53 protein-coding genes and 6 pseudogenes are annotated in these 55,291 nt (G+C 69.7%); 31 read left to right on the top strand and 28 right to left on the bottom strand.

Annotated features, from left to right (window positions below):
* Positions 1-21: 21 nt before the first annotated feature.
* A pseudogene (locus tag AB0I98_RS28725) lies at positions 22-272 on the bottom strand (hypothetical protein); the annotation flags it as partial.
* A 433-nt stretch (positions 273-705) separates the two neighbouring features.
* Between AB0I98_RS28725 and AB0I98_RS28720 the strand changes: the two are divergent.
* Positions 706-921 (top strand): annotated as a pseudogene (locus AB0I98_RS28720) (helicase associated domain-containing protein); the annotation flags it as partial.
* Positions 922-1,072: 151 nt separating this feature from the next.
* Here AB0I98_RS28720 and AB0I98_RS28715 read toward each other — a convergent pair.
* Together AB0I98_RS28715 and AB0I98_RS28710 are read right to left on the bottom strand one after the other, a co-directional pair.
* Positions 1,073-1,275: pseudogene (locus AB0I98_RS28715) on the bottom strand (PadR family transcriptional regulator); the annotation flags it as partial.
* A 21-nt stretch (positions 1,276-1,296) separates the two neighbouring features.
* On the bottom strand, positions 1,297-1,446 hold the full coding sequence (locus AB0I98_RS28710) for a hypothetical protein (protein WP_362946936.1): 150 nt from the start codon (positions 1,444-1,446) through the stop codon (positions 1,297-1,299).
* On the opposite strand from AB0I98_RS28710, the gene AB0I98_RS28705 reads away from it, so the two are divergent.
* The 3 genes from AB0I98_RS28705 (at position 1,441) to AB0I98_RS28695 (ending at position 4,743) form a co-directional block, all read left to right on the top strand.
* Entirely contained in the window at positions 1,441-1,611 is a 171-nt protein-coding gene (locus AB0I98_RS28705; protein ID WP_362946933.1) for a hypothetical protein, read from the top strand. The genes AB0I98_RS28710 and AB0I98_RS28705 overlap by 6 nt on opposite strands.
* 460 nt (positions 1,612-2,071) lie before the next feature.
* A complete protein-coding gene (locus AB0I98_RS28700; RefSeq protein WP_362946930.1) occupies positions 2,072-3,349 on the top strand; it encodes a glycosyltransferase in 1,278 nt (425 codons plus the stop codon).
* On the top strand, positions 3,346-4,743 hold the full coding sequence (locus AB0I98_RS28695) for a hypothetical protein (RefSeq protein ID WP_362946927.1): 1,398 nt from the start codon (positions 3,346-3,348) through the stop codon (positions 4,741-4,743). The genes AB0I98_RS28700 and AB0I98_RS28695 overlap by 4 nt, the downstream gene beginning before the upstream one ends.
* 16 nt (positions 4,744-4,759) lie before the next feature.
* On the opposite strand, the gene AB0I98_RS28690 is transcribed toward AB0I98_RS28695, so the two are convergent.
* Positions 4,760-4,966: a hypothetical protein gene (locus AB0I98_RS28690; protein ID WP_362946924.1), complete on the bottom strand. Its 207-nt coding sequence runs from the start codon at positions 4,964-4,966 to the stop codon at positions 4,760-4,762.
* Between the two features lie 216 nt (positions 4,967-5,182).
* Entirely contained in the window at positions 5,183-5,737 is a 555-nt protein-coding gene (locus AB0I98_RS28685; RefSeq protein ID WP_362946916.1) for a QsdR family transcriptional regulator, read from the bottom strand.
* 103 nt (positions 5,738-5,840) lie between these two features.
* Between AB0I98_RS28685 and AB0I98_RS28680 the strand changes: the two genes are divergently transcribed.
* Positions 5,841-6,746, top strand: a complete 906-nt coding sequence (locus AB0I98_RS28680; RefSeq protein WP_362946913.1) for a DUF1295 domain-containing protein — start codon at positions 5,841-5,843, stop codon at positions 6,744-6,746.
* Between the two features lie 291 nt (positions 6,747-7,037).
* Here the strand turns inward: AB0I98_RS28680 and AB0I98_RS28675 are convergent, their stop codons facing one another.
* The gene (locus tag AB0I98_RS28675) at positions 7,038-7,673 is read right to left on the bottom strand and encodes a response regulator transcription factor (protein WP_362946911.1); all 636 of its coding nucleotides are present in this window, start codon (positions 7,671-7,673) and stop codon (positions 7,038-7,040) included.
* Between the two features lie 18 nt (positions 7,674-7,691).
* The gene (locus AB0I98_RS28670) at positions 7,692-8,939 is read right to left on the bottom strand and encodes a sensor histidine kinase (RefSeq protein WP_362946908.1); all 1,248 of its coding nucleotides are present in this window, start codon (positions 8,937-8,939) and stop codon (positions 7,692-7,694) included.
* Between the two features lie 217 nt (positions 8,940-9,156).
* Between AB0I98_RS28670 and AB0I98_RS28665 the strand changes: the two genes are divergently transcribed.
* Both AB0I98_RS28665 and AB0I98_RS28660 read left to right on the top strand, forming a co-directional pair.
* Entirely contained in the window at positions 9,157-9,360 is a 204-nt protein-coding gene (locus AB0I98_RS28665; protein WP_062705398.1) for a hypothetical protein, read from the top strand.
* Positions 9,361-9,386: 26 nt separating this feature from the next.
* A complete protein-coding gene (locus AB0I98_RS28660) occupies positions 9,387-11,069 on the top strand; it encodes a molybdopterin-dependent oxidoreductase (RefSeq protein ID WP_362946904.1) in 1,683 nt (560 codons plus the stop codon).
* A 63-nt stretch (positions 11,070-11,132) separates the two neighbouring features.
* On the opposite strand, the gene AB0I98_RS28655 is transcribed toward AB0I98_RS28660, so the two are convergent.
* The 5 genes and pseudogenes from AB0I98_RS28655 to AB0I98_RS28635 all read right to left on the bottom strand — a co-directional run.
* Positions 11,133-12,389, bottom strand: coding sequence for an MFS transporter (locus AB0I98_RS28655; protein ID WP_362946901.1), 1,257 nt, complete (start codon positions 12,387-12,389; stop codon positions 11,133-11,135).
* Positions 12,390-13,446: 1,057 nt separating this feature from the next.
* A complete protein-coding gene (locus tag AB0I98_RS28650; protein ID WP_362946898.1) occupies positions 13,447-14,637 on the bottom strand; it encodes a cytochrome P450 in 1,191 nt (396 codons plus the stop codon).
* Between the two features lie 10 nt (positions 14,638-14,647).
* Positions 14,648-15,808: an NAD(P)/FAD-dependent oxidoreductase gene (locus tag AB0I98_RS28645; RefSeq protein ID WP_362946895.1), complete on the bottom strand. Its 1,161-nt coding sequence runs from the start codon at positions 15,806-15,808 to the stop codon at positions 14,648-14,650.
* Complete coding sequence (locus tag AB0I98_RS28640) at positions 15,805-15,999, bottom strand: ferredoxin (RefSeq protein ID WP_362946892.1); 195 nt, start codon at positions 15,997-15,999, stop codon at positions 15,805-15,807. Before AB0I98_RS28640 ends, AB0I98_RS28645 begins: the two co-directional genes overlap by 4 nt.
* A 1-nt stretch (position 16,000) precedes the next feature.
* Positions 16,001-16,201: pseudogene (locus AB0I98_RS28635) on the bottom strand (fumarylacetoacetate hydrolase family protein); the annotation flags it as partial.
* Positions 16,202-16,332: 131 nt separating this feature from the next.
* Between AB0I98_RS28635 and AB0I98_RS28630 the strand changes: the two are divergent.
* Together AB0I98_RS28630 and AB0I98_RS28625 are read left to right on the top strand one after the other, a co-directional pair.
* Positions 16,333-16,601, top strand: a pseudogene (locus AB0I98_RS28630) (LysR family transcriptional regulator); the annotation flags it as partial.
* A gap of 42 nt (positions 16,602-16,643) precedes the next feature.
* Complete coding sequence (locus tag AB0I98_RS28625) at positions 16,644-16,832, top strand: hypothetical protein (RefSeq protein ID WP_362946889.1); 189 nt, start codon at positions 16,644-16,646, stop codon at positions 16,830-16,832.
* A gap of 562 nt (positions 16,833-17,394) precedes the next feature.
* Here the strand turns inward: AB0I98_RS28625 and AB0I98_RS28620 are convergent.
* From AB0I98_RS28620 to AB0I98_RS28590, 7 genes and pseudogenes are all read right to left on the bottom strand, one after another.
* Positions 17,395-17,881 (bottom strand): annotated as a pseudogene (locus AB0I98_RS28620) (hypothetical protein).
* Between the two features lie 117 nt (positions 17,882-17,998).
* Positions 17,999-18,442: an NUDIX hydrolase gene (locus AB0I98_RS28615; RefSeq protein WP_362946886.1), complete on the bottom strand. Its 444-nt coding sequence runs from the start codon at positions 18,440-18,442 to the stop codon at positions 17,999-18,001.
* Between the two features lie 18 nt (positions 18,443-18,460).
* Positions 18,461-19,255 (bottom strand): STM4013/SEN3800 family hydrolase, encoded by a 795-nt coding sequence (locus tag AB0I98_RS28610; RefSeq protein ID WP_362946883.1) that lies wholly within the window; start codon positions 19,253-19,255, stop codon positions 18,461-18,463.
* Complete coding sequence (locus AB0I98_RS28605; protein ID WP_362946880.1) at positions 19,252-19,749, bottom strand: hypothetical protein; 498 nt, start codon at positions 19,747-19,749, stop codon at positions 19,252-19,254. The genes AB0I98_RS28610 and AB0I98_RS28605 overlap by 4 nt, the downstream gene beginning before the upstream one ends.
* Complete coding sequence (locus tag AB0I98_RS28600; protein WP_362946877.1) at positions 19,712-20,377, bottom strand: thymidylate kinase; 666 nt, start codon at positions 20,375-20,377, stop codon at positions 19,712-19,714. Before AB0I98_RS28600 ends, AB0I98_RS28605 begins: the two co-directional genes overlap by 38 nt.
* Positions 20,374-21,390: a radical SAM protein gene (locus tag AB0I98_RS28595; protein ID WP_362946874.1), complete on the bottom strand. Its 1,017-nt coding sequence runs from the start codon at positions 21,388-21,390 to the stop codon at positions 20,374-20,376. The genes AB0I98_RS28600 and AB0I98_RS28595 overlap by 4 nt, the downstream gene beginning before the upstream one ends.
* On the bottom strand, positions 21,387-21,866 hold the full coding sequence (locus AB0I98_RS28590; RefSeq protein ID WP_362946871.1) for an ATP-binding protein: 480 nt from the start codon (positions 21,864-21,866) through the stop codon (positions 21,387-21,389). Before AB0I98_RS28590 ends, AB0I98_RS28595 begins: the two co-directional genes overlap by 4 nt.
* 262 nt (positions 21,867-22,128) lie before the next feature.
* On the opposite strand from AB0I98_RS28590, the gene AB0I98_RS28585 reads away from it, so the two are divergent.
* Complete coding sequence (locus tag AB0I98_RS28585; RefSeq protein ID WP_362946868.1) at positions 22,129-23,424, top strand: hypothetical protein; 1,296 nt, start codon at positions 22,129-22,131, stop codon at positions 23,422-23,424.
* On the top strand, positions 23,424-23,975 hold the full coding sequence (locus tag AB0I98_RS28580) for a GNAT family N-acetyltransferase (protein WP_362946865.1): 552 nt from the start codon (positions 23,424-23,426) through the stop codon (positions 23,973-23,975). The genes AB0I98_RS28585 and AB0I98_RS28580 overlap by 1 nt, the downstream gene beginning before the upstream one ends.
* Before the next feature lie 71 nt (positions 23,976-24,046).
* Here AB0I98_RS28580 and AB0I98_RS28575 read toward each other — a convergent pair whose 3' ends face one another.
* Both AB0I98_RS28575 and AB0I98_RS28570 read right to left on the bottom strand, forming a co-directional pair.
* A complete protein-coding gene (locus AB0I98_RS28575) occupies positions 24,047-24,268 on the bottom strand; it encodes a DUF397 domain-containing protein (RefSeq protein ID WP_362946862.1) in 222 nt (73 codons plus the stop codon).
* Positions 24,265-25,131, bottom strand: a complete 867-nt coding sequence (locus AB0I98_RS28570; RefSeq protein ID WP_362946859.1) for a helix-turn-helix transcriptional regulator — start codon at positions 25,129-25,131, stop codon at positions 24,265-24,267. Before AB0I98_RS28570 ends, AB0I98_RS28575 begins: the two co-directional genes overlap by 4 nt.
* A 149-nt stretch (positions 25,132-25,280) precedes the next feature.
* Here AB0I98_RS28570 and AB0I98_RS28565 point away from each other — a divergent pair, with 149 nt between their 5' ends.
* The 14 genes from AB0I98_RS28565 (at position 25,281) to fxsT (ending at position 41,763) form a co-directional block, all read left to right on the top strand.
* Positions 25,281-25,781, top strand: a complete 501-nt coding sequence (locus tag AB0I98_RS28565; protein ID WP_362946856.1) for an ATP-binding protein — start codon at positions 25,281-25,283, stop codon at positions 25,779-25,781.
* Between the two features lie 120 nt (positions 25,782-25,901).
* Entirely contained in the window at positions 25,902-26,066 is a 165-nt protein-coding gene (locus tag AB0I98_RS28560) for a hypothetical protein (protein ID WP_362946853.1), read from the top strand.
* The gene (locus AB0I98_RS28555) at positions 26,059-26,193 is read left to right on the top strand and encodes a hypothetical protein (RefSeq protein WP_362946850.1); all 135 of its coding nucleotides are present in this window, start codon (positions 26,059-26,061) and stop codon (positions 26,191-26,193) included. Before AB0I98_RS28560 ends, AB0I98_RS28555 begins: the two co-directional genes overlap by 8 nt.
* Before the next feature lie 217 nt (positions 26,194-26,410).
* A complete protein-coding gene (locus AB0I98_RS28550) occupies positions 26,411-27,364 on the top strand; it encodes an alpha/beta hydrolase (protein WP_362946847.1) in 954 nt (317 codons plus the stop codon).
* 150 nt (positions 27,365-27,514) lie between these two features.
* Positions 27,515-28,348 (top strand): type II CAAX endopeptidase family protein, encoded by an 834-nt coding sequence (locus AB0I98_RS28545; protein ID WP_362946844.1) that lies wholly within the window; start codon positions 27,515-27,517, stop codon positions 28,346-28,348.
* A gap of 68 nt (positions 28,349-28,416) precedes the next feature.
* The gene (locus AB0I98_RS28540) at positions 28,417-29,535 is read left to right on the top strand and encodes a histidine kinase (RefSeq protein WP_362947030.1); all 1,119 of its coding nucleotides are present in this window, start codon (positions 28,417-28,419) and stop codon (positions 29,533-29,535) included.
* Entirely contained in the window at positions 29,532-30,194 is a 663-nt protein-coding gene (locus AB0I98_RS28535) for a response regulator transcription factor (RefSeq protein ID WP_362946842.1), read from the top strand. The genes AB0I98_RS28540 and AB0I98_RS28535 overlap by 4 nt, the downstream gene beginning before the upstream one ends.
* 177 nt (positions 30,195-30,371) lie before the next feature.
* Positions 30,372-31,214, top strand: coding sequence for a helix-turn-helix domain-containing protein (locus tag AB0I98_RS28530; RefSeq protein ID WP_362946839.1), 843 nt, complete (start codon positions 30,372-30,374; stop codon positions 31,212-31,214).
* Between the two features lie 105 nt (positions 31,215-31,319).
* Positions 31,320-31,931, top strand: coding sequence for a dihydrofolate reductase family protein (locus tag AB0I98_RS28525; RefSeq protein WP_362946836.1), 612 nt, complete (start codon positions 31,320-31,322; stop codon positions 31,929-31,931).
* A 141-nt stretch (positions 31,932-32,072) separates the two neighbouring features.
* The gene (locus AB0I98_RS28520; protein WP_362946834.1) at positions 32,073-33,272 is read left to right on the top strand and encodes a DUF418 domain-containing protein; all 1,200 of its coding nucleotides are present in this window, start codon (positions 32,073-32,075) and stop codon (positions 33,270-33,272) included.
* A gap of 292 nt (positions 33,273-33,564) precedes the next feature.
* Positions 33,565-34,506: a trypsin-like peptidase domain-containing protein gene (locus AB0I98_RS28515; RefSeq protein WP_362946832.1), complete on the top strand. Its 942-nt coding sequence runs from the start codon at positions 33,565-33,567 to the stop codon at positions 34,504-34,506.
* On the top strand, positions 34,499-35,989 hold the full coding sequence (locus AB0I98_RS28510; protein WP_362946830.1) for a hypothetical protein: 1,491 nt from the start codon (positions 34,499-34,501) through the stop codon (positions 35,987-35,989). Before AB0I98_RS28515 ends, AB0I98_RS28510 begins: the two co-directional genes overlap by 8 nt.
* Before the next feature lie 165 nt (positions 35,990-36,154).
* Entirely contained in the window at positions 36,155-37,303 is a 1,149-nt protein-coding gene (locus tag AB0I98_RS28505) for a MoxR family ATPase (protein WP_362946827.1), read from the top strand.
* Complete coding sequence (gene fxsT / locus AB0I98_RS28500; RefSeq protein WP_362946824.1) at positions 37,300-41,763, top strand: FxSxx-COOH system tetratricopeptide repeat protein; 4,464 nt, start codon at positions 37,300-37,302, stop codon at positions 41,761-41,763. The genes AB0I98_RS28505 and fxsT overlap by 4 nt, the downstream gene beginning before the upstream one ends.
* 20 nt (positions 41,764-41,783) lie before the next feature.
* Here fxsT and AB0I98_RS28495 read toward each other — a convergent pair whose 3' ends face one another.
* Together AB0I98_RS28495 and AB0I98_RS28490 are read right to left on the bottom strand one after the other, a co-directional pair.
* A complete protein-coding gene (locus AB0I98_RS28495) occupies positions 41,784-43,715 on the bottom strand; it encodes an HEXXH motif domain-containing protein (protein ID WP_362946821.1) in 1,932 nt (643 codons plus the stop codon).
* A 6-nt stretch (positions 43,716-43,721) separates the two neighbouring features.
* The gene (locus AB0I98_RS28490; RefSeq protein ID WP_362946819.1) at positions 43,722-43,931 is read right to left on the bottom strand and encodes a hypothetical protein; all 210 of its coding nucleotides are present in this window, start codon (positions 43,929-43,931) and stop codon (positions 43,722-43,724) included.
* A 257-nt stretch (positions 43,932-44,188) separates the two neighbouring features.
* On the opposite strand from AB0I98_RS28490, the gene AB0I98_RS28485 reads away from it, so the two are divergent.
* A complete protein-coding gene (locus AB0I98_RS28485) occupies positions 44,189-44,512 on the top strand; it encodes a CU044_2847 family protein (RefSeq protein WP_362946817.1) in 324 nt (107 codons plus the stop codon).
* A 1-nt stretch (position 44,513) separates the two neighbouring features.
* On the opposite strand, the gene AB0I98_RS28480 is transcribed toward AB0I98_RS28485, so the two are convergent.
* The 3 genes from AB0I98_RS28480 to AB0I98_RS28470 all read right to left on the bottom strand — a co-directional run bounded on the left by AB0I98_RS28480 (position 44,514) and on the right by AB0I98_RS28470 (position 47,160).
* Positions 44,514-46,121, bottom strand: coding sequence for a hypothetical protein (locus AB0I98_RS28480; protein ID WP_362946815.1), 1,608 nt, complete (start codon positions 46,119-46,121; stop codon positions 44,514-44,516).
* Positions 46,122-46,205: 84 nt separating this feature from the next.
* Complete coding sequence (locus AB0I98_RS28475; protein ID WP_362946812.1) at positions 46,206-46,550, bottom strand: MazG-like family protein; 345 nt, start codon at positions 46,548-46,550, stop codon at positions 46,206-46,208.
* A 43-nt stretch (positions 46,551-46,593) separates the two neighbouring features.
* A complete protein-coding gene (locus tag AB0I98_RS28470) occupies positions 46,594-47,160 on the bottom strand; it encodes a DoxX family protein (RefSeq protein WP_362946810.1) in 567 nt (188 codons plus the stop codon).
* Positions 47,161-47,322: 162 nt separating this feature from the next.
* Between AB0I98_RS28470 and AB0I98_RS28465 the strand changes: the two genes are divergently transcribed.
* Positions 47,323-47,649, top strand: coding sequence for a nuclear transport factor 2 family protein (locus AB0I98_RS28465; RefSeq protein WP_362946808.1), 327 nt, complete (start codon positions 47,323-47,325; stop codon positions 47,647-47,649).
* A 68-nt stretch (positions 47,650-47,717) separates the two neighbouring features.
* On the top strand, positions 47,718-48,713 hold the full coding sequence (locus AB0I98_RS28460; RefSeq protein WP_362946805.1) for an aldo/keto reductase: 996 nt from the start codon (positions 47,718-47,720) through the stop codon (positions 48,711-48,713).
* Positions 48,714-48,976: 263 nt separating this feature from the next.
* On the opposite strand, the gene AB0I98_RS28455 is transcribed toward AB0I98_RS28460, so the two are convergent.
* Complete coding sequence (locus AB0I98_RS28455) at positions 48,977-49,759, bottom strand: SDR family oxidoreductase (protein WP_362946803.1); 783 nt, start codon at positions 49,757-49,759, stop codon at positions 48,977-48,979.
* Between the two features lie 217 nt (positions 49,760-49,976).
* Between AB0I98_RS28455 and AB0I98_RS28450 the strand changes: the two genes are divergently transcribed.
* On the top strand, positions 49,977-51,617 hold the full coding sequence (locus tag AB0I98_RS28450) for an alkaline phosphatase D family protein (protein WP_362946800.1): 1,641 nt from the start codon (positions 49,977-49,979) through the stop codon (positions 51,615-51,617).
* On the opposite strand, the gene AB0I98_RS28445 is transcribed toward AB0I98_RS28450, so the two are convergent.
* A complete protein-coding gene (locus AB0I98_RS28445) occupies positions 51,604-52,638 on the bottom strand; it encodes a Gfo/Idh/MocA family oxidoreductase (protein ID WP_362946798.1) in 1,035 nt (344 codons plus the stop codon). The genes AB0I98_RS28450 and AB0I98_RS28445 overlap by 14 nt on opposite strands.
* Positions 52,639-52,723: 85 nt before the next feature.
* Between AB0I98_RS28445 and AB0I98_RS28440 the strand changes: the two genes are divergently transcribed.
* Both AB0I98_RS28440 and AB0I98_RS28435 read left to right on the top strand, forming a co-directional pair.
* Positions 52,724-54,067 carry a multidrug effflux MFS transporter gene (locus tag AB0I98_RS28440; protein WP_362946795.1) on the top strand — a complete coding sequence of 448 codons (1,344 nt, stop codon included), beginning with the start codon at positions 52,724-52,726 and terminating at the stop codon, positions 54,065-54,067.
* Positions 54,019-55,194 carry a serine hydrolase domain-containing protein gene (locus AB0I98_RS28435; protein ID WP_362946793.1) on the top strand — a complete coding sequence of 392 codons (1,176 nt, stop codon included), beginning with the start codon at positions 54,019-54,021 and terminating at the stop codon, positions 55,192-55,194. The genes AB0I98_RS28440 and AB0I98_RS28435 overlap by 49 nt, the downstream gene beginning before the upstream one ends.
* Positions 55,195-55,291 lie beyond the last annotated feature (97 nt).

Genomic DNA, 55,291 nt, shown 5'->3' with positions numbered 1-55,291 from the left:
CACACCTGCGCTACACCATTCTCAGCCACAACGTCCGGCAGTCCGAGAACCCGTCACCGGGCGAGAGGCCACGTGGGCGGCGGGAGAGCACACCTTGGCACAGCTCCCGATTTGTCCGGGTGTGCGCGCGTCGTGGCATCGGGTCGGAGCGGTGTTCCTGCAGCCTCGCGGTCGTCCAGGGGCCGGGGCCGTGAAGGTTTCGGTGCTCGGGCCGGGTGGGCGGTCTTCCAGCAGATGTGCCGGAAGTCACGGCGGACGTGGGCAGGGGCGAGTCCGCCCGGGAACTTGGCCTTCAGTCCGACGTGAGGTGACGGGCACGATCCATGCCTTTCCGCTCGTGCTGTGCAGCTGATGCCGGAGGAGGGCTACGCCGTGGTCACGATCCGCAAGGTCACCGTCCGCGCGGACGCCGATCCGGCGCTTGTCTTCTACCACGGCATCATCGGCGAACTGTTCTGGGCCATTTTCAGGCGTGGGTGCGGAGGCGGACCCGCGACGTCTGGAAGAGCTCCGGCCGGTGCGTGCTGTGGGAACTGAGCAGTGAACCGCACGGCTCTGCGCTCGCGATCGAGTTCATCGCTGCTCGCCGACCACAGGCCGTCGGTGTCCGCGGGTCGCCCCTCGGCGAGGCCTCCTCACCGCCACGCTGACCGTCCTGATCAGCGGCATGTCCCGGATCCTGGTCATGGACGAGGCTTTCGGCCCGAGCGCGGTCTGGCGGGCCTCGCACAGTGGGTGGAACGGGAAGGCGTCCACCGGCCCGTACCGCGCGGGCACGCCGAGAAAATCGCGGTCGATGGCGAGGGGGAGCCGGTCGTCGTGAAGCTGGGGGTGTGGCTCTCGAACACCAAATCGAGGCGCGACCGGCTTGCACAGGAACAGCGGGACGAGCTGCGGGAGCTGGGCATGGAAGGGGCCTGATACCAGCCGCGGCCGGTCTTTGAACCGGCCGGACACTCGTAGCGTCAGAGAGACCCCGGAGGAGCAGTCCTCCGGGGTCTCTTGCTGTCGGCGGGCGAGCGGGTCAGCTGGTGCCCAGGCGGGCGTCCAAGGGATGGGGGCAGTTGCTTTTGGCGTACCGCTTGCGCTCAGGACCGCTACCGGCCTCGATCCCGTCGACCTGGACGAGGCCGTTCTCCAGCAGCCGGGACATGGCCGAGCAGACCTGGCCGTAGTGCAGTGGCCGGTCGTGACCGAACTTTCGTCGAAGGCCCGCTTGAGGTCGAAGCCGTGGTGGGGGCCGGACTCCAGGAGGCCTAGGAGTGTGTGACTGATGGGGTCTTCGGGGCGTATGGCTCACTCGGTGCGCAGGCCGTCCGGGCGCATCAGCCGGAGCAGTGGTGGCAGGCTGAGCACGGTCACCAGCAGGACGACGGCGGTGGCGATACGCGTCTGATACGAGTGGCCCGCCCCTTCGGACGGGGGGCCGGGTGTGCCCTTATGCACAACCCGGATTACGACCGCTGGCTGTACTCGCACACGCCCTCCCAGGCCGAGGGCGAGCGCGATGAACCGGCCGAGTGTGCGGCAGTGGCGCAGCACCCGGGCGTCCCCAGGACCGAGCCGTCCCAGGTGGAGGGCGAGCGGGTGGACGACTTCCGGACCGCATGACCGCCGGTAGACGACCGTGAGCGGCGCGGGGTGGCGCGCGCCGCTGGTCTGTTCAGGGATCACGTGGAGCGCGTGCCAGGGTCACGGAGGGAGCAGGCCTCGCGTCTCCATCTGCCGCGGGAAGCGTTCCGTGAGGATGATCATTGCTTCAGATTCATCGTCACGGTGAGCGACCCTCGCGGCTGAGGAACCTCTGGGTCAGATGATGCATCTGTACACCCGAGCTGCCTGTCATGTCCGGTGAGCGCACAGAGTAGAAGTCAGTCGATCTGTTGTCCTCAGGCCCGTGCGGCGGCTCGTGTAGTCCAGCACCCGACTCCGCCGGCTCTGGCCAGCAAGGTGGGCACGGAGGCGAGCGCGGCCAGGAACGTACCGGAAGGCACGGGTGCAGTTGCCTCGCCGAAGGTGAACACAGCGGCTCTGACCAGCCACATCACAAGGAAACCGGAGGACGCCGCACGTGCGCATCGCCTTCCTGCTGCACAACGCCTACGCGATGGGCGGCACCGTACGGACGACCATGACACTCGCCGACACGCTCGCCGGGCGACATCAGGTGGAACTCGTGTCGGTCTTCCGGCACCGCGAGAAACCACGGCTGGGGCGGTCGCCGGAGGTGCCGCTGCGGGCCCTGGTGGACCGGCGCGAGGGAACCGCGGACGGGGCGGACCCTCTCGCCCGGCGGGCCGGAGAGGTCTTCCCTAAGGGGGACAGCCGCTCGCACCAGTACCACCGGCTCGCCGAGCAGCGGGTCATCGACTGGCTGCGGGAGACGGACGCCGACGTCGTCGTGGGCACCAGGGCCGGACTCAACGCGCTGCTGGCCCGGTTCGGGCCACGACATGCCGTACGCGTCGGCCAGGAGCACCTCACCCACGACAACCACCCGCACCGACTGCGGACGGATCTCCAGCGCTGGTACGGCGGTCTCGACGCGCTGGTCACCATGACCGAGGCGGACGCGCGCGATCACCGGCGCGGCATGCGGCTGCCGCGCACCCGGGTGCTGGCCATCCCCAACAGCGTCCCCGAACCCTCGGTGCCGCCGGCCGACGCGGCGGCCAAGGTGGTCGTCGCGGCGGGACGCTTGGCCCGCGTAAAGCGGTACGAGATGCTGGTCGACGCGTTCGCCCTGGCCGGTGCGGTCTGCCCCGACTGGTCCCTGTGCATCTACGGGGACGGCGCGGAGCGCGCCCGGATAGCCGACCGGATAGCCCACCACGGGCTGGGTGACAGGGTCTTCCTGATGGGTTCGGTCACGCCCATCGAGGCCGAGTGGGTCAAGGGCTCCATCGCCGCGGTGACCTCCGCGCACGAGTCGTTCGGGATGACGATCGTGGAGGCCATGCGCTGCGGCCTGCCCGTGGTGAGCACCGACTGCCCGCACGGCCCCGGCGAGATCATCCGCCACGGTGTGGACGGCTGTCTCGTCCCGCGCGACAGCACCCGGGGGGTGGCCGACGCGCTGTTGGCACTGATGCGGGACGACGGACGGCGTGCGGAGATGGGCAGGGCCGCCCGGGCCAGTGCGGCGAAACGATTCGCCCAGGATGGCATCGCCGATCGCTACGAGCGGCTGTTCAGCACACTGGTGCAGGAGCGGGCCGGGTGGTCCGGTCCTCCACCGCCCGGCCCGGCCGACTGGCGCGACCGTGCCACCCTGCTCGCCGCCACGGCCGGCATCCTCGCCCGCGCAGGGGTGCGCCGCGGGCGGCGCACGCTGGGCCGGGTCGCATGAACACGGATCGCACCGTGGCCTCGGCACAGCGGATGCTGTGGATCGTGGTTGGCGGATTCTGTCTGGTGTCGGCCGTCCTCGTACCTCTCACACTGCCGCTCGGCTGGGACGAGCTCGTGTACGCCAGCCGCTTCGGACCGTACGGTCCCGCGACCCCGTTCAGCGCCCCGCGTACCCGAGGGGTCCCCCTGTTGCTCGCTCCGATCGCCTCCTGGAGCGACTCGACGGTGTTGCTCAGGGTGTGGCTGCTCCTGCTGGCCGGCGGTGCGCTCTGGCTGGGATTCCGGCCCTGGCTGCGCATCGTGCACCGCCCGGCGACGGTGTGGGTGGCGGCCGGACTGTACGGCAGCCTGTGGATCACCCTGTTCTACGCCGGTTCCGCGATGCCGAACCACTACACCGCGATGGGTGCCACCGCCGCGGTGGGCTGTTTCCTCGCGCCGCGTCCCCGGTACGCGGGTGTCGCGGCAGGCTTGGCGGTGGTGACCCTGATGCGGCCCAACGACGGTGTGGCCGTCGCCGCGCCGCTGCTCCTGGCCGCCGTACTGATGCCCACACTGCGCGGCCACGGCCGCCTCCGGGGGCGTCTGTCGGCCGTGGCGGCCGGACTCATGGCGGGTGCGCTGCCCTGGGTCGTCGAGGCCGAGGTGCGGTTCGGCGGGGTGCGCAGCCGGCTCGCGGAGGCCGACCAGGTCCAGGGCGGTCTGCGGGCCGTCTTCTCCCTGCGCGCCCATCTCACCGCGCTGGACGGCCCGCTGCTGTGCCGTCCCTGTACGGGCGACACCGTACGGCTGTCCGTGACGGAGTGGTGGGTGCTGCTGCCGCTGCTGGTCGGCCTGGGGATGTGGGCGGAACGCCGGGCGCGTCGGTCCGCTGCGCCGCTGTGGCTGTCCGTGGCGGTGGCGGGGGCCACTGCGGCGCCGTATCTCTTCCTCGTCCCCTACGCGGCGCCGCGGTTCCTGCTGCCTGCCTACGCCCTGCTGGCGCTCCCTGCCGCTGTCGGGATCCTCGCCGTCGTCCACCGGGCCCGCACCCGCCGTTCGCTGCCGACAGCCGCGGTGCTCACCCTGGCACTCCTCGGGCACTGGGGCATCCAGGCCGACCTCGTCCACACCCATGCGGGCATCCAACAGCGGGCCCGCGGAGACTGGAACCGGATCGCCTCCGTGCTGCGCGAACACGGGGTGCACCCGCCGTGTGTCCTCGCGGGAAACACCTCGACGATTCCCATCGCCCACACCGCGGGCTGCACTGTCACGGAGACGAACACCCCTGAGCACCCCAGCGCGCTGGTCCTTCGCGAGCGGAACCCACCGCACTGGGCGCGCGACTGGCCACGTTTCCCAGTGCCGGACACCTACAACCCCGGATGGACCGTCCTCGTGCGTCCATGACGGCCGGCGGTGCGCCTCAGGACCGGTAGGGCCATGCGGCCCCCGAGGTCCACTGCGGCGCCGACGACTCCCAAGGTGCCTTCGCGTCCGGGCCCGAGAAGTGCGGCGCCCGGCGCATGCCCCACTCCACGACCACCACCGCGTCACCACCGCCCACCACTTCCTCGACGACCAACACTGACAGCCCGGAAAACACCGTGCTGACAAGGGAGTTGACATCCATCACAAGATCATGGTGAAGGACGGCTACCTGGTATCACCACCGATACGGGCCACAGCCGTACGTCTTACAGCCCCTGTGGTCACGGACAACGAGAGGAGTGGACGGTCCATGGCTTCGTGGACCTGCCACCGAGCCCACAGACGGCGGGCACTTCCGGTCCGTCCGTATCCGGCCCGGCCTCGACCACGCACACGTGGTCGAGGCCAGGTCGGCCGGTCAGCGTAGGAGTCTGCGGATGATGGTGGTGGCGGCGCTGATGTCGGTGGGCTGCCCGGTGAGGAGCTCGCGGTAATAGAAGGACTCGGCGACCCGGACGACGGCGTAGGCGAGGGTCGGGGCGTCGATGTCGTCGGGTTCGCCGATCTCGGACTGGATGAGCCGGCTGACGGTCTCGACTATGCGGCCCTGGATGACGCCGTCACGCGAGGTCATCACCCGTAGTGCGGTGTCGGGGTGGTCGGCGACGAACCGACGCATGGCCGGCAGTTGTGCGCTGGTGGTCAGCATGGCGTGAACGAGGTCGGCGACCTTGTCGGCGCCTTGCCCGCGGCTCCGGGGGTAGATCTGGGCGAACTCGGTTGTGGCGATCGCCCAGATCGCCTCGCCGATCAGGCGGTCGCGGTCGCCGTAACGCCGATACAGGGTGGCGCGGCCGATGCCGGCCTCGGCAGCCAGCGCCCGTGCGTCGATCCAGCCGTCCCGAAGGAACATCGCGACCGCAGCGCGCAGCACGGGCTCGTCCGGGGGCAGCGGAGGCGGAACCTCTTGCATTTGAGACATCACCGTCCTAGTGTCTCACTCCTATCTGGCGAGACACATGTACATCGGTGTCTCACTTTTGGAGGGAGTGGCTGTGGCCACAGTGAGGCGGACAATGCCGTTCGCGATTTATGTCGCGATGTTCGCGGCCCTTGCGCTTCAGAGCGACCTCACGGGGTTCATGGTCTGCAACCTGCTGGTGCAACTGGCCGTCTTCGTCGTGGGTGCGTGTCTGCCGGCCCACCGCACCGGGTTCATGTCCTATGTGGATGTGGCCTGGCCGTGGGGCCTGGCCCTGATCGGGGTGCAGGTCCTGGTGTTCGGTGGCCTGGATTCGCCTGTGGCTGTCGCCACTGCGGCGATCTACCTGCTGATGGGCATGCGTATGGGCGCCTGGGCGCTGCGGTTCATGGTGTTCAAGCGGTTGCCCGGTGAGTTGCCGCGGTACCAGTACCAGCGGCGCCGCTGGGAGCGGGACGGGTTCCGCAACGAGAAGGTGTCGCTCCAGGTCGAGATCATGGTCCAGTGCGGTGCCAACATCGCTGTGCTCGCGGTCCCGGCCGCGCTCGCCACCGTGCGCCCGGCCCGCCTCGATGTCGTGAGTGTCGCGGCGATCGCGCTGTGGGCGGTGTTCTGGGTCTTCGAATCGGTGGCGGACCTGCAGAAGGCCCGTTTCGCCGACCGTACCCGACGAGACGGTGTGCGCCGCACCTGCGACATCGGGCTGTGGGGCTACAGCCGTCACCCCAACTACTTCGGTCAGTGGATGCAGTGGAGCAGTCTCATCCTGTTGTCGCTGCCCGTGCTGATCGACCGCTGGCCACACCATCACATCGTCTTCGGCCTGCTCACGGCCCTCGCCCTGGCCTGGATCTCGTGGACCACGTACCACATGCTCGTGCACTACACCGGTGCCGTTCCCGCCGAGTATTTCAGCCGGCAACGACGCCCCGACTACATCCGCTATCAGCGCGTCACCAACCGGTTCTTTCCCGGGCCCCGACGGACCACTCATCAGTGAGCCCTTCCGAGTGCCCTATCGGTGACGAGGCAGAGCGGCGGGCACGGGTGCCGCCGCCCTCCCGCACCGCTGCCGGCTCGCCTCCATCAATGGCAGCGGCCAACAGCTCAACAACCGCCTCCAGGCCATCGAACGGGACACCGGCGCGGCCCGACCAGTACGGCCTGGAAAAACACCCTGCTGGAAAGGGAGTTGACGTTCATCACAAGATCACCGGCCAAGGGTGACTACCCGGTGTCACCACCGACTACAAGGCCAGAGCCGTTCGTTTTACAGTCCCGCACGCGAAGATCACCGATGTGGTGAGGTGAGGACGCCGCGCGACAGAGCGACGGTGACGGCTGCGGTGCGGTCGTTGACACCCAGCTTGACGAACGTCCGCAGCAGGTGCGTCTTCACCGTCGCTTCGCCGATGTACAGCTGCCGACCGATCTCGCTGTTGGACAGACCTCGCGCGACGAGGCCGAGTACCTGAACCTCGCGTGGGGTCAGCTGCTCCCCGGCCGGCGCCTGAAGGTGAGTCACCAGCCGGGCGGCCACCGGCGGGGCGAGGACGGTTTCACCGCGGGCCGCCGCCCGGATCGCGTCGGTCAGGGTACCGATCGGGGTGTCCTTGAGCAGGTAACCGGTGGCGCCTGCCTCGATCGCCGGCAGGATGTCGGCGTCGCCTTCGTAGGTGGTCAGCACGAGCACGCGAATGCCGGGGTGTTCCTGGCGGATGCGCGCCGTCGCGGTGGCGCCATCGGTACCCGGCATCCGCAGGTCCATGAGGACGACGTCCGGGCGCGTCGCGGCGGCGAGGACGATCGCCTCGTCGCCGGAGCCGGCCTCGCCGACGACCCGCAGGTCGTCGTAGGCCTCGAGCATGCCGCGGAGGCCGAAGCGTACGACGGGATGGTCATCGACAATCAGGATGTGGACAGTCATCGAGCCGGTTCCGCCCGCTCAGTTGTCGGGTGTGGAGCTGAGATCAAGCACAGGCTGCAGGCTACGCGCCGCCTGCTCGGCTGGGGGCGGCGGCAGCTCGACCCGCACCGTGGTGCCCTGGCCGGGAGCCGATCGCACCGTGCAGGTTCCGCCGAAGCTGGAGGCGCGGGTGCGCATGCCGAGCAGGCCGTATCCACCCCGGACGGTGGCCGGGTCGAAGCCCTGGCCGTCATCGGTCACGACCAGCGCCATGAGGCCGGAATCGTGGCGTAGCTCGATCCGCACCGTCGTGGCGGCGGCGTGCCTGCCGATGTTGGCCAGGGCCTCCTGCGCGGTGCGCAGCAGGGCGATGTCGGTGCCAGTAGATGTGCCGGACCGCTCGCCGACGATCGAGACCTCGACGCGCGTACCCGTGTCGCGAGTATGCCGGGCAGCGAGCCGGTCCAGCGCATCCGCGAGCCCGCGGCCGGTCAGGTCGACCGGGGCCGATGCGGCGATCAGCGAGCGTGCCTCCGCAAGGTTCTCGCGGGCGGTCTTCTCCAGGATGTCGAGCTGGCCGTCGGCGGCCGTCGGATCACGGAGCAGGGTCGTCCGTGAGACCTGGGCGAGCATGAGGATGCTGGTGAAGCCCTGCGCCAGGGTGTCGTGGATCTCGGCGGCCAGGCGTTCACGTTCGGCATGGACGCCTGCCTCGTGGCCCGCGCGTTCCAGTGCAGCCCGCGTCCGGGTCAGTTCCTCGATCAGCGCGGCCCGCTTGCGGTTCTGCTCGCGGATGCCGGTCAGATAGGCGCCCACGAGGATCGTCACGGTCAGGGGTACCAGAACGGTCACGCCGACCATCGCCAGCGTGTAGCGGCTGACTCCGGCCCGCGCCACCATGGCCCAGGCGAGTTCGGCGTAGAGGATCAACAACAGCGGTAGACGTACCCGCCACCTCGCGACCATCACGAACAACTGTGGGCAGAGCGCGAACAGCAGTGCGCCACCGATCGGGGCGATGGCGAGCAGAAGCGGGAACACGACCGCCAGGACGGCGAAGTAGGCCGCACCCCAACGCTCGTCGCGGTTCTCCATGGCTCGCGGAGCGACCAGGGCATAGCAGGCGACGATGACAGCGAGCGTACCGAGGGCAAGCAGGCGTTGTCCGAGCGCCACGGTGACGTCGGCCGCTATGGCAATGGCAAGAGGTATCGCGACGGCGCCTACGAGGACGTGCCATCCGACGCGGTAGCGGTACCCGAAGTCGACGGTGCTGCGTACTGCCACGCCCTGTCCACCTTCGCCCGCAGAGATCTGGCCGCCAGTCTACGGGCGGCCACGTCCACGGTGCCCGACTCGGCGCCGAGGAACGTCCACGCACCGGTGGGGCCGTGCGTACGTCGATCGGTTGACGACGGGGTCCAACCAACCGTTGTCGCCGCCTCGGCCTCAGAACCGTCACGCTCGTTGTCGAGAACTTCGGCTCCCCACCTGGAGATACCCCATGAAGAAGAACTGGTTCGTCCTCGGCCTCGGCGCACTCCTGGCCTTTGTCGGCGTGGGCTGGACCTTGCAGGGACTCGACGTCATGAAGGGCTCGGCGATGAGCGGCGTGACGCTGTGGGCGGTCGTCGGGCCGATCGTGGCGATCGTCGGTCTCGTCGTGCTGGGTGTCGGCTTCGCCCGGCTGCGCAGGGTGAGCCGGTAAGCGCCGATCAGACGTCCGGTATCGACATGGAGACTCAGAAGACAGATCAGCCGGCACCGGGAAGACCGCCCAAGCAGTGGTACGGCGAGCTTGCCGGCGTCGCGGCCACCGCACTCGCCCTGGGCCTCGGTGAGCTGGTGGCAGCCGCGACGGGCGGGCCCTCAGCGCCCCTCGTGGCGGTAGGTGGAGTCGCCGTGGACGCCGCGCCGACTCCGGTCAAGGAGTTCGCCGTCGCGGTGTTCTACACGTACGACAAGCTGGCGCTGCAGGCGGGAATCGTGCTGGTGCTGGCGGTGTTCGCCGCGTTCATCGGTGTACTGGCCATGCGTCGGCTCTGGTACGGGCTGGTCGGCGTCGCTGTGTTCGGGATGATCGGCGTACTCGCATCAGCCACCCGGCCCAGCGCCACGTGGGCGTACCCGCTGCCGTCGGTGGTCGGTGCACTGGCCGCTGCCGGCCTTCTGGTGCTGCTGCGGCGCACCCTGCCGCGCCGTGCGGCGGTAGCGGCGCAGGATCTGGGGGACGACACCAGCCCGGGCGACACGGACGTGGCGGCGCAGGGAGACCGCACCCCCGCGCAGGGCGCCCGTTCGCCGTCGCCGGATGCCGACGCCGACGTCTCGGTGGTGGACGGCGCGGGACAGCCACCAGGCCGGCGACGGTTTCTCGTGCTTGCGGTCGGGGCGATCGGTGCGGCCGCGGTGGCCGTACCGGGAGGTCGCAGGCTCTGGGCACAGCGGGTGGCCGCGGCCCGGGCCGCGGTGGTTCTTCCGTCCCCGTCGAGCCCCGCACCGCCACTGCCCGCCACGGTCTCCGTCCGTGTGCCCGGAGTGAAGCCGTTCGTGACCAGTACCACGGACTTCTACCGGATCGACACCGCTTTGACGGTGCCACAGATGGAACCGAAGGACTGGCGGCTGAGGATCCACGGTCGGGTAAAACGGCCACTGACTTTGACGTACGAGCAATTGCTGGCACGGCCGATGGTGGAGCGCTACATCACACTGGCGTGTGTGTCCAATGAGGTCGGCGGCGAATTGGTCGGCAACGCCCGGTGGTTGGGGGTACCGATCAAGGACCTGCTGGACGAGGTCGAGCCGGACGGCGGGGCGGATCAGGTGGTGAGCCGTTCCGTGGACGGCTACACGGCAGGTACGCCGACGGCAGCGTTGCGTGACGGGCGGGACGCGTTGCTGGCGGTCGGGATGAACGGGGAGCCACTGCCGGTGGAGCACGGGTTCCCGGTCCGGATGGTGGTGCCCGGGCTGTACGGATACGTATCGGCGACGAAGTGGTTGACGGAGCTGGAGCTGAGTCGTTTCTCGGACTTCAGCGCCTATTGGGTACGGCGGGATTACGCGGCGCTGGCTCCGGTGAAGACACAGTCGCGGATCGACACACCGGCCGCGGGCAGGCGGCTGGCGCCGGGGCCGGTGATGGTGGCCGGGGTGGCGTGGGCGCAGCATCGTGGGGTGTCCGCGGTGGAGGTCCGCGTGGATGACGGACCATGGCAGCAGGCACAGCTCGCTGCGGTGCCGTCGGTGGACACATGGCGGCAGTGGAGCTGGCAGTGGCAGGCGACGCCCGGCGAGCATCGGCTGCAAGTACGCGCCATCGACAACACCGGCCAGGTGCAGACAGGACAGGTGCACAAGCCGTTGCCCGACGGGGCGACCGGGCGGCACACGATCAAGGTCACGGTTGCCTGAGCATTTCCCGCCGGGCGGGGGCTCCCGCCTGAAGACATCTTCAAAGGGCTGCGGCCCAGGCCCTCAGGCCACCTGGTCGGGCAGCGGCCCGGGCTCTGCGGCACTGGCCTGTCGCCGGGCCACCAGCAGCCCGGCAGCGACGATCGCGGAAGCCAGCCCCAGAACCCCCACGGCTCCGGCCAGCGTGCCGACCGCCGATTCCAGGGCAAGGAGCACCAGCGGGCACACGAACGAGCCGCCGAAGAAGGCAGATGTCCACAACCCCGTGCCCCGGCCGCGATCCTCGTACTGCAACCGGGACATGGCACTGGTGAGCAACGACGGCAACAGCATGCCGGTGCCCAGGCAGTTGATCACCGCACCGACGATCATCAGCGGGACGCTGCCGGCGAGGAACATCACCCCGAAACCGGCCGCGCAAACCGCGAAGACGGCGGGCAGCATCGGCCCTGGGGAGCGCTTCAGGCGGGCGAAGGTGATCGCTCCGGCCACGGTGCCGGCGCTCGCGACCGCGGTGGCCAGACCGATCATGCCCGTGTTGGCCACTCCGAGGTCGTCGAGCAGGTACGCCATCTCCACGGGGACGGTGTAGAAGACGATCGCCGCGAAGAGGGTCAGGGCGCAGATTCCCGCCATCTGCCGCCAGAGGAACGGGCGACGTGCCGTCGGGACAACCTCCGTGCGCGTGCGCACCACCGGCCTGGGCAGGGTGAAGGCCATCACCGGGACGAGCAGCAGGCTCACCGCGTAGACCCAGAACGGCACCCGCCAGCCCGCCGCGCCGGCGGTACCGCCGAGCACGAAGAACGCCGTGGCCGACGCGGAGGTGCACATGGTCTGCAGGGCGAGGTACTTCATCCGCCGTTGGCCGGTGTAGTAGTCCCCGATCAGGGTGGTGCAGCAGGTCATGATCGCCGCCTCGGCGATGCCGACCAGGGCGCGGCTCGCGATGATCGCGCCCAGTGAGTCCAACCAGAGCGGCGCCGTGCCAAACAGCGCGTACAAGACGGTCGCCACCAGCAGCAGACGCTTGCGGCCCAGGCGGTCCAGGATCACCCCGGCGAACGGAGCCAGCAGCGCCAGTGCCAGCGCCGGAACGGTCAGCGCGAGCGGGACAAGTGCCTTGGCACCGGGGGTCGAGGCGAAGTGTTCCTGCATCCTGGGGAGCACCGGAGCGATCAGCACCGCCCCCAGGACGGGCAGACAGCTGCCCGCCATCAGTGCGGTCACCCGTAGCCGGTGCGCCGGGCCCGACACGCCCACGGGCGGCGGGGCGGACTCATCGAGCGTGGTGGAGGGCAGGGGCACGGAAGCAGGCATGGCGACTCCAGGGACTCGGGGGGAGCGGGCATGCCGCACAGGCGCCGACGGCGCTCGGCATGCTGAGGAGGACCTCACGCCGACGGCGAATCCGGACAGCGGCGTGCAGGTGGCACGACTATGCGGCCTTCATGGCCCGCAGCCCACCCTCCGCGCCATCCGAATCCCGTATCCGCGCATCCACGCGCTGGATGGGGCGTCGCGGTCTCCGCAGGGCGGGCTACGGTTGCTGCCGATCGTGGTTCGGGGCTCGGGCTGCTATCGCCTTGGTGACCGCTCTGTCCCTCAGGGACCCACGTCATAGCAGCTCAGAGTCGATGCTGCGCGGACTCGGACGGGCGCTGGCGCGGTGGCGGGCTGAATGCAGGATCACTGCTGGGTCGTGGCCCCGAAACCGGCTCTTTCGCAGGTCATAGCGTTGCCATCGATGTTCCGGGTCAACGTTTGGTGGGCGACTTGGCATCGGTGTAGCGATCTGGCAAATACGCACGCATGACGGCTGGGGCTGTCAAGGCGCACGATGCTCCGCCCCGGCGGTTGCTGAAGTAGGGGCGCCGAGTTGCGCATCGTGGACGGGAAGTCCCGGCCGTTGGTCCACCGAGCCGTGATCAGGCGGGGTTGGCCCCATCCGGGGTCGCCCCCGTCGCTGTACCCGCTGCTGGATCCGTGCTGAATATCCTGAAGTTCACGGGCCGCTACGGGGCAACTGGAGCCCACGGCGGGCAAGGTGGTGCCTTTTCCTTGGAATGTCATCCCGGCGAGTGTTACGGCTCGTCGAGGCGGGTGGCGGGTGGCGGGTGGCCGGGAAACCGGGCAGCGGCTCACGGCGGGCGTTGGCCGCGGTTCGAGTCCTGGGCGGGAGCCACAAAACATGGCTGGTCATGCCAACGGCGCTGACTTGCGTATTTACGCCACCGTGGCGGTTGAGGGGCGGGCATGGCTGGTGCCGGTCCCACCGGGGGCGGGTTCGACGGCTGCCGAGTCCGCGAGCGCGGCGAGTAGATCCACTCCCTCGGGTTGATGTCTTCCATGACGTCAGCGGTGGATCGCGCTCTGATCAGAGCGCGACGTCGAGCCCAGCCGGGCGGCGGACCATGACCAGGCCCGGAGCGGGCTCACGGCGATAGCCGGGAGCGAGCCGCAGGTCGGGGAAGCGCTCCAGCAGCTGTTCCAGGACGACGCGGGACTCCAACCGGGCCAGTGGTGCGCCGAGGCAGGTGTGGATGCCGTAGCCGAAGGTCATCGGAGTGGCCTGTCCCGCCGGGCGGTCGAGAGAGTAGTCCGCGGCGTCGGCGCCCCAGGCCCGGTCGTCCCAGTTGGCCGACTGGAGGCTGACGGCCAGGCGGTCGCCGGGTTTGACGGGGCAGCCGGAGATCTCCCGCTCCTGCGTCACGGTGCGCAGAACGTACTGCAGGGGCGCATCGTGGCGCAGGGACTCCTCGATCGCCGTGGGGATGAGGGACCGGTCGGCGAGCAGCCGTTCCCAGTGGCTGCGGTCTGCCAGTAGTTCGTGGAGGAGGTTGGTGATCAGGCTGGCAGTGGTGTCCGTGGCGGCCAGGATCAGCTGGAGGGTGTGCATGACGGCCTCGGCCGGAGTGAGCGGTGGCTCGCCGTCAGCGGGGTGCGCGAGACCGTCCAGGACGCCCTTCCCGGTGGCCGGGGCGGCAGCCCGGGCGGCGAACTGCTCTCCGAGATAGCGGGTGAGTGCCACGAACTCCGGCATGTCGATCGGCACCTGCGGGAGGATGTCGTCGATCGCGTCGGCCCACCGGTGCAGGCGGTCCCAGTCTTCCTCCGGCAGACCGAGGAAGGCATACATCACCCGGGTCGGTACCCGACGGGCCAGGTCGTGGTAGATCTCGGCCTTCTGGCCGGGCTGCCACGCGTCGAGGATGTCGGTCACGATGTCGCGGACACGTGGTTCCTGCTTGCGGAGCACGGCGGGAGCGAACCAGCGCCTGAGACGAGCGCGCAGTGCCGTGTGGTCGGGCGGGTCCAACATGGTGATTATTGCCGCTGGCAGGTCGGCTGTCGTGCCACCGCTTTCCAGGGCGAAGTTGTCGACGGACGAGTACGCCTCATGGGCGGTGAGGACGTCCCGTACGTCGTCGTGGCGGGCGAGAAAGTGCACGCCGGGGCGCGGCTGGGACACCGGGCAGCGGTCGCGGGCCTCGGCGAGCCGGGCCGCGGGATCGGCGTTGTGGGCGGGGTCGAGCGGATCGTAGGGGGCGAGGTGCGGGAGAGTCATGGGCACGTCCTCATGTAGGGGTTGTCGTACAGGCAGGGGCAGGGGCAGGGGCAGGGGCTGGGGTCGGCGCTGCAGCTCCGAGGCGCTTGAGTTTGATGACGGGAAGCCGATGATTGACCGCCACGGCGGTTGCCGTACCCCCGTCGTGACGCCATCTCAGCAGCGCACTGCGGTCGTCCACCGATCCGGCGAGGACTTCGGGGGCTCCGGTGAGGGGGAGTTCGCCGCTGATCTTGATATCGAGTCCGCACTGCTCGGTCCAGAAATAGGGATCGGGCCGGTAGGGCTGCGCAGACTCCCCGTGCAGCAGGCTCGCCGCGGCTGCCCTTCCCTGCTCGACCGCGCTGGTCCAGTGGGGAGTCCGGCGCCCCTGGCGTGATACGACGTCTCCGGCGGCGACGATGCCGGGAGCGACGCGGCAGCAGGCGTCGGTGACGATGCCGTCGCCGGCGTCCAGGGCCAGGCCGGAGTCCCTGAGCCATTCGGTGTTGGGTACGTCGCCCGCCGCGCAGACGATCACGTCGGCCTCCAGGACCGACTCCCCGCAGCGCACGCGGTGTTCGTCCAGTACGTCGACGCCGTCCGGCGCGACCCGGACCCGGATGCCGAGGTCACGGGCGGCCGCGACAGCGAGATCGGCCAGCCACGGCCCGAGCAGCCTGAGCAGCGGCGGTACGAGGTCGACGACGGTGACCTCCAGGCCGAGGGCGCGGCAGGTGCTGGCGACCTCCATGCCGAGGAAGCCGCCGCCCAGCACGATCGTGCTGCGGGCCGTGGTCAGCCTGGCGGCGAGGGCCGAGGCGTCATCCAGAGTGCGCAGTACCAGGTCGCTGTCGCCGGTGAGGCGGCGTGCCCGGGCGCCGGTGGCGAGCACCAGCCCGTCGTACGGTATGCCGGTGCCGTCGGCCGTTGTCACCAGACGGCCGTGCATGTCGAGCCGCGCGGCCCGTGCTCCGGTGTGGAACTCGATGTCCCCGCTCGGCGGCGGCAGTTGGGCCGACTCCGCCGACTCCCGGCCTGCCAGCACGCCTTTCGAGAGTGGAACGCGCGAGTAGGGCGGATGCGGCTCCTCGGAGAGCACGGTCACCTGGCCGTCGTAGCCCTCGGTACGCAGGCTCTGCGCCGCCGTGACCGCGGCGATGGACCCACCGACCACGACGATCCGTTTCACGGCTGCACCTGCAACGCCGCGACGGGACATACCCGAACGGCGGCCGCGACGACAGTCTCGTGCTCCGCGTCCACCTCCTCACGCGTCAGGTGCAACTCGCCCTCGTCGTCGAGCCGGAACACCTCGGGCGCGGTCTGTTCGCACAACCCGTGGCCCTCGCAGCGGTCGAAGTCGACCACGATCCGGGTCATCTCACTGTCCTTCCATGCGTACGGTGACGGAAAGCGAAGTCGCGGCGGTCGCACCGCCGGTCTGGTTCCAGGCCTGCCGGCTTCCGCTGAGCCCGTTGACCGAGCCGTCCATCACGTCGCCGTCGCGCAGCAGTCGGCCCGAGTGGATGCCGTTGCCGACCGGGCTGCCGGTGAGGATCAGGTCGCCGGGAAGCAGTTGGGCGTTCTATATGTCCTCCCGAATGCGGTGCCACTAATTTGGCCCGCAACTTATGATCTGGGAAATCGATTCCCTGGATATCTGAATCCAAATGAGAAATACCCGCACGCTCTGCCCCGGCACTGGGACGCTTCGTGAATCTGGCAAGCCTCGACCTCAACCTCGTCGTCGCCCTGCGCGATCTCCTGGAGGAGCGCAACGTCACCAATGCCGGCCGCGCATCGGGCTCAGTCGGCCCGCCATGAGCGCCGCCCTGGCACGGCTGCGCCGCCACTTCGACGACGACCTGCTCTCCCGGGCCGGCGGACGCTACGAACTGACCGCCCTCGGCATGGCCCTCCTCGACCGCACCGCCTGCGGCCTAATGGAGCGTGTCTTCACCAGCCAGGCCGATTTCGACCCCCACCCGCGAGGAACATGAGTTGGCGATGGCCGCCGTGATCCGGTGCCCGTGTTCGGCCGCGCCCTGACGGTCCTCGCGCAGGACCACGGTCCGGCCGTCGGAGCCGAGCCTGCTGTAGCTGCCCGCTGCGTAGCGGCCGGTGAGATCGCCGAGCAGGACAAGGTCAGCCGCGGCTCGGGGCAGCCGGTGAAGGCCCAGTCGCTCGCTCGGGTGAATTGGACGTCGGGGTGAGTCCGTCTGCTGGGTGTGGTGTGGCACTGTGGGGTCGTCTCGCAAGGACGTGGACGCCACCCAGGCCCGCTAAAACCACGGGTGGTGTCCGGAACCGACCTCCAATCGGTGCCAGGCGAAGCCTCCAGGATGGCTGTCCTGGAGGCCTTCGTATGCCTGGCTCCTCAGCGGAGGCAGACGTCCCCATCGCGGCTCGACCGAGATCGATTCCGAGCGCCGCCAGAGGAGTCCTGACCCGCTCGACACCGCCTCGACCTCGGCCGACTCGGAGCCAAACAGAGGGCGATTGCCTCTGACTGGCTCCGAGCAGCTCGGGTCGAATCGGGGTCGAATCAGAGCGGTTTCCTCTGACTGCCTCCGATCGCCTCTGCAACCCGTCCTAGCAGGTCACAGCCGGTCCGATCCCGGAAACCCGCAGGTCAGAAAGGTGCTCCAGGAATACCCGGCGTATAGCCCGACTCGTCTGCTGAACCCGCTCTGACCATGGATTTCTCCCTGATCAGTGCGGGTTTTTCTGTGCACCAGTGCGTTGGTCGCGGTCACAATCCGCGACCAAGGGTCGTCATGTGGCTGGCGGCTCGGCCAGCAGAACGACCCGGTCGGCCGCCACAGTGAAACCCGAGCACCGGATGCCCGTAACCGCCCTCCGGGTCCATGAACACCGGCCTGCCCAGGCGCTGCCCGATCGCCCGCAGAAAGCTGCAGAGCACATCGAGTCGCTCCTGCCCCTGCAATTCCCGCAGATCGATATCAAAGTCGACCTCCTCCGCCGCAAGGAAGCGGAAGATCGCCAGCACGTCAGATGTCGGCCAGACCCGCAGTTCCGGACACTCGACATCATCAGGACGGGACAACACCGCCTCCGCCCGCGGCACCGGCATCACCACATCACCCTCGGAATACCGGGACCTCCACCCGCTCGCGTCGATGAGGTCAAGGACCGCCTGCCAGTCCGCCACAGAGGCATCGGGGACGCGCACATCCGGCAGCGATCCCATTACCTCAGGATCAAAGAAGTACTTGACGTCATCCCACACCAGATCGGGCACGCCGCCATGCTCCCTGACAGGGATTCCCCACGCAGCCCGATTTTCCCGACTACCCAGGGCACCGGAGGGCGTTCGGCGGGCGCCGGGCCCGCAGTCGTCTGTGACCCGGGCCTGTCGTCAGGCTGCGGTGACCTGCTGGGCGAGCAGGAGTGCCAGGGGGCCGCCCTGGAGCAGGAAGCGTCCCTGGGTGGCGGCCTGGATCGCGTCGGCCATCGGCCACCACATCAGCTTGAAGTCCGCTTCGCTCGGCGTGAGTTGCTGCGGGCCGCAGGTGAGACCTTCGGCCAGGAAGAGGTGGATGCGGGCGGTGGAGTTCAGGGTGATGGCGTACGAGCCGAGAGGGCGCCAGGTTTGGGCGGTGACGCCGGCTTCCTCGCGTAGCTCGCGACGCGCGCACTCTTCCGGTGTCTCGTCATCTTCGCGGCGCCCTCCGGGCAGGAACGCGTACTCGCCGCCGTGCTTGGGGAATTGGGCGGTCAGGACGGCGATGGTGCTGTCCGTGTCTCGGGCCACGATGACGGAGGCGTCGCACATCGCCCCTCGCTGGGATGTGTCGCTCATGGCCCGGGAGCGTAGCTCCTACGGGGCGAGCATGGCGGCGAACGGCACGTTCAGCACGGTGGGGTGGGCAATGCCACGACCGTGGTAGCCGTCCTCGCCGAAGGCGTCGCCGTGGTCGGCGCACATGATGATCAGCCATCTCTTCTTGCCGGTGAGTCCTTCGACCAGGCGGCCGAGGTGTTCGTCCGTGTAGGCGAGCGCGGCGGCCTGGGAGTGCCATGAGTCGTTGCTGTCGCCGGTGTAGTGGCCGTGGGGGACGTGGGTGGCGGAGACGTTGACGAACAGGAAGAGCGGGCGGTCGGCGTACTGTTCGGCGACGGTCAGGGCGTGGTCGACCTGGTGGCGTGTGGAGTCGGGCTCTGGGGAGCAGAACTCCGGCCGCCAGTGGTCCTCGTGGAACATGTCGGGCAGCACCGACCCAAGCGGTGTCTCCCGCGAGAAGTAGGTCACGCCGCCGATGCACACGGTGCGGTAGCCGTGCTGGGCGAGCCCGGTGAGGAGGCTCGGCGCGTCGAAGACGAACGTGCCCGTATCGATGGCTTTGAAGGCTGGCGGGCGGCACTCCCACAGCCTGGGCGGCTGCACGGGCTGGGGCAGCTTGGGCAGGAAGCCGGAGAAGAACGCGATGTGCGCGGGGAGGGTGAAGGTGCCGGGGGTGCGGCGTTCCTCCCACACCCCGCCCGGCAGGATCTTCGCCAGACGCGGGGTCTGACCGGCATGCAGGGCCGCTCGGGCGACGTCGTAGCGCAGGGAATCGAGGGTGACGAACAGGATGCTGGTGCCGCTGGTGATGACCTCGGCCGCGTCGATCACCGTGCCTCCACCAGGTCGCGGCGCTCGGTGATGTAGCCCTTGGCGTGGTCGTTGACCGGGATAGGAACCCGGTCGGAGGCGATCATCTCTCGCAGTCTGGCCAGACCGGTGTCCTCGGTGACGGGCTGGCCGTCCGCGTCGTAGAGGCAGATGGTGATGGTCAGCCGCTCGCCGTCGCCGGTCGTGGTCAGCCATGCGCCGGGGACGGAGCCGAGTGCCTTCATGGCGTGCAGGAGCTGGGCTTCGTCGGCTGTGCCGAGGCTGGAGACCTGGCAGCCGAGGTGCTGGGCGTTGATGGCCCCGCGGCAGAATCGCCGGTGGAACTCGGCCGTGGTGGGGTGCCCGTCGTGGGCCACGGCCATCTGCCGGGCCTTGCTCATCACGACGAAGCAGGCGGCGACCCACCAGGCCACGCCCTCGTGGATCTCGTCCGGGAACGCTCCGGCGATGCGGCCGTCACGGATGACGGTGTCGGTGGCGATCGCATTGAGCACGCCTGACCTCCAGGTGCTTGATGATGATGTCGGCCAGGTCGTCCGGGCTCCGGCCGTCGGTAGGCAGCGTGATGGCGCTGGGGTCCTCGTCGGCGACGGCCCGGAAGTTCTCCCGGAGCCGGGCCAGACGTCCGGGGACGCTGAACAGGTCGGTGTCGTCCTGCTTCACGTCTGTTTTGGTCCCCATCCGCTCCTTCAGCGAGTTGTCGGAGCTGAGGAGGTAGAAGGTGGCGTCCGGCTCCACCAGGTAGGGCCCGAACGGAGAGATCAGCTCCTTCACCTGGTCCAGGCCGACGCCGTTGACGGCGGCGTGACAGGCCATGACCGAGGAGGCGTACCGGTCCGCGACCACCGGCCCCACAGCGAGGTATTGCCGTATGGCGTCGGAGGCGTTCAGGAGACCGGAGAGGTAGAAGGCGAACTGCGGCAGCGGCCGCATCTCCTGGTTGACCACGTTGGACCAGCCGGTGTGCGGATCGGTGAGGGTGTGGATCGCTGTGGCGCCGAGCTGCTTGGCCAGTAGGCGGCTGATGGTGGACTTCCCGACGCCTGAGACGCCTTCCAGGACCACGAACGGCCCATGACGTTCGTAAGCCTCGGGCGTGTACGGAGCGCGCAGAGGGCTCATAGCGTGCCCTCGGTGAAGGCGGAGACGTGCTGGGCCACGGCCGCGGGGACCTGCTCGGGCTGATCCAGCAGTGACCGGATGTCCAGGCGCAGGTCGTCGCGCAGAAGGCAGGGCTGGACTCCGCCGGCGTGGTCCATACGCAGGGCCCAAAAGCCCTCCACGCACTTGGCCTTCACCGGGCAGGCGCCGCACTGGCCGACGTGGTGGCGACCCAGTTCGCGGTGGATGACGTCGATCTCGATGCCGTCGATGCGGAAGATCCGCCGTCCCTGGCCGACGCCGGAGATCTCTACTTCCTCCTCGCTGGTCAGCGTGCGCAGGTGGTTGATGAGGCCTTGGGCCCCGATGGCCGAGGACTTCCGAGCGGTGTTGAAGTCGGTATCGACCAGTTCGATGAACTGCACGGGCAGCCTGCGTTCGAGGGCGAAGGCGAGGATGTCGCGCAGCTCGTGTTCGTTCTCGCGCTGGATGAGGGTGTTGAGCTCCACTCGCTCGAACATCTCGTGAGCGGCCTCGATGCCGTCCAGGACGGCCGCGACGCTGTAGCGGGTCTGGGCGATGGACCGGAAGGACTCGTCGGAGAAGTAGTGCAGGGAGACCTTCACTTTGTCCAGGCCAGTCGTGGCGAGCCAGTCCTGATGCGTGCGCACCAGCAGCCCGTTCGTGATCAGCGTGTAGGACACGTCCGGACCGCGAACGGGGAGCTGGGTGAGGACCGGCTGCGCCAGCTTCGATGCCAGCGGTTCGCCGCCGGTGAAGTACACCCGCTTCAATCCGGCACCGATCAGCTCACGCAGCACGTTCACGTAGTCGTCGGCGGTCAGTTCGCGGGCGCGGGGCTTGGCGTCGCGATGCAGGTATGTGAAGGGCGGCGGGACGTCGCCCTCGTTGTGGCAGAACCAGCACTTCACGTTGCAGACGGGTGTCAGCGAGACCCTGAGCTGTCCGCGTAGAGCGGCGAAGTTCCGCAGTGCGGTCCAGTCCAAGGCGGCAATCGGGAGCGGAACGGTCATGACCTGGTACTCCTTACGAAGCGTGCAGTTGTGGTTCGGCGGCTGGCCGCCTCTGGTGGCGGTAATGGGGAGGGCTCGGCGGTCAGGTGCGCCCACACGCGTTTCCCGCCGTGCACCACTTCGGCCCCCCAGTCGTCGGCAACGGCTTCGACCAGTCGCAGGCCCCGCCCGTGCTCGGCGTAACCGTTCGGCGTCGCGGCCGTGGGCCGTACGCGGGACGTGTCGGTGACGGTGATCCGCGCTGAGTGCGGGCCGGTCCGGGTGACCGACGCGCCGATCGTGGTGGCGTCGGTGTGCTTCAGGGCGTTGGTGACCAACTCGCTGACGACCAGTCCGGCCACATCCACCAGACGGGACAAACCCCAGGCCTCCAGAGCGCGGGTGACGTCATGGCGTGCGTGAGGAACGGACTCTTCTTTTGCCGGGTAGCGCTCGTGGTAGCGCTGCGGCCCTACGGGTGCTGCGGTCACGGTCATCGCACCGCCCTACCTTTTGCCTGGCTCTGGGGCGCGGAGCGAAATCGTGAGGGCGCGAGGGGGCATGAACAAGTCCCTTTCGGTGGTGCGGTCGTGAGGAGCGCACATCGGCTGTGACAACGAGACAACTCCCGTGTGCAAAGCGTCACCGGACTTCTCGCCGGACTTCCGGCGGACTTTTTTCGAGGCGCCGGACTTTTCCCCTTCGGAGAGACGGCTACCGTCAGCAGGGCAGACACCTTCGGCTACGGGGAGGCACGAGGTGGACGAGACGCTGACGCCGTTCGCGCGCGCATGCATCGAGCGCGGATGGAGCAAGCCGTCAGAGTTCATCCCGGCCTTCGACGCGACCGCCGAACTGGTCGGGGAACAAGTCAGTGTGACCGATCGTCAGTTCAGACGGTGGCGCCAGCCACAGCCGCCCAAGCCGCATCCCCCGGCCTGGCGGGTGCTGCACGCGATGTTCGGTACGGACCCTGTCGACCTCGGCTTCCCGGGGCCGGGTCCCAGCACGACGGCGGGCGCGCTGCGCGCGTGGCCGGAAGAGGTGAGCGTGGACCGCAGGACCTTCTTCGCCGATTCTCTCGGCCTCGCCGCCGGACTGCCGGGTGTGGGATCACGGGAGAGGGCCGGGATACCGGAAGCCGTCGGCACCGCTCATCTCCTCGAACTCCGCGAGGGCCTGCGGTCCCTGTACACCCTGGACGACGCGTACGGCGGCGGCGACGTCCGCTCTCTCGCCGTCCGGCACCTGCGGCGTGTCCGCCGCATCATCAACACGAGCAGCTTCCCTGACACCATCGGCCGACAGCTCCAACTGCTGGTGGGGGAGACGGCCGAGCACTGTGCCTGGCTCTACTACGACGCCGACGACCAGGACAAGGCCCGCGGCTACTGGGGCGAGGCGCTGACTACGGCGACCATGCTGCACGACGCCGGGCTCCAGGTACTGGTCTTGGTCTCGCTGAGCATGCAAGCCAGCTACGAAGGCCGGCCCCGCGACGGCTACGACCTCGCTCGCGCCGCCCACCAACTCGCCGTCCCCTTCGGCTCTCCCGTGCTGCTGTCGCTGATCGCCTCCCGCGAGGCCCGCGCCTTGTCCCTGATGAAGGACCAGAGCAGCGCTCGCAAGAGGCTCGCCGAGTCCATGGGCATGGTCGAACGCTCCGAACGCGGACGGCCCGCACCGGACTGGGTCGCGTTCCACGGGCACGCCGAACTGGACTACGCCCAAGGCCTTCTCTACTCCGAGACCGGGCATCACAAGGCCGCGGTGCCCTTCCTGCGGGCAGCGCTCGCCCACCAGGACCGGTCGTACGGACGTAACAGGGCCTTGTACCGCATGACCTTGGCCCGAGGCCTCGTGCAGGCCGGCGAGGTCGACGAAGGAGCTGCCGAAGCCGTCGGCAGCCTCACTCACCTCGAAGAGGTCGAGTCCGGCCGCGTGACTCGCCGCCTCACGGAAGTACGCGACCTGCTGTGCACCATCGGCGCGACCAGCGCCCGCGACGCAGCCGAGCACCTGACCGAGTACACGCAGCAGAAGGGAACCGCCTGATGGCCGAGGTGACGTACGAGCGGCATGACGGGCCGAAAGCGGTCGCGCAACTCGACGCCTTCCTCCCCGCGTACGAAGAGGTCTACGTCGAACCGCCATACCGCGAAGGCCCCCGCGACGTCGCCGAGTTCATCGACCACTACCAGGCCCAGACCCAGCGGCCCGGCTTCCGCCTCGTTCTCGCCCGCGACGGCGGAGAAGTCGTGGGATTCACCTTCGGCTACCACCTTGCCCCCGATACGCGCTGGTGGAAGAACCTCCAGGACGTCGAACTCCCGGACGACTTCACCCGCGAGACCGGTGAGCGGACCTTCGTCATCATCGAACTCGCGGTACGCAGGCCGTGGCGCCGCCGGGGCATCGCTGCCGCGCTCCACGCGCGGCTTCTTGAGGGTCTGAACGCAGAGCGGGTCACGTTGACGATGCGACCCGAACCCGAGGCGGCCCCCGCGCAAGCCGCCTACGCGGCGTGGGGGTACCGGAAGGTCGGACTCTCCCACCCGTGGGAGGACGCGCCGTATTACGACTGCATGGTCCGCGAGCTTCTCTGAAGCGGGATTGGGGGCTTGCGGCGGGGCCGTTCGACGACCCTCGGGCCGGACGGCGGCCGGTCCGGCACAAGTCATAGCTCTCCGGCGATGACACCTGCCCGGAAGGCGGCCCACTCGGTGGCCGTGAAGCGGAGCGGTTCTCGCCTGGGGTTCTTGGAATCGCGGACCGCCCTTGCGCCGCCGGGAAGTTCGGCGACCTCGACGCAGTCATGTTCCGCGCCGCTGGCGGACGCCTTGCGCCATATCGCCCCGGTGAGGTCGCATGCGTACAGGTCAGCCTTGGGGTCGTTCACTTCCGGTGGCCCTCTTCCAACTCGGCGATTCTCGCGAGCGAGTCCTCCACGGAAAGCGCGGTCGCGCGGATGCGTTCGAAGGCTTTGGCGAAGGGCGTCGCGTCGTCGCCCTCAACGTACGTCGCGCCGCTGAGGTTTTCCAAGAGCACTACTGATGGCATGGGTTGGGGAAATCCGGTCAGGGTGAAACCTCCCACCACACCGGGGTGCGCCGTAGAGTCCAGCGGCATCAACTGCACGGTGACGTTCGGCATTTCCGAAACGTCGAGCAGCCGTTGTAGCTGCTCGCGCATGGTCGTTGGACGCACTGCGAAGCGCTGGTGCAGCGCTGCCTCGTGAACGATGGCCCACAACTCCGGCGCTGAGCCTGGGCGGGAGAGCACGGACTGCCGGGCCATCCGTACCTCCGTCAGGGCGGCCACCTCTTCCGGCGTGCGCGAGGTTGTCACGCCGGTGATCGTCTCCCGTGCGTAGGCGGCTGTCTGCAAGAGGCCGGGCACGACCAGCGGGGACCACGAGCAGATCGTCTCCGCGTCCGTTTCGAGGGAGATGTAGTCGGCGTAGGTGGGCGAGACGATTGCGCTGTACGTCTGCCACCAGCCCTTCTTCCCGGCGTCGCGCGCCAGGGCGCCAAGAGCGTCCCTCACCCTGATGTCCTCTACGCCGTAGACCGTCAGCAGAGAACCCACATCCGCAGGCCTGATCGATTGGGTGGCGCTCTCGATCTTCGAGAGCTTCGGTCCCCTCCAGCCCATTGCTCCGGCAGCGGCCTCAAGAGTCATCCCTGCTTCATTGCGAAGGCGACGCAGGCTCGCGCCCAGGCGACGGCGTCGAACGGTAGGTACGAGTGGCGAGTTGGGCATGTGCGGAGTCTGGCAACGCCGGCGCGTGGATCGCACACCGACGCGAGAACTTCACTCAATCGGGTTGGAAGTTTTCTACCTGAGGGAGAAAATCCCGGGTTTGGTCGAAGCTGGAGCAGTTCCAGTCGACGACCAAGGAGGCCAACGACATGCACCCCACCGCACCCCTCACTCCGCACCCTGCGTTCCTCGACACGAACGTGCCTGCCACGCGAATCACACCCGGCTTCTACCTCCGGCACCGCCCCCACGGCTTCGCAGTACACCTCTGTGCCTCATCACAAAACCTGTGTGCTGTACGGCAATTGGCCCGTGCCGACCTGCTGGCGCAGGGCATCGAAGCCGACGCCGTCGACTCCACGCAGCTTGTCCTCTCCGAGCTGGTGGGCAACTCGGTGCGCGCCTACGGCGACTGTGTGCCGCTCGTGGTCGAGGTGTACGTGATGTCGCACGGCGTCGCGGTAAACGTCCACGACCCGGACCCCAGCACTCTGCCGAGGCGCCGGGCGACGCCGCTCGACAGTGCGGAGGCCGAGGCCGGGCGGGGGCTGGGGTTGGTCGATCTGCTCGCACCGGGGTGGCGCGTACGACGGTCCTCCATCGGGAAGCAAGTGCGCTGCCGGGTGCCTGCCGAGCCGGGGTGGGGCTGAAGCGGGCCCGTCTCCGGGGCGTTCGACGGCGTGGTCCGGAAGCGCACCGCTCCTTGAGGGCGGCATTGACACCGGACAGCGTCCCGGGCGGCCGGCGCTCACGGGTGCGGATGAGGACGGGTGCGGCTGGCGGCTGGTCCTCGTATCGGGCTGGCCACGCGCTGGGACTGGCACCCGCGCCCGGACGAGCCGGGCAAGACGGTCTGGGCGGAGTACACACTTCCGGCTTCGCCCAGCCCCTGGTCCGTCGGGTGCGGCGCCTACCTCAAGGGATTCGGTGAGTGACGCCACCTGGCGCAACCTTGCCATCGAAGCCCTCCGCGCGGCCGGGGTGAAGAACATCGCGGCCGGCTTCCGTCGCAACCCCCACTACCCTCGCCGCCCCCTCGCACTCCTGCTCGGCCTCGGTTGATAACGAACCGGGCGTCGTGAAACTGCGCCCAAAGCCCTGCCTGTCCCCCTGGTGAGCCACACGCAAGTGCGCGCCAGGGAGTGACGATTTCTCGCCTTGCTTTCCATAGCGTTCTGGTCGTGGCCGCAGAGCCCCGAAATACACACCGCTTTGAAATACACACCGCTTTGAAATGCACGCCGCGTTTGAAGTGTGCACCGCTTTATGGAGGCAATGGATGAACCGCAGGGTCAAGGCAACCGCCATCGCCGCACTCTCCTCCGTCGTGGTCGGCGCCGCGCTCATCGCCTGCGACGGACCCGTGTCGACCGCGGAGAAGACCGCCGGCAAGGTCACCGAGGAGACCGTGGAGAAGAACCTCGGGGACGAATACCGGGACGGGGACCAGTTCTCCGGCACCAAGAAGATCCGGGTCGGAAAGCACTTCGTGAACGTCTCCTGCTCGGGCGACGCGACGGAGGGCAAGCCTCTCGTCATGCTGATGGCCGGCGGCGGTGACGGACTGGACACCATGGCCGACCTGCAGAAGACACTGAGTGAGAGGTCCCGGGTCTGCTCCTACGACCGGCTCGGCGAGGGCAAGAGCGACCAGCCGAACGGCCCCCAGACCATCGACGACAGCGCCAAGATCCTCACCGGCGTGCTCGACCGCCTCGCCGGTGACCGCTCCGTTGTCCTGGCCGGCCACTCGCTGGGCGGGTACATCGCCGCCCGGTACGCCCCCGACCACCCGGACCGGATCAAGGGACTGGTGCTCATGGACGCCACCATCCCCGCCCTGACCGCCGGCATTTCGAAGGCGATCCCCGAGTCGGCCACCGGCATGGCGGCCGAGCTGCGCGACCAGACCATGGCGGTCAACGAGGGCCAGAACCCGGAGCAGTTCATCATCGCCGACACGCAGGTCCGCTCCGCCGGGAAGATCCCGGTGCAGATCATCAAGCACGAGTCCCAGTACGCCGAGGTCCCCGAGTACGGGCCCGCGCTGGAAGAGATGTGGTCCAAGGGCCAGCAGCAGTGGCGCGCGCTGTCCTCCCGCAGCACGCTCAGCACCGCCGCGGGAACCGGCCACTACATCCACGTCGACCGCCCCGACATCGCCGTCAAGGCCATCCAGCGCGTCACCGCACAGGCGGCACAGGCCGCACAGGCCGCCGGGAACAACCGCTAGCCGGTGCCCGTCCCCCACGGGAGCTACGCCCAAGTGCGCTCTGCGTGGTGACGATCCCGGACCACGAAATCCCTAGCGTTTGTCCTGGCCGCGGCGCGCACGCCGACGTGCTTTTTCCGAAGGAATTCAAAGGAATTCAGAGGGGTTCTCATGAGGTTCGTCTGGCAGCTTCTGGCCGTCGTGGCAATTTCGATCGCAGGCGGTCAGGGCCTTGCCGCGGTGGACGGAAAACCGTGGCTCCAACTGGTCGTCGGCAGCCTGGCCGCCGTACTCGCGATATTCGTCTACGGCTGGGTGGTGCGGCGGACCGAGCACCGCCCGTCCACGGAAGTCGGACTGGAGGGCGCCGCCCCCGCGGTCGGCCGGGGCCTGCTGATCGGTGCCGCGATGTTCTCGGCCGTCATCGTGAACCTCTTCTCCTCCGGGCAGTACGAGGTCGACGGCCTCGGATCGCCGACGGGCGCGGTGGGACTGTTCGGCTTCATGGCCGCTGCCGCCGTGACGGAGGAAGTCCTCTACCGGGGTGTGCTGTTCCGCATCGTCGAGGAACGCACCGGCACCTGGATCGCGCTGATCCTCACCGGCCTGCTCTTCGGCGCGTCGCACCTGCTCAACCCGAACGCGAGCCTCTGGGGCGCCTTCGCCATCGCGATCGAGGCCGGCGGCATGCTCACCGCCGCGTATGTCGCCACCCGTAGGCTGTGGGTGCCGATCGGCGTGCACTTCGGCTGGAACTTCGCCGCGTCCGGCATCTTCAGCACCGAGGTCTCCGGCAACGACACCCCGCAGGGCCTGCTGAACTCCTCGATGTCGGGCCCGGAACTGCTCACCGGCGGCGACTTCGGCCCGGAGGGCAGTGTGTACGCGATCCTGTTCGGCGTGCTCGTGACGATCGCGTTCATGTGGCTGGCCCACCGGCGCGGCCACGTGGTGCCCCGCCGACGCGCCGACCGGAACGACGCCACCACTAGGCTCGTCCGGTGATCGCCCTTCGGAGAGCCCTCCTCCGCATCCGGCTCCGCCGGACCCCGGGCCAGTGGCTCCAGTTCGACGTGACGGCCTGGTACCTCGTCCTCGGCCCGCTGCTGCTGGCCGCGTCGTTCCTCCCCTCGCTGCAGAACCACGGCACACAACTCGGCGGCGTCCCGAACCGGCCCTTCGACACACTGGCCGTGGTGGTCATCGCCCTGGAGAGCCTCCCGCTGATGATGTGCCGCCGGTGGCCGGTGGCCGGCGTGGCACTGGTGTCGGTGGGCTTCGCCCTGGACCAACTGCTCGGCTACCACTCGCTGGCCGGTACGGCGCTGGCCCTCGCGCTGCTCGGCGCCGGGTCCCGGGTGGAACAGCACCGCCGCGCCACCGCCCTCGTCCTCTCCGTGGCGTATGTACCGCTGGCCGTCGTCCTCTCCCGGCACGGCTCGGGCGAGTCGACGAGCGGGTTCGTGATGTTCTACGTGGCGACGGCCCTGGTCTGGGGCATGGGGGCGTGGCTGCGCGCCGCCCGCATCGCGGAAGTCGAACGCCGGCGCCGCGTCGCCGAGGAGACCCGCACCGCCGAACGCACCCGCATTGCCCGCGAGTTGCACGACGTGGTGACCCACCATGTGACGGCGATGGTCGTGCAGACCGAGGCGGCCCGCTATCTGACCTCCGCTCCCGAGCGCCTCGAACAAGCCCTGACCACCGTCTCGGAAACCGGCCGGCAGGCCATCGGCGACCTGCGGCACCTGCTCGATCTGCTCAACCCCGACCACAGCCCGCAGCCGACCGAGCACATGACCGCGCATGCAGGCACCCTCGGCACCCTGGTGGAACAGACGCGCAGGGCGGGCCAGCCGGTGGAGTTCACCGAGGAGGGCACCCCGCCGGAGTCCACCGGCAGCGCCCACCTGGTGGCCTACCGGGTGGTGCAGGAGGCCCTGACGAACGCCCTCAAGTACGCCCAGGGCATTCGCACTTCGGTTATGGTGCGCCACGGCGACAAGGAGATAACCGTGGAAGTCACTACGGAGGCATCCGGCTCGCGGGCGACATCCCTCGGCGGCAGCGGACGTGGCCTGGCCGGGCTGCGGGAGCGGGTCGACGTCCTGGGTGGCGAGTTCAGCGCGGGCAGGCGCACGGGCGGCGGGTTCGTGGTGCGGGCGCGCATCCCCGCCAAGGGCCCGTCGTGACAGCGCCGATCCGGGTCGTGGTCTGCGACGACCAGCTGCTGATCCGCACAGGGCTGGTGACGATCATCGACGCCCAGCCCGACATGGAGGTGGCCGGCGAGTGCGGCGACGGACAGGCCGCCGTCGACCTCGTCGGCCGGCTGCGTCCGGACGTCGTCGTGATGGACATCCGTATGCCGGGACTCGACGGCATCGGGGCCACCCGGCTGCTGGCCGGGTCCGGGGTGCCGCACCCCGCCAAGGTGCTCGTGGTGACGACGTTCAACCTCGACGAGTACGTCTACGAGGCGCTGCGCGCCGGGGCCAGCGGGTTCCTGCTCAAGGACGCGCCGCCGGACCGGCTGCTGCACGGCATCCGCACCGTGGCCGTGGGCGCCGCCCTGCTGGACCCCGAGGTGACACGTCAACTGGTGGGCAAGTACGCCGCCCGTATCCGTCCCGCCGAGGACGGCGCGGCCCAGGACATTCCGCTGACCCCCCGCGAACTGGAGGTCCTGCGCCTGATCGCGGACGGCCTGTCCAACAGCGAGATCGCCGCGGCCTTGCTGATCAGCCGGGAGACCGTCAAGACGTTCGTCTCCCGCATCCTCACCAAGCTCGGCCTCCGCGACCGCGTCCAGGCCGTCGTCTACGCCTACCGGCACGGGCTGGTGACCTGACGACCGGCGGTCGATGACCGGCGTTCGGGGCGGCATACGGCCGGGGCGCCTTCGTTCTGCGAGCCGCTGGTGCGCGGGTGGTTCACGGGCATGGCCTGCCCCTCGCCATGGCCGTCGGCCGATCGGTGTCCGATCAGCTCCCTCGCGAACCGAACCCCCGTCGGCCACACTGACTCCATGGAATACGTCGGCCGGGTGCCCGCCCCGCCGCTCCACCGGTACATCGACGACATCTACTGCCTGACCGGGGCGCCGCGGCACCGTCGGATGAATGTCCCTCCGATGCCCTCGGCGCATCTGTTCATCAACCTGGGCGGGCCCGCTCGCCTGTGGGATTCCGACCCCTCGGTGCCGTCGGCAGTGTTCGCCGATGGGTGGTTCATGGGGGTATGGACCAGGCGTTTCCTCGTCGAGTACCCCACGTGGGTGCGGCTCGTCGGGGTGCACTTCAAGCCTTGGGGGATGTCGCCGTTCGTGGATGTGCCGGCGAGTGAGCTGCGGGATCGGTGGGTGCCGGTGGATGCCGTATGGCAGCGGTCTGTGGACCGGATTCGCAATCAGGTCGGTGACCTCGCATCCGCCACCGAGACCCTGCGGGTCGTGGAGGCGGAGCTGCGGGCGCGGCTTGCCGAGGCGCCGTCGCGTGGTCTCGGGCTGGTTCTGCATACGGGCCGGCGTTTGGAGGCGTCCTACGGGACGGTTCCGGTCGGGGCGCTGACCGAGGCCGCCGGGGTGAGCGGCAATCACCTGGCCACGCTGTTCAAGGCTCATGTGGGGGTCACGCCGAAGCGGGTGGCGCGGATCTACCGGTTTGCGCGGCTGATCCTGTTCGTGGATGCCCTGCGGCCGGTCGACTGGTCGGAGCTCGCGCATGCGGCGGGCTACTTCGACCGGGCCCACTTCAGCAGGGAGTTCAAGGACTTCACCGGTCACACCCCGACGGAGTACCTGGCTCTGCGGCGCCGGTTTCCCGCCGAGCCGGGGTTCCCGCCGGATGCCGGTCCGATGCCGGCTGATTGATTTTTTACATGCCCAGTCACCTCCCGGGGCGACAGGATCGGGGGCGAGCGCGCAGGGAGAGTCGACCGCGCGGGGAGAGTCGACAGGGAGAGCCGAGGAGAACCCGTGGGCACAGTGATCATGCACAGCGTGGTGTCGGTGGACGGCTTCATCGCCGACGACAACGACGACGTCGGGCCACTCCACGATTGGTATTTCAGCGGGGACACCCCGATTACCGAAGGCGGCGACCAGCAGTACGACCATTCCGGCGTCGGAAGCGGCTTCAAGGTGTCACGTGCATCGGCGGAGTACGTCCGGCCGATGTGGGAGTCGATCGGCACGATCGTGATGGGCCGCTACTTCTTCGACCTGATGAACGGCTGGGAAGGCAACCAGCCCGCCGGCGACCACGTGGTTGTGGTGTCCCATCGGCCCAAGCCCGAGGGCTGGCACCCCGAGGCGTCGTACCACTTCGTCGACGGCGTGACGGCCGCGATCGACAAGGCCCAGGAGCTCGCCGGGGAGCGCGTGGTCGCGGTGAACGCCGGCGAAGTAGGCGGCCAGATCCTCGCGGCCGGACTCGTGGACGAGGTGGCGATGGATGTGGTGCCGGTGGTGTTCGGGTCGGGCAAACGCTACTTCGGCAGCATCGATGGGCAGCGTCTGCTCGAAGATCCCCACGTGGTCATCCAGGGCGACCGGGTGCTGCACCTGAGATTCAAGGTTCGCCGTTAGGTACGCCGCTCTGACTGACGGCCGCCCTTTCGCGACAGCGCCTCGACGTCGCGGACGGTCGGTCGGCTGCATCTAAGGATGTACGACGGTTTCCTCCGGCCGCACGACGATCGCGCTCCGAAGCGCCGAGAACCTGGAGGTATGCCCAACAGCCTCCGCGCGTCCAAGGACGACGCGTCCATCGCCCCTACCTCCGCCCCGGCCCGGCTGCCACTCCTCGACGTGCTCCGCGGCGCCGCGATTCTCGGCACGCTCATGACGAACGTGTGGATCTTTGCGGCGCCTGGCTCGGAGTGGGCGTTCTTGCAGGGCGTGCCCATGCCGGATCCGGTTGATGAGCCTGTCGAGGCGCTCTTCCGGTTTCTTGCGGACGGGAAGTTTCTGTCGTTGCTGACGATTCTGTTCGGGGTCGGGCTGGCCATCCAGTACGACTCCGCCGCCCGCCGGGGGACTCCGTGGCCGCGGGGGTATCGGCCCCGTGCGCTGTTTCTGTTCGCCGAAGGCACCCTGCACTTCGTGCTGGTCTTCGGATTCGACGTGCTGATGGGGTACGCCCTTACCGCTCTGCTGGTCGCCCGGTTGCTGGCGCGTTCCGATCGGGTTCGGCGGGTGGTGATGTGGGCGTCCGTGAGTCTGCATGTGGTGTTGATGTCGCTGATCACGCTTGCCCTGCTGGCCGATCCCTCCGAAGACTCCGGAAATGGAGACTCCGGAAATGGCGTGTCCACAGCCGCCGTCGACGTGTACGCGCACGGCAGTTGGGCCGATCAGATCTCCTTCCGGCTCGAGAATGCTCTCGCCCTTCGGATGGAGCCGGTCATCTCCTTCGGGCTGCTGGTCTTTCTGTTTCTGCTCGGGGTTCGGCTGCATCGGGCTGGTGCGTTCGCGCCGAACGACGGCGGGCGGAGGCTGCGGGCTCGGATGGCGGTGTGGGGGTTGGGGCTGGGGCTTCCGTTCAATGCGGCCTTGTGGCTGGGGGGCGAGGAGTTCTTCTTTCTCGGGCGGTATGTCGCCGCCCCGGTGGTCGCCGTCGGGTATATGGGGCTGGTCGGCGTCCTCCTGGACCGTGGGTGGTTGCCGGCCTTGCTGACCCGGGGGCTGTCCTCCGTCGGGCGTACGGCGCTGTCCTGCTACGTCCTGCAGAACCTGCTGTGCATGCTCGCCTGCTACGGGCTCGGCCTTGGGCTCGCCGAGCGGTTTGCAGACAGTGGGCCATGGTGGGTGATGGGGCTGTGGGGCGCGGTGTGTGTGCTGCTCGTCGTCGGGTCGACTCTCTGGCTGCGGAGGTTCTCCCATGGGCCGCTGGAGTCCGTACAGCGCAAGGCTCTGCGTCGTCGCTGAGCCGGTGCGGCGGGGAACGCGGCGTGCCACTGTGGCGAGCAACCTGGCCCGGGAACCTCGCGGCGGCGAAGCGGGCGGCCAATCGCGGGGCGAAGCGAGGGCGTCCCGCCGCGACCACCCCCCAATCCGCCCAGCCCGCCCCCGTACACAACCGCTTCGCTTCGGCTTACCCTGATTTTCCCGCATGGGCACACGAGGGGGACACGTGGGGTTACGGGACGTCGGGGGCTCCCTATCGCCAGGCGTTGGGGCGTGGCGGGCCCGGGTGCGAGACCGCGCGGGCGCGGGCAGCGTGGGTGCCGGGGTGCTGGTGTCGGATCGGTCCGTCCTTACCTGCGCGCATGTGGTCGAGGCGGCGCTGCGTCTGGCGGGGCCTCATACCGGGGCGGCGCCGGAGGGGCGGGTTCTGGTGGATTTCCCCGCCTCGGTGCAAGGGCGGGCCGAGGCGGTCCCCGCCCGCGTGGCCGAGGACGGTTGGCTGCGTCTGCCTCCGGCGGGTGATCTGGCGGTGCTGCGGCTGGAACGTCCTCTCCCAGGGGGTGCGGGGCTCGCTCCGCTCGGCAGGTGCGGCCCGGACATCGGCGGGACCGTCGCCGTGTACGGGCATCCGATCGGAGTGCCGGACGGAGTCTGGGCACGAGGGCAGGTGGTGGGGGCCGGTGGCACCCACCCGGGGTGGCGGCAGATCGACGGACTCGACTTCGTCGGCGTTTCCGTCACGAAGGGGTTCAGCGGGGCGGGTGTGTGGGATCTCCGGCGCGGTCTGGTCGTCGGTCTGCTTGCCGCGGTGCTCGCGGCGCGTTCGACGGAGTCCGTCCCTGCGGCGCGGGTTGCCTGGATGATTCCGCTGGACGTGCTCGACGGGACTCCGTTCGCCGTTGACGCGCGCGCCGTTGACCGCGCCGCCGCCCTACCGGCTCGCGGTGCCGAGCCCCCGCCTCCCAGTGTCCTGTGGCCCCTCGTGGATCGGTTGCTCGCGATCGAGTCGTTCAGGGTCGACGGCGGGCAGCAACTGTTGAGCCAATTGCCGTCGGAGGTCGTTTCGGGGGTTGGGCGGCAGAACAGTCCGAAGGTGCAGCTCTATCAGATCGTGCGCAGATGCGGGGAGTTCGAAGGGGGCCCGGCGGCCCTGGTGACAGCGGTGCAGTGGATGGAGGGGGACACCACCGCGGTGAACAGCTTTGTGGAAGAGGCGAGGAAGACCTGGCCGGACCGGTTGGGCAGTGATGGCTGACTCCGCGGTGCCCCGGGACTCGCAGTCCGCAGCCCGGCTGGCGGACGCTCTCATGAAGGTGTCGGCGCTGGACGACCTGGAGGTCCGCCGCATCTGCGTGGTCGACGCCATGGAGCGGTTGCGGCTGCGGCTGTCCGTGCCCGAGTTCGACGACAAGAAGATCCATATGGTGGCGATGGTGCGTGCCTTTGGATCCGTACCCGATGGCTGGCGCCATCTCGCCGAAGCCGTACAGCACTTGGCGGACTACGACCTGCCGTCCCGGCATGCCGCCGCGCTCGCCCATCCGGTCGTCGCGCCACTGCTCGCCGAGCCCCACCAGAACGAACTGAGCGAACTGTTGGCAGGGCTCGACCGCACCACCGTGCCTGAGCTCGCCGCCGTGTATCACTCGGCCGCCGGCGCCCACTTCGGCCCGCTGCCAGGCATCGTCCACACCGCGTGGGACGCCTATCAACTGCTCGCGCACACCAACCGCCCGGCCGACGGAGCCCCTCGTACTGTGCGGTTCCTCCAGGAACTCGCCGTCGTGCTCACTCCGGAGCGCGGGGACGCGATCCGGTCCTGGGTGAGTCGTCAGGTCCGCGGCAGCGTCCAGGACAACCTGGAGGCCCAGGGCATCTTGGACAAATCCCGTACTCACACGGGCAGTTGGCGTACCGAGCCCGACCATCCGGCCCATGTGCTCATCCGGCTTGCTCCGTCGACCGGTTCGCCCGATCGCGTCGACCTCACCTGCTGGGCGAACCACGGACCGGCCTGGGCGCCCCGTCGGCGCGCGGAGCGTTCCCTTCCGATGTCCGAAGTACGGCGTTGTGTGGCGACCTTGATAGACCGTGAGGAGATCCGCCTCCGCGCCCACCGGGGCAGCCTCGTACTCGAATTCATACTCCCCTTCTCTCTGGTGAACGAGCCGGTGGAGGAGTGGTCCCGGCACGGGGCCTTCGGCGAGGAGAAGGTGTGGGACAGCGAGTTCGGCGGGCCGCCGCTCGGACAGGATTACCAGGTCGTGATACGCAGCCTGGAGCGCATCGAGGCACTGCAGTTGCACCGGGTGTGGAACGAGCGCTGGGACGTGCTGGCCGCCGACGCGGGGAGCGCACGGATGCACCGTTGCGACGAGGGCGACGGAGCGCGGCACGAACACCTCTACGCGCGTCTCGTGGAGGACCCCGCGGTCGTCCTGATGACCTTGGGATCTCCGCCCGACGGACAGCACGGCAGGAGTGAGTTGCTGACGGGCTTGCAGGCGGGTCTCCCGCTGTTGATGTGGAGCAGATCGGGACCGCTGACAGAACTGGCGCGCGTCTTGGCCGAGGATGCGCTGGAGGGCGAATTGACCGACGTTCTGGGCCGGTTGACGCGCTTGCGCTCCGCTCCCGGTACGGGGGACCATGGCGGCGGGGGCTCCACCGGCCCTCGTATTGCCGTGCTATGGGACGATCCGAACAGGCTTCCGGAGGTTCCGGAGCCGATTGCTTGAGAAGCACCGAGGCGCTGCACAACCCACTAGTGTGTGGCCGACCTGAGCGCCGGTCACGGCACCATCGTGACTGGCCAGCACGACAATCGATCGACACCGGACGGGGCTCGGTCCGGCGCCGGTCGCCCAGCGAACCCGGTTCGGGTTCCGGGAGAGGGGGTGGCTATGAGCGGCGACGTCCCGCGGGAGCCGCGCGTGTCCGGCGGCGCATTGACGCCCTCGGGCGCTGACAGCGACTGGTGGATCTATCGCGGTGCGGGAGGCACGTCCTCCGCCCCGCTCGCCGACCGACTGCCCCCGCCGCCTCCGTGGCGCGACTTCGACGGCGGCCCGGTTCTTCCCGGCCCCCCGCCTCAGGACGACGCGGAGATCCGCCGCCGCCTCGGCGCACCGGACGCGATGGTGCGTACGTCGACCGACGAGGCCGACATGGTCAACGCGGCGCTGTTCTTACGTAGGCCGTTGATCGTCACCGGCCCACCCGGCATCGGCAAGTCCAGCCTCGCTCACCGTGTCAGCCGCGAACTCGGTCTCGGTCGCGTGCTCCGCTGGACGATCTCCAGCAGGTCCACTCTCAAAGAGGGGCTGTACGCCTACGACGCCATCGGGCGCGTGCAGGACGCCGCCGCCCGCGGCGCACTGCACACCCCCGCCACTACGGAGGGTCGGTTACCGGACGGTTCGGCGACGGACGGGGCTGCGCGGCCGGACGGAGCGGACGGCCTGCGGGGACTGGGCGACTTCGTTCAACTGGGCCCGCTCGGCACCGCGTTGGTCCCGCGCGAGACGCCGCGGGTGCTGCTGATCGACGAGTTCGACAAGGCCGACACCGATCTCGCCAATGATCTGCTCGGGGCGTTCGAGGACGGCGAGTTCCACATTCCCGAACTCTCCCGGGTGCGTTCGCGGATGCCGGAGGTCGAGGTGCACACCGACGACCCTGACGACACGTTCGTGGTGCACCGCGGACGGGTCCGCTGCCGTGCCTTTCCCTTCGTGGTGATCACCAGCAATGGTGAACGCACCCTGCCTCCGGCCTTTTTGCGCCGCTGTCTCACCCTGGAGATGCCGCCGCCCGACGCCGACCGGCTCGCGGCGATGCTGGCGGCCCAGTTCACCAGCGGCGAGGGAACCGAACGTGCCACGATGATCCGTGACTTCCTCTCCCGCGCGCTCGCGGGTGGCGTCCTGGCCGCGGACCAGTTGATGAACGCGGAGTTCCTGCGCACCTCGCCCTCGGGCCCGGACGAGGCCTCCTGGAACCGGCTGCTGCACTCGCTGTGGCGGAGGCTTGATGAAGTTGGTTCTGCATGACCTTGCCGCCCTCCCACCACGGTAGGGCGAGTGACGGTACTGCGCCGGGTATCGCCTCGCACGAGGAGACACGCCCCGATCTGACGGTGCACGAGGCGGGCGAAGTCGTATGGCTGGCCGTTCAGCTCGACCTGCGCCGCCAAGCCGTACGTGAGGCCCGGGCGGAGGCTGCGGAGCAGGAAGCCGCCGCCGAGCAGACCCCGGACTTCATCCCGCCCCGTCCTTCTGACCCCTCCCTCGCCGACGCGCTGCCGGAGGAGGAACAAGGCACCGCGGGCCAAGGTCGGAGCGAGGAGCCGAGCCTGTCTCCGGAGGGCGAGGAGAACCCGGCGGAGCAGCGGCAGTGGCCGACAGCCCTCGGCGCGCTCGCTTCTCCGGGACCGGATCCGGATCCGGTGGCGGGCGGCCGGCAGCTTGCGCCGGATGTCCGCGGCGGTCCGGGGCTCGAGCGTTCCCGGCTGATCGAGAAGGCGCTGGCGCCTCTGCGGGTCCGGCTGAACTCGCGCACCGTGCAGGTGCTGGACGAGGAGGCCACCGCCGAGTCACGGGCGGAGCGGGGCGCGTGGGTGCCCCGATTCCGGCCGGCGCGGGAGCGCTGGCTGACCGTGACCCTGGTGGTCGACAGCTCGGACTCCATGGTCCTGTGGTCGCGGACCGCCGCGCAGTTCGCGTCGGTACTGAGCGGCTCGGCGGCCTTCCGCGACGTACGGGTGTGCGCTTGGCGGCCGGGGAGCGGTGCCGACTCCGATGACGGTGCCCCCGTCCTGCCCGACGCCCCCGGCCGGCAGATGGTCCTGGTGCTGACCGACCTGTACGCGAGCCGCTGGAGGGACGGGAGCGGGCGACGCCGGCTGGCCCACTGGGCGGCCCGGATGCCGGTGGCCGTGGTGAGCGTCCTGCCGGAGTACCTGTGGTCACGCATGGCCGTGGTGCCGCGCCGGACCCTACTGCGCAGCCCCGGTCCTGCCGCCGCCAATCGCTTGTGGTCGCATCGGCCGGACGACTTCGCCCTCTGGGCAGGGGACGCGGATGCCGACAGCGCGGCTGCCTCGTCACTGCACGTACCGGTTCTGGAGCTGACTCCGGAGGCCTTGGGCGCGTGGGCTGGCTTCGTCCGCCATGAGCAGGCTGCCGAGTACACGATGCGGACGATGACGGTGTCGTCGAGGACGCCGGCCGCCGCACCCGTACGACCGTCGTTGTCCCTGCTGTCGCCGACCGACCGGGTGCGCCGACTGCGGGCGCAGCTCAGCCCCACCGCCTATCATCTGGCCCAGCTCGGCGCGGCGATCCCGCTCAACCTGACGATGCTGCAGGTGCTCCAGCAGAGGCTGCTTCCCGAGGCCCGCCCGTGGCACCTCGCCGAACTGCTGCTGAGCGGGCTGCTGCAGCCCACCCCGGCCGACCCCGATGTGCCGGCACCGGCGCGGGTCGAGCTGGAGTTCGCCACCGGAGTACGCCAGGAACTGCTGGCCGAGGGCACCCGCAGAGAGACCGCGCTGGCCATGAAAGTGGTCTTCGACCACCTCGCGCAGGTCATGCCGGGCACGGCGAGCGGCACCCTGAGCGAAATGCGCGATCTTGTGGGGGACCCGAGCCGCGCCGCGCGCCTGCCCCTCGAAGGGGTACGAGCGTGGCTCACCCCCGTCCTGCCCGCGCTGACGGCCCTGGACGGGCAGCACACCGCCGCGGCGGCGGTCCTCCACGACCGGTTGCGGGCCGAGGACGAATCGGCTCCCGCCTGGGCGGGACCGGGCCCCTCCGCGCCCGAGGCATCGGACAGCACCTTGCGCGATGATCGTGATACACAGAGTAGTGAATTTGCAGGTTCGGAGACCGCCCTCCTCGACGATGGGAGCGATCACGTTCCCACCGGAGCGGGCCAACCCGGGCCACCCGAAGACGTTGGAGGGAACGTGTCCGTGAGTGGCGTGCAGCCTGTCCCCGCGAGGGTCAGGGGTGACGGGGCGCAGAAACCGCCGCCCGTCTGGGGCAACGTACCTCCACGGAACCGCGCCTTCACCGGGCGCGGGCAGCTGCTCGAGGATCTGCACCGCCGACTGCAGGAGGGCACCACCGCGGTCCTGCCGGAAGCCTTGCAGGGCATGGGTGGCGTGGGGAAGTCCCAGCTTGCCGTCGAGTACGTCTATCGCCACATGCACGAGTATCAGGTGGTCTGGTGGATCCCTTCCGAGCAGTCCCAGCAGATCCGGCAGGTGCTGGTGGAGCTGGCCCGGCGGCTCGGACTCGAGGTCGGCACCGGTGAGGCGAACACGGCCGTGCCGGCGGTCATAGAGGCCCTGCGTGTCGGCGAGCCGTACAAGAACTGGCTTCTCGTGTTCGACAACGCGGAGGATCCCGAAGCCGTTCGCGAGTTCTTTCCCACCAATGGCCCAGGACGCATTCTCGTGACCTCTCGCAACGCTCAATGGGCGACCGCAGCACGACCTTTGGAAGTGGACGTCTTCGCGCGCGAGGAGAGCCGCCAGCTGCTGCAGCTGCGCGCGCCGAACCTCGACGACCCCACGGCGGACCGGCTCGCCGAGACTCTCGGCGACCTGCCCCTCGGTATCGAGCAGGCCGCCGTATGGCTCTCCGAGACCGGGATGCCCGCGGACGAATACCTGCGGCTGTTCGAGCAGCAGGCCGCCGAGCTGATGGTCAGCGACCCTCCCCCGGACTACCCCCTGTCCGTCGCCGCCGCTTGGAACGTCTCCCTGGAGAGACTGCAGAAGAACCACCCCGCGGCCCTGCAACTTCTCCAGGTGTGCGCGTTCTTCGCCCCCGAGCCGATCTCCCGGCGGCTGTTGACGGGTGTCCGCGACGCGCCCGTTCCGCCGGAACTCGCCGCCGCACTGAGCGACCCGATCCGGCTGGGCCGGGCCATCCGTGAGATCAACCGGTACGCGCTCGCCAGGATCAATCACAGCACCAACACCCTGCAGCTGCACCGACTGGTCCAGCGCGTGCTCATCAACCAGATGCCCGACGCGCTCAAGGACCAGATGCGCAACGGCGCACACCGCCTGCTCGCCAAGGGCGACCCCGGCGCCCCGGGCGACCCGCGCCAGTGGCAGCAGTACGGCGAGCTGCTGCCCCATGTGCTCAGCAGCCAAGCCGTGGAGTCCACCGACCCATGGGTGCGGCAGCTGATCCTCAACGAGATCCAGTACATGTTCTCGTGGGGCGATCACGAAGGCTCTCGCGACCTGGCGGAGCAGGCCTACGAGACGTGGAAACAAGTCGACGGCGAAAACCACGAGCATGTGCTGCTGGCGGCCAAGCTCTACGGCGACGCCCTGCGCATTCTGGGCCACTACCAGAGGGCGTACGAGCTCGACCAGCGCACCCGGCAGGCGATGTTGGAGACCCTGGGCCCCGAGCACGAGATGACACTGGAGATCACCAGCGTGCTCGCCTGGGATCTGCGGATGCGCGGCGATTTCACCGGCGCCTCCGAGCTCGACCGGCAGGTCTTCGAGACCAGCCGGCGCCTGTTCGGACCCAATGACGTGTCCACCTTGATCGTCGCCCACCGGGTCGCGCTGAACCTCCGGCTCATCGGTGACTTCCGCGATGCGCTGGAGCTGGACCAGGACACCCACCGCCGCAAGGTCGAGGAGCTCGGGGAGAACGCGCTGTCCACCCTGGCGACCCTGGCCGGCGTGGCCGGTGACCGTCAGGAGGCAGGCGAGTACGTCGAAGCCCGTGACCAGCAGCAGGAAGTGTCCGGACGCTACGAGTACAACTTCGGGCCGACCAACCCCAACACCATCTCCAGCTATCGCGGCCTGGCCGTCGCGGAACGGCGGGCGGGCCGTCACGAAAAGGCCCTGGAACTCTCCGCCAAGGCGCTGACCCTGTTCCGCAACCGGTACGGCGACAACTATCCCGACACCCTCGCCGCGCTGCTGGCCCACGCCGTCGACGTACGGCACAGCGGCGATCTCGAGCTGGCGCTCGAACTGAGCGACCAGGGATGCAAGGGATATGAGCGCCTGTTCGGGCGGAGCCATCCGCACGCCCTCGGCGCGCTGGTCAACCACGCGGTCTGCCTCCGGCTGCTGGGGCGCACCGAGGAGGCGCGTCAGCTGAACGAACAGATCGTCTCGGCTCTCGGCGAGAGGCTGGGTGCCGATCACCCGAACGTCCTGGCCTGTGCCACCAACCTCGCCGCCGACCTGTATGAGCTGGGTGAGGTCCAGGCGTCCGTCGACCTCGGCGCCCGCACCCTGGAGCAGAGCCGTCGACGGATCGGTGAGGATCACCCGGCCACCCTGGCCACGGGCGTCAACCTCGCCCTGGGCCTGCAGTTGCTGGGCCGGACCGAGGAGGCCGAAGCGCTGCGCGCGGACACCCTGGCTCGCTACGAGCGGGTACTCGGCGCCGACCACCCCGCCACCATCGCCGCGGCCGACAACAGGCTGGCCAACTGCGACATCGACCCGATGCCGCTGTAAGGACACCTGCCCGCTCCGTGTCAGGTCTCCTCGCACACCACGGGAGTCCGCCCGACCCAGTCGGCCACCTCGACCGGGTCGGGAGAGCGCCCGCACCGCTCGCGTGCCTGCCGGTGCACCGCCCGGACCACCTCCGGGCGGCGCAGCACGGCATGCGCGGCGGTGCGTTCGCCGGCGTCCAACAGCGCCAGTCCCAACCCGGCCCAGGCCGACGGCAGTTGGGGCTGCGCGGCCAGCACGTCCAGATAGCGCCGTAGGGCGTGATCCGGCTCGCCGTGGAGCAGGGCGACGTCGGCGTCCACCAGGGCGGCGGGGCGGCCCGACGCATCGCTCTCGGCGCGCGCCCGGGCGGGCAGCGCCTCGGGCTCCGCGAGCCGTACGCGCCTGAGTTCACCGCGCCCATCGGGGGAGCCTGCGCGCGGGTCGGGGCGCACACGGGAGCGGACGACGGGCGCCGTGCGCGGGTCCGCCCCGCGCAGCCATGCCTCGCCGAGGGCCCGCACCTGACCGGGATCCGGGTGCGTGTGGCGGGCCCGCCAGACGGCCCGTACGTCGGCCACTTCCGCACGGGCCAGCGCCAGCGGCCACCCGGGAACGTGCTCCTCCGGCCGGTTCTCCAGCTCCACGGCCATCCCCTCGACGAACTGCAGGCCTGCCTCCGTCAGCCCGGAGGAAGAGCGCAGCGTCGCAAGAGCCTCCGACACAGCCGTGCGCCACACGACGTACTCGAAGTGCGCGAGGTCGGCCGCCCGGCCGCTCAGCGCCCGGCGCTCCACGCGCCAGAACTCCGTCACACCCGAGAAGGCGTAGGCGCCGTGCAGGACACCGGGCAACGGGCGTGGATCGCCTCGCCACGGGGCGAAGAACAGCGGGCCCTCGGTATCAGGCGTGTCCTCCTCGCACAGCGGAAGCTGATGCCACAGCGCGTTCAAGGCGGAGTGCCGGGCCTCGTGCACCATCGTCACGGCGAGTTCGACGGCGTCCTGGGGCAGCGAGATCAGCGCGCTGCCGACGGATTCGCTGTAGGAGGCGCTGGCGGTGCGGAACCGGGGCGTGGTCGGCAGCGGGACGAGGACCCGAAGCACGGCGGCCAGCAGCTGAGCCGTCGTCGGGTGCCGCGCATACAGTAACTCCCCTGCCTCACGCAGTAGTTGCTGCCAGCGCCCGGCCTGTACGCGGTCCAGCGGGACACTGGACGACGGCAGGGTTCGCACGCGGAAGTCGCGGTACGGATCGCAGTCCTCCAGCACCAGAGAAGGACCGTTCTCCTCCGGTCCCCACGCGGCCTTGCGCACCGGATGCCAGGTGCCGGATACCCGCGCCGGATCCGCGGGCAGGTCCAGCTCCCGCTCACCGACGGTCAGTGCTGCCGGGCCCGCTCCCGTACGGGGGATGCGGAGCGTGGCGACGGAATGTGTCCGAACCTCGACGTCCGGCTCCGTCGCCGGGAGGAGGACGCGGCCCAGCGTCGGCAGTGCCACGCCGCCCTCGCGCACCGGTAAGCGAATCGTTCCCTCAGTGCCCGAGCGCACTGCCGCCGCCGCGGCGAGGCAGTGCAGGTAGCCGAGTTCCACCCACAGCGGCAGCCCGGCGTGGCTCGCACCCGGCGTCCGGGCGCCGCCGCGCAGCCGGTCCAGAACACGCACCGCCCAGATACCGGTGCCGGGATGCTCCAGAAGATCGACGACGACGTCCGGGCGGACCCGCTCCACCCGGAGCAGAAGATCCAGGGCAGACCGCACCGGCGGCAGCTCGGGGCCGGCGTCCACGGCATACTCCCGCGCGGTTTCCACCACGGCGCGCACCATGAGCATGCGACGACCGCGTTCCACAGCGCGGATCCGGTGGGCATGGCTCGGCGTCAGGCGCCCCGCGGCCAGTTCGTCGAGGTCGGATGCCGGTGTGTGATGTCGGCCGAGCGTGGTCCGGGTGCCGGAAGGCGGCTCGAACATCCGGTTCTACGCGTCGCCGCTGTCGCAACCAGCGGCAAAGTACGGGCTGCCGCCACCGCCGTTGGCGGACTGGGCGGCCGGCCCTTCGCCCAGGTACCGCACCAGGGTGTGCAACGCATCCACGACCAGTGGGTCATGGAAGGTCATCACTTCCTGGAGCCCGCACTGGCTGAGATCGACCAGATCGGTCTCGAACTCGGTCGCAGAACTCGTCACGTCCCGTTGCCCCCTGTCGGTGTGCCGCCGTCGGTTGCATCGCATCCACAGGTCTTCTCTCATAGTGGACCGTTGATTGCGGCACCGGAAGGGCACCCAGAAGCCACATCGGCCGGAACTGCCTGGTCCGCTTGGGGATTTGAGACATCACGTCACGCCCCGTCATCTCCTTCGCTACCGTCTCCCGGGAGCGACGCGAGCGTGCCCGAGCGCGGGACGCACATCGAGACGGCCGGGGGGCGGGGACAGTGGGCGAATTGCTGCGGTTCGACCTGGAGGACGGCGGGTCCGTCGTCGCGCAGATGGATCAGCTCGAGGGTGGTGTCGTCCCGGCGACCAGCGCCTCGGACGTCGTGGCCCGCGCCACCGGCTCGTTCGAGTCGGCACTGGAGGGGGTGCGCAGAGCAGCGGCCTCGACGCTGAGTCGGATGAGCACCCTGCCGCAGCGCCCGGACGAGGTCACCGTCGAGTTCGGCATCCAACTCGACGCGGAGGTCGGCGCCGTCCTGGCCCGCACAGGGGCGCAGGGCCACATCCAGGTGCAGGTGACGTGGCACCGAAAGGACACTGAGGGCCCGTGAATCACGGTTGCCGACAGGCCGGCTGGCCGTCCAGGACGCGCACATAGCTCGACGTCAAGCGGTACACCCCGGCCCGGGGCGCGGTCAGCTCCGTCCACCCCGCCCGTTCCCGCACGCACGCCCCCTCCGCCCGCAACCACGGCGAGTACGCGACCCGCACGGTGATCGTTGCCGCGCGCGGCAGCTTCAGGTGTACGACCGCCTCGTCCGCGCGCAGTACCTGAGCCGGGGGAGTGGCCAGCGGGGTCGGGTCCGTGACGCGGTAGATCTGCCAGTCGGCGTCGTGCCAGACCGGGCGCAGCCACTTGCGGGCGCGGGGGATCAGGGCCGACTCGGCTACGGAGTGGGGCTCGGGGGCGGCGCGGGGGAGGACGACGTAGGTGATCGCCCAGTGGTGCAGCCAGGCGCGGTAGCGGGACGCGTCGAGGTGGTCGTCGTAGAACAACCGGCCTCTCTCCACGTCCAGTTGGCGGTTCCAGCCGCGCATCTGCTGGATGTGGGGGGCGAAGAGGATGGCCTCGCGGTGGTCGCGGGCCGGGGGGACCTCGATTCTGGCCCGGGTCGCGCCGAGGCGGGTGAGTTCGGTGCGGACTCCGGTGGTGTGTCCGGCCCAGGCGGGTACGGGGGTTGTGACGCGCAGGTCGAGCGCCGTCGGCAGGACGCACCAGTGGACGGAGACGGCCAACGCGGCCGACAGGGCGACGGTGCGGCGGCGGCTTGTGTGGAGCAGCGCCGCCAGTAGGACCGTAGGGGCGAAGTGCAGTGCCAGGCGCTCCACGTTCATGCCGACCGGTGACGGGATCAGCCACGTCAGGACGGCGCCGATCGCGTAGACCCCGGCACCCGCCCGCACCACACGCCACTCTCGCGGCGCCGCCCATGCCACGACGGCCGACATCAGCAGCGGCAACGCCAACCGGATCGCGGACATGGGCTGTTCGCCCTCGAAGGGGAACAACAGGGTCGTCGATGCCACCAGAAGAACCGGGGGAAGTGCCAGCGCGAGCGACTTCGCGTACCGACGGTTCAGTCCGTATCCCGCGGCTGCTACCAGCAGGAACAGGCCCGCCACCGGGCTCGCCAGGGTGGCCAGCGAGGCGGCCAGCGCTGCCGTCTTCAGGTGGGCCCGGTCCGCGACCGCGAGCAGGGCCGCCAGGCCGAACGCCAGCCCGAGCGCGAAGGTCGTACGGCCCGAGGCCACGTTCGTCCATACGCCCAGTGCGCCGAGCAGGGACGGCCACAGCGGGGATCGTACGAGCGTCCGGGTGAGGAGTGCGGACAGCAGCCAGGTGGCTGCCACGCCGGACAGGACGGAGATCGTACGGACGCCCAGCAGCGCCATCAACGGCGGTGACAGGACGCTGTAGTTGGCGGTGTGTGTGCCGGCGTACCAGAACAGGGCGTACGGGGTGCCGGGGTGCCTTGCCGCGAAGCCCGCCCAGGCGTACTGGGCCGCCAGGTCGCCGCCGCCCGTTGCGAGGAGGGTGGCCCAGATGCCGTAGAGGGGGAGGGTCGCGCAGGTGGTGATGAGCGGGACAGGCGGGGTGCGGCGCCGGGTCGGGCTTGCTGTCGGCTGCGGTGGGGCGGGGGCGAGTACGGGGGACTGCATTCGTCCACTCTTGTAGTGAAACGCCCTGAACTGGCTGAGCGTTCAGCGCGTCTCAGCCGATCAGCCGATCAGCCGAGTCGTCGCTCAGGACGCCCCCAGCGAGCGCTCCTTGACCCTCGCCAGATGCCGCGTGAACACCTCACGCGTGTCCGGAGTGAGCGTGCGCAGCGCCACCAGCGCCGTGATCACCACGTCGCACAGTTCCGACTGGACGTCGTCCCACGTGTGGGTCGTCCCCTTGCGCGGGTTCTGGCCGGTCGCGCCGATCACGGCCTGGGCGACCTCGCCGACCTCCTCCGACAGCTTGAGCATGAACAGCAGGCCCTCCTGGTCGCCGTGGGCTCGGTTCTCGTCCAGCCAGGTCCACAGGGCGTCGATGTCGGTCCAGAGGTCGGCGGAGGTCGCGGGGGAGGTGCACTGATCAGTCATGCGGGCAGCTTGGCAGGCATGGCTGTTCCGCGAGTAGCCCCTCCTACTCTCCGAACAGAGCGTCCTGCTCCCCGAACTGTTCCGCCTGCTCCTCCTTCTTCGCCTCGTCCAGCCGCTTGTTCCGCGCCCCGATGACCAGTGCTGTCATGGCCGCGGTCGCCCCGAGCGCCGCCGGGACCATCCAGCCGCGGTCGAAGACATGCCCGAGCGCGTGGTCGAGGGAGAGGCGGCCGGGGCCTGCCACCGCGAGGCCGGTCGCGGCCAGGCCCAGGGTCGCGGCGTACTCGTAGCCGCCCTCCTGGTTGAAGAAGCCGTTCGGCATGTGCACCGTGGCCGCGCCCGCCATCCCGCCGGCCGCCGCCGCACCCGCCGCCGGGGTGGCCAGGCCCAGCGCCAGCAGCGTGCCGCCGCCCCACTCCGCGAGCCCCGCCGCCGTGGCGCTCGCCTTGCCGGGCCGGTAGCCGACGGACTCCATGAACTGGCCGGTCCCTTCAATCCCGTGTCCGCCGAACCAGCCGAACAGCTTCTGCGCGCCATGCGCGGCCAGCACTCCGCCGGTACCCAGCCGGAGCAGCAGCAGGCCCAGGTCGCGTCGGTCATAACAGGTCACGGTCACTCCCGGAGCAGACGGCACGGACAGGCCCCGGGGGGCCCTCTCTTGAGTCCCCGGGTCCCTCACGGGTTTCCACCGTCCCACCGATGACACCCACCCAGCCTCCCCGGACCGCCGTTCGGGTGGCGCGGTCCGGGTCGTGGTGTTTGTCTGGCAGTCATGACGATTCAGCCCAAGAACCTCAGTGACCCGGTCGTCCGGGATTTCGTCACCGCCGTCAACGCGCATGACCGCGACGCCTTCCTGGCGCTTCTCACCCCGGACGCGACGATGGCGGACGACGGCTCGGACCGTGACCTCGACGAGTGGATCAACCGGGAGATCTTCGACTCCCACGGCCACATGGAGGTCGACCGCGAGTCCGACGGCGGCCGTGCCCTCGTCGCCCGCTACAGCAACGACACCTGGGGCGAGATGCGTACCCGGTGGCGGTTCGACGTCGACGACAGCGGCAAGATCCGGCGCTTCGAGACCGGCCAGGCGTGAGCGGGCAGGAAGTTCCGCTCAGAAAGCCCTTGCCCTAGAGCGCGCTCCAACCCATAGCGTCCCGGGTCATGGAGACGATCTCGCACACCAGGACCCTCGGCCGCACCGGCATCGAAGTCAGCGCCCTCGGCTTCGGCTGCTGGGCCATCGGCGGTGAGTGGCAGGACCCGGACGGGCAGCCGCTCGGCTGGGGCACGGTCGACGACGAGGAGTCCGTACGGGCCGTCCGGCGCGCACTCGACCTCGGCGTCACCTTCTTCGACACCGCCGACACCTACGGCGCGGGGCACAGTGAGCGCGTCCTCGGCCGGGCGCTGGGCAAGCGCCGCGCCGACGTGGTCCTCGCCACCAAGTGGGGCAACATCTTCGACGAGGAGACCCGCACCCTCACCGGCAGCGACGACTCCCCGGCCTACGCCCGCCGCGCCTTGACCGCTTCCCTGCGCCGCCTCGACACCGACTACGTCGACCTCTACCAGCTGCACCTCTCCGACGCCGACCCCGACAAGGCCGCCGAACTCCGGGAGGTGTGCGAGGAGTTCGTGAGTGAGGGGCTCATACGGTCGTACGCCTGGAGCACCGACGACCCCGCCCGCGCCGCCGTGTTCGCGGAGGGCGCGCACTGTGCCGCCGTACAGCATCGGCTCAACATTCTTCAGGACGCGCCCGAAATGCTTGCCCTGTGCGAGGAGTTGGGGCTTGCAAGCATCAACCGCAGTCCGCTGGCGATGGGGTTGCTGACCGGGAAGCGGGCCGCCGGGCAGGCACTTGAGGCCGGGGACATCCGCAGCACTCCGCCCGCCTGGCTGCCCGGCTTCTCGCAGGGTGCGGGGGCGGATCCCGAGTGGGTCCAGCGGGTCGACGCGCTCAAGGACATCCTCACCAGCGGCGGCCGTACGCTCGCCCAGGGCGCCCTCGCCTGGACCTGGGCGCGCAGCCCGCGCACCGTGCCGATCCCGGGGTTCCGTACGGTCGCCCAGGCCGAGCAGAACGCCGGCGCAATCGCCCAAGGGCCGCTGACCGCCGCTCAGTTGGCCGAGATCGACGGCATCCTGGGGCGGTGAGCGGACCGGTCTTATGGCAGCCGTTCCACGGACCGGTACGTACCTCGCGGTCCCGCGCGAGGCCACCCCCCACCCCGGTGCCGTGGAACAGCTGCCATGTCCCCCCTCGCAGTGGCTGACGGGAGCTGAGCGCTCCGACTGTGAAGCTCTCGTGGAGAGGTGTCGAGCATAAGCCTCCCACCGGCCCCAATGCAGCGGACTGTCACATTCCGATTGTGCAAGTTGTGAAGCCTGTGCGCTAGGGGTGCGCTCGGGTGGGGTCCTCAGCCGCGTCCGACGTACGGCATCGCCGTCGCCAGCACCGTCGCGAACTGCACATTCGCCTCCAGCGGCAGCTCCGCCATGTGCCGCACGGTGCGCGCCACATCGGCCACATCCATCACCGGCTCCGGTGCGACCTCGCCGTTCGCCTGCAGCGCCCCCGTCTGCATCCGGGCCGTCATGTCCGTCGCCGCGTTACCGATGTCGATCTGCCCGACAGCGATGTTGTATGGCCGCCCGTCCAGCGACAGTGACTTCGTCAGGCCGGTCAGCGCGTGCTTGGTTGCCGTGTAGGCGACGGAGTGCGGCCGGGGCGTATGGGCGGAAATCGACCCGTTGCTGATGATCCGGCCGCCCTGGGGGTTCTGGTTCTTCATCTGGCGGTACGCCGCCTGGGCGCACAGGAACGCGCCGTTGAGGTTGGTGTCCACGACGTGGCGCCAGGCGTCGTACGGCAGGTCCTCCACGGGTACCCCGCCGGGGCCGAACGTTCCCGCGTTGTTGAACAGCAGGTCCACGCGTCCGAAGCGGTCCTGGGTGGCGGCGAACAGGGCGGTGACGTCCTCCGGTTGTGACACGTCCGTCCGTACGGTGAGGGCGGCGGCCTCGGGTGCGAGTGCTGCCGTTTCCGCCAGGGTCTCGGGGTGTCTTCCGGCCAGGGCCACGGACCAGCCGGCGTGCAGTAGTTCTGCGGCGACGGCTCGGCCGATGCCGGAGCCGGCGCCGGTGATCACGGCGATGCGGGCCTCATCGCCGGTTTGCCTATTCGTTTGCATGGCGTTCATGGGGCCGCAGCGTAGGTGCTCTGCGGTGGGTGCCGCGATTGGTCGTTGGTTGTCTGCGGGTCCGTTGTGGCTGGTCGCGCAGTTCCCCGCGCCCCTTTGGGGCGCTGGTGAACCGGAGTCTCATTGGGTCGTCATCTGGGTGTTGTGTACGTGCCAAGCGGGGGTCGTTCTGGGTCACTCCAATCGTCCTGCATCCCGTTGCCAGGGGAGGACCCGGATGACATCCGCAGCTCGTCAGTCCCAGCACACCCCCGAACTCCGTGCGGTGGCCCGCCACTTGGGCCGTCGTCGTTTTCTGACCGTCACCGGTGCGGCCGCCGCGCTCGCGTTCGCGGTGAATCTGCCTGCCGGAGGTACCGCTAGTGCCGCTGAGCTCGACGCGGCGCAGATCGCCGATGACCCGTTCACGCTCGGTGTCGCTTCCGGCGACCCGCAGCCCGGGTCCGTACTTCTGTGGACGCGGCTGGCGCCCGCCCCGTTTCAGCCGGACAGCGGTCTGCCCGCCGCGCGTGTCACCGTCCAGTGGGAGGTGGCGCTTGACGAGAAGTTCCGTCGGATCGCCAGACGTGGTGCGGCGACCGCGCACCCCGAGTTCCACCACACCGTGCATGTCGCGGTCGACGGCCTGGACGAGGGCCGTGTCTACTACTACCGCTTCCGGGTGGGCCGTTGGGTCAGCCCGGTCGGCCGCACCCGCACCGCTCCCGGCCTCGGCAGCAAGGTCTCCGCGCTGACCTTCGGCGTGGTCTCCTGCCAGCGCTACGACCAGGCCTACTTCACCGCCTACCGGCACCTTGCCGAGGACGACGTGGACCTCGTCTTCCACCTCGGCGACTACCTCTACGAGTACCCGGTCAGCTCCGTCGGCGGTGCCCGTGCCTACCCGGCGGGCACCCTGCCCGACCTGCTCAACCGCGAGACGGTGACGCTGGAGGACTACCGGCTGCGATACGCGCTGTACAAGTCGGACGCCGACCTCGCCGCCGCGCACGCGGCGCACCCGTTCATCGTCACCTGGGACGACCACGAGACCGAGAACAACTACGCCGACGACATCCCGGAGAACAGCGTCCCGCCGGAGGAGTTCCTGATCCGCCGGGCCGCCGCCTACCGCGCCTACTGGGAGAACATGCCGCTGCGCCGCCCCCAGCTGCCCGAAGGCCCCGACCTCCAGCTCTACCGGCGGCTGCACTGGGGCCGGCTCGCCCAGTTCGACGTGCTCGACACCCGGCAGTACCGCTCCAACCAGGCGTACGGCGACGGCTGGCAGCTGCCCGGGCCCGAGTCCGAGGACCCGGCGCGTACGCTGACCGGTGACGTGCAGGAGCAGTGGCTGATCGACGGCTGGCACCGCTCGCGCGCGCTGTGGAACGTGGTCCCGCAGCAGGTCACCTTCTCCCGCCGGCACAACACGACCACGCCGCCCTCGCCGGTCTCCATGGACTCCTGGGACGGTTACCCGGCCTCCCGCGAGCGCGTTCTCGCGGGCGCGGAGGCGGCCGGGATCGAGAACCTGATGGTCCTCACCGGCGACGTCCACGTGGGCTACGGCTTCGACATCAAGCGGGACTTCGCCGACCCTGGCTCACCGACCGTGGGCACGGAGATCGTCGCCACGTCGATCGCCAGCGGCGGCAACGGCTCCGAGAAGCCCGCCAACTGGGCCACTTACATGGCCGCCAACCCGCACATGAAGTTCTACAACGGGCAGCGCGGCTATGCGACGGTCGCGCTGGGCCGGGAGTCGGCGCGGGCCGACTTCAAGACCCTTGCCTACGCGACGACGCCGGGTGCTCCGGTGACGACGGCCGCGTCCTTCGTGACGGAGGCGGGGGCGCCGGGGCTCAAGCCGGTGTGACGGCCGGTACGGCTTCCCGGTCGTCGGCCTCGCCTGGATAGCGGACGCCGATGCGGTCCCGTATCGCGTCGAGCGTCCGCATCACGGCGAGGGTGCCGTCGAGCGGGACGAGTGAGGACTCGGTCTCGCCGGCCCGCAGGGCCCGCATCACCTCACGGGCCTCGTACTTGAGGCTGTTGTGCGGATCGGCGGCCGTGTCGTGGGCGAACACCTCCGGTTCACGGCCGTCGCGGTGCAGGACGAAGCGGTCGGCGTGGAAGAAGCCGTACGGGATGTCGATGCGGCCCTGCGAGCCGGTGACCGAGGCGGAGACGGACGTACCGCCGACGACGGAGCAGTGCACCGAAGCGAGAGCGCCGCTCTCCCAGGAGAGCAGTGCACCCGTCTGGAGATCGACGCCCTCGTCCGAGAGCACTGCTCGCGCCGCGATGTCCGACGGCTCCCCGAGCAGCAGCTGTGCGAACGACACCGGGTACACCCCGAGGTCGAGCAGCGCGCCGCCGCCCTGTGCGGGGTCGCGGAGGCGGTGCGAGGGCGGGAAGGGGCCCGCCAGCCCGAAGTCGGCCTGCACGGTGCGTACTTCGCCGATCCCGCCGTCGTCGACGAGGGCCTTCAGTCGCCGGATCACGGGATTGCAGTACATCCACATGGCCTCCATCAGGAAGCTCCCGCGCGCCTTCGCCAGCGCGACCAGTTCCTCGGCCTCGCGGACGTTCAGCGTGAACGCCTTCTCGCACAGCACGTTCCGCCCGGCCTCCAGGCAGAGACCGGCGGCGGCCCGGTGTGCCGCGTGCGGGGTGGCGACGTAGACGACATCGATGTCCTCGTCGGAGGCGAGGGAGCCCCAGTCGCCGTACGCCCGGGGAATCCCGAACCGTTCGGCGAACGCCTTCGCCGAGTCCGCGGAGCGCGAGGCCACCGCCACCACGTCCGCGTCCGGCAGATCCACCAGATCCGCCGTGAACGCGGCCGCGATCCCGCCCGTCGCCAGGATCCCCCACCGCACGTTCTCCGCCGTCATCCCGTCCCGCCCTCGTTCATGTGACCCCAGCCACTGTGTTCGAACTGAGAGCATAGGGGCCGTATCGCGAGGAGAGGGAGGGCGCATGCCCGAGCGTGGGGCATCCAGGGCATCCGAGGCATCCAGATCGAACGAGACGCAGAACAAGGCGCAGAACGAGACGCAGGCGGCCGTACCGGCACCGAAACCGGAATCGGCCGCCCGTGCTGTGCGCCGCACCGGCATGCTCGTCACCCTCATCCTCGGCGGAATGACCGCCGTGCCGCCGCTGACCATGGACATGTACCTCCCGGCGCTGCCGCAGGTCACCGAGTCCCTGCACGCGCCCGCCGCGACCGTGCAGCTCACGCTCACCGGCTGTCTGGCCGGCATGGCGCTCGGGCAGCTGGTCGTCGGGCCGATGAGCGACAAGTGGGGGCGGCGGCGCCCGCTGCTCATCGGTCTCGCGGTCTACATCGTCGCCACCGCCCTGTGCGCACTGGCGCCCACCGTCGAGGCGCTGGTCGCCTTCCGGCTGGTGCAGGGGCTCGCGGGCGCGGCCGGGATCGTGATCGCGCGGGCGGTCGTACGGGATCTTTACGACGGCATGGAAATGGCCCGCTTCCTCTCCACCCTCATGCTGATCTCCGGGGTCGCGCCGATCGTGGCGCCGCTGATCGGCGGGCAGATCCTGCGGGTGACCGACTGGCGGGGCGTGTTCGTCGTGCTCACGGTGGTGGGGGTGGCGCTGGCCGGCGTCGTCTGGGCGAGGCTGCCGGAGACGCTGCCGTCCGAGGAACGGCACGACGGCGGGGTGGGCGAGGCCCTGCGCTCGATGCGGCGGCTGCTCGCCGACCGCGCCTTCTCCGGCTACATGATCGCGGGCGGCTTCGCCTTCGCCTCTCTCTTCGCCTACATATCCGCCTCGCCGTTCGTGATCCAGGAGATCTACGGGGCCTCGCCGCAGACGTTCAGTGTGCTGTTCGGGATCAACTCGGTCGGGCTGATCGCCGTCGGTCAGCTCAACGGGAAGGTGCTGGTCGGGCGGGTCGACCTGGACAAGGTGCTGGCCGTCGGGCTGGTGATCGTCATCGCCGCCGCGACCGGGCTGCTGCTGATGTCCCTGGACGTGTTCGGCGAGGTGGGGCTGGTGCCGGTGGCCGCCGCGCTGTTCGTGCTGATGTCCGCGATGGGCATCACCCTGCCCAACACCCAGGCCCTCGCCCTCATGCGCACCCGGCACGCCGCCGGCTCCGCCTCCGCGCTGCTCGGCACGTCCTCCTTCCTCGTCGGCGCGATCGCCTCCCCGCTGGTCGGTATCGCCGGCGAGGACACCGCCGTCCCGATGGCCGTCGTCCAACTGGCGGCCGCACTGGTGGCACTGGCCTGCTTCGTGGGAATGTGCCGTCCTTGGAACACGCGTACGGATTCGGAGGGAGCAGGGAGCTGAGCGCGCCGAGACTGCGCAGCGGCACAGCGGAACGGGCCGGACTCGACCCCGGGCAGCTCCGCCGCCTCGTCCGTGAGGTGAGCGACCTCACCACCGGCGAACGCCCCTGGGCGGCGGGCGCCGTCGTGGTCGCCGGGCGCGGGCCGGTCATCGCCGTCGAGGAGGCGGTGGGGTGGGCCGTACGGTACGAGCGCTACGACGCGGAGGCCGACGCGGGTGTGGAGCTGCCGTCGTCCGAACGGGTTCCCATGACCACCGGCACGCCCTTCGACATCGCCTCCCTGACCAAGCTGTTCACTGCTGTCGCCGCCGTGCAGCAGATCGAGCGGGGGACGCTCGGTATCGACGCCCGGGTAGGCGCCTACCTGCCCGACTTCGCGGCCGCCGCCGCGCACGGCATCACCGTGCGGCAATTGCTCACCCACACCTCCGGGCTGCGGCCCGAACTCCCGCTGTACGACTGCGCCGACGCGGCTGAACGGCTGGCGCTGCTGCGGGCGGAGGCGCCGGTCGGGGCGCCCGGCACGTACTGCTACTCCGACCTGAACCCGTTGCTGCTGCAGCAGGTGCTGGAACGGATCACGGGCCGCGCGCTCGACGTGCTGATCCACGACGGCATCACGCGCCCGCTGGGGATGATGGCGACGGGCTACGGCCCCCGCCCCGATGCGGCGGCCACGGAGGACCAACGCCGGCCGTGGGCCAAGGCGGACCGGGGGATGCTGCGGGGGGTCGTCCATGACGAGAACGCCTGGGCGCTGGGTGGGGTGGCCGGTCATGCCGGTCTGTTCTCGACGGGGCGGGATCTGGCCGTGTTCTGCCGCGCGCTGCTTGCGGGCGGCTCCTACGGCCCCGCCCGCATCCTCGGTCCCGACTTCGTGGAGCTGCTCCTGACGCCGCCCGGGCTGGGCTTCGCGGTGGATCAGCCGTGGTTCATGGGGGAGCTGGCGGGGGAGGGGGCGGCCGGGCATACGGGGTTCACGGGGACGTCGCTGGTGCTGGATCCGGCGACGGACACGTTTCTGGTGCTGCTGGCGAATACGGTGCATCCGCGGCGGCGGGCTGCGGACAGCAGGCCTAGGGCGCGGGCGGGGACTCGGGTGGCACGGGCGGTGCGGGGGTTGTAGTGGTGCGGCGGGGTGTTTCTCGCCCCCGCCGCCCCTACCCGTCCCATCCCTGGGGGCTGCGCCCCCAGACCCCCGCTTCGGCCTGAACGGCCTCGTC

Origin of the sequence: Streptomyces sp. NPDC050211, from assembly GCF_040656035.1 — a bacterium.
GTDB lineage: Bacteria > Actinomycetota > Actinomycetes > Streptomycetales > Streptomycetaceae > Streptomyces.
This window is presented reverse-complemented; position numbering and strand designations above follow the sequence as displayed.

What these genes read in the sequence shown, in the direction of transcription:
- AB0I98_RS28465 (WP_362946808.1), top strand. Translation starts at nt 47,323, where the DNA reads ATGACGATTCAGCCCAAGAACCTCAGTGACCCGGTCGTCCGGGATTTC.
- AB0I98_RS28505 (WP_362946827.1), top strand. Translation starts at nt 36,155, where the DNA reads ATGAGCGGCGACGTCCCGCGGGAGCCGCGCGTGTCCGGCGGCGCATTG.
- AB0I98_RS28460 (WP_362946805.1), top strand. Translation starts at nt 47,718, where the DNA reads ATGGAGACGATCTCGCACACCAGGACCCTCGGCCGCACCGGCATCGAA.
- AB0I98_RS28510 (WP_362946830.1), top strand. Translation starts at nt 34,499, where the DNA reads ATGGCTGACTCCGCGGTGCCCCGGGACTCGCAGTCCGCAGCCCGGCTG.
- AB0I98_RS28615 (WP_362946886.1), bottom strand. Translation starts at nt 18,442, where the DNA reads ATGAGCGACACATCCCAGCGAGGGGCGATGTGCGACGCCTCCGTCATC.
- fxsT (WP_362946824.1), top strand. Translation starts at nt 37,300, where the DNA reads ATGACCTTGCCGCCCTCCCACCACGGTAGGGCGAGTGACGGTACTGCG.
- AB0I98_RS28595 (WP_362946874.1), bottom strand. Translation starts at nt 21,390, where the DNA reads ATGACCGTTCCGCTCCCGATTGCCGCCTTGGACTGGACCGCACTGCGG.
- AB0I98_RS28495 (WP_362946821.1), bottom strand. Translation starts at nt 43,715, where the DNA reads ATGTTCGAGCCGCCTTCCGGCACCCGGACCACGCTCGGCCGACATCAC.
- AB0I98_RS28655 (WP_362946901.1), bottom strand. Translation starts at nt 12,389, where the DNA reads ATGCCTGCTTCCGTGCCCCTGCCCTCCACCACGCTCGATGAGTCCGCC.
- AB0I98_RS28445 (WP_362946798.1), bottom strand. Translation starts at nt 52,638, where the DNA reads ATGACGGCGGAGAACGTGCGGTGGGGGATCCTGGCGACGGGCGGGATC.
- AB0I98_RS28440 (WP_362946795.1), top strand. Translation starts at nt 52,724, where the DNA reads ATGCCCGAGCGTGGGGCATCCAGGGCATCCGAGGCATCCAGATCGAAC.
- AB0I98_RS28660 (WP_362946904.1), top strand. Translation starts at nt 9,387, where the DNA reads ATGGAGACTCAGAAGACAGATCAGCCGGCACCGGGAAGACCGCCCAAG.
- AB0I98_RS28580 (WP_362946865.1), top strand. Translation starts at nt 23,424, where the DNA reads ATGGCCGAGGTGACGTACGAGCGGCATGACGGGCCGAAAGCGGTCGCG.
- AB0I98_RS28520 (WP_362946834.1), top strand. Translation starts at nt 32,073, where the DNA reads ATGCCCAACAGCCTCCGCGCGTCCAAGGACGACGCGTCCATCGCCCCT.
- AB0I98_RS28570 (WP_362946859.1), bottom strand. Translation starts at nt 25,131, where the DNA reads ATGCCCAACTCGCCACTCGTACCTACCGTTCGACGCCGTCGCCTGGGC.
- AB0I98_RS28705 (WP_362946933.1), top strand. Translation starts at nt 1,441, where the DNA reads ATGCACAACCCGGATTACGACCGCTGGCTGTACTCGCACACGCCCTCC.
- AB0I98_RS28650 (WP_362946898.1), bottom strand. Translation starts at nt 14,637, where the DNA reads ATGACTCTCCCGCACCTCGCCCCCTACGATCCGCTCGACCCCGCCCAC.
- AB0I98_RS28475 (WP_362946812.1), bottom strand. Translation starts at nt 46,550, where the DNA reads ATGACTGATCAGTGCACCTCCCCCGCGACCTCCGCCGACCTCTGGACC.
- AB0I98_RS28680 (WP_362946913.1), top strand. Translation starts at nt 5,841, where the DNA reads ATGCCGTTCGCGATTTATGTCGCGATGTTCGCGGCCCTTGCGCTTCAG.
- AB0I98_RS28640 (WP_362946892.1), bottom strand. Translation starts at nt 15,999, where the DNA reads ATGACCCGGATCGTGGTCGACTTCGACCGCTGCGAGGGCCACGGGTTG.
- AB0I98_RS28600 (WP_362946877.1), bottom strand. Translation starts at nt 20,377, where the DNA reads ATGAGCCCTCTGCGCGCTCCGTACACGCCCGAGGCTTACGAACGTCAT.
- AB0I98_RS28665 (WP_062705398.1), top strand. Translation starts at nt 9,157, where the DNA reads ATGAAGAAGAACTGGTTCGTCCTCGGCCTCGGCGCACTCCTGGCCTTT.
- AB0I98_RS28450 (WP_362946800.1), top strand. Translation starts at nt 49,977, where the DNA reads ATGACATCCGCAGCTCGTCAGTCCCAGCACACCCCCGAACTCCGTGCG.
- AB0I98_RS28690 (WP_362946924.1), bottom strand. Translation starts at nt 4,966, where the DNA reads ATGGATGTCAACTCCCTTGTCAGCACGGTGTTTTCCGGGCTGTCAGTG.
- AB0I98_RS28565 (WP_362946856.1), top strand. Translation starts at nt 25,281, where the DNA reads ATGCACCCCACCGCACCCCTCACTCCGCACCCTGCGTTCCTCGACACG.
- AB0I98_RS28480 (WP_362946815.1), bottom strand. Translation starts at nt 46,121, where the DNA reads ATGCAGTCCCCCGTACTCGCCCCCGCCCCACCGCAGCCGACAGCAAGC.
- AB0I98_RS28455 (WP_362946803.1), bottom strand. Translation starts at nt 49,759, where the DNA reads ATGAACGCCATGCAAACGAATAGGCAAACCGGCGATGAGGCCCGCATC.
- AB0I98_RS28550 (WP_362946847.1), top strand. Translation starts at nt 26,411, where the DNA reads ATGAACCGCAGGGTCAAGGCAACCGCCATCGCCGCACTCTCCTCCGTC.
- AB0I98_RS28545 (WP_362946844.1), top strand. Translation starts at nt 27,515, where the DNA reads ATGAGGTTCGTCTGGCAGCTTCTGGCCGTCGTGGCAATTTCGATCGCA.
- AB0I98_RS28675 (WP_362946911.1), bottom strand. Translation starts at nt 7,673, where the DNA reads ATGACTGTCCACATCCTGATTGTCGATGACCATCCCGTCGTACGCTTC.
- AB0I98_RS28685 (WP_362946916.1), bottom strand. Translation starts at nt 5,737, where the DNA reads ATGCAAGAGGTTCCGCCTCCGCTGCCCCCGGACGAGCCCGTGCTGCGC.
- AB0I98_RS28695 (WP_362946927.1), top strand. Translation starts at nt 3,346, where the DNA reads ATGAACACGGATCGCACCGTGGCCTCGGCACAGCGGATGCTGTGGATC.
- AB0I98_RS28590 (WP_362946871.1), bottom strand. Translation starts at nt 21,866, where the DNA reads ATGACCGTGACCGCAGCACCCGTAGGGCCGCAGCGCTACCACGAGCGC.
- AB0I98_RS28530 (WP_362946839.1), top strand. Translation starts at nt 30,372, where the DNA reads ATGGAATACGTCGGCCGGGTGCCCGCCCCGCCGCTCCACCGGTACATC.